Source organism: Paenibacillus sp. HWE-109, assembly GCF_022163125.1.
Classification (GTDB): Bacteria; Bacillota; Bacilli; order Paenibacillales; family NBRC-103111; genus Paenibacillus_E.
Genome location: NZ_CP091881.1, coordinates 8,317,844 through 8,375,514, shown reverse-complemented (window position 1 = coordinate 8,375,514; position 57,671 = coordinate 8,317,844). Strand labels below are relative to the sequence as shown.

Annotated in this window: 59 protein-coding genes (2 of these 59 running past the window's edge); 11 read left to right on the top strand and 48 right to left on the bottom strand. The window is 48.2% G+C overall.

Annotated elements, in window-relative coordinates; all coding sequences use genetic code 11:
- The 26 genes from LOZ80_RS36310 to LOZ80_RS36185 all read right to left on the bottom strand — a co-directional run.
- Positions 1–175: the beginning of a carbohydrate ABC transporter permease gene (locus LOZ80_RS36310; RefSeq protein WP_189011934.1), read on the bottom strand. The gene continues 650 nt to the left of window position 1, outside the view; the window shows 175 of its 825 coding nt (coding positions 1–175); the start codon lies at positions 173–175; its stop codon lies off the left edge, out of view.
- 23 nt (positions 176–198) lie between these two features.
- Entirely contained in the window at positions 199–1,074 is an 876-nt protein-coding gene (locus LOZ80_RS36305; RefSeq protein WP_238169025.1) for a carbohydrate ABC transporter permease, read from the bottom strand.
- A gap of 72 nt (positions 1,075–1,146) precedes the next feature.
- Entirely contained in the window at positions 1,147–2,475 is a 1,329-nt protein-coding gene (locus tag LOZ80_RS36300; protein ID WP_238169024.1) for an ABC transporter substrate-binding protein, read from the bottom strand.
- Positions 2,476–2,586: 111 nt separating this feature from the next.
- The gene (locus LOZ80_RS36295) at positions 2,587–4,044 is read right to left on the bottom strand and encodes a response regulator (protein ID WP_238169023.1); all 1,458 of its coding nucleotides are present in this window, start codon (positions 4,042–4,044) and stop codon (positions 2,587–2,589) included.
- On the bottom strand, positions 4,016–5,797 hold the full coding sequence (locus tag LOZ80_RS36290; protein ID WP_238169022.1) for a cache domain-containing sensor histidine kinase: 1,782 nt from the start codon (positions 5,795–5,797) through the stop codon (positions 4,016–4,018). Before LOZ80_RS36290 ends, LOZ80_RS36295 begins: the two co-directional genes overlap by 29 nt.
- 112 nt (positions 5,798–5,909) lie before the next feature.
- Positions 5,910–7,100 (bottom strand): M24 family metallopeptidase, encoded by a 1,191-nt coding sequence (locus tag LOZ80_RS36285; protein WP_238169021.1) that lies wholly within the window; start codon positions 7,098–7,100, stop codon positions 5,910–5,912.
- Between the two features lie 52 nt (positions 7,101–7,152).
- Positions 7,153–7,635: a hypothetical protein gene (locus tag LOZ80_RS36280; RefSeq protein ID WP_238169020.1), complete on the bottom strand. Its 483-nt coding sequence runs from the start codon at positions 7,633–7,635 to the stop codon at positions 7,153–7,155.
- A 16-nt stretch (positions 7,636–7,651) separates the two neighbouring features.
- Positions 7,652–8,077: a hypothetical protein gene (locus LOZ80_RS36275; RefSeq protein ID WP_238169019.1), complete on the bottom strand. Its 426-nt coding sequence runs from the start codon at positions 8,075–8,077 to the stop codon at positions 7,652–7,654.
- Between the two features lie 159 nt (positions 8,078–8,236).
- Positions 8,237–8,386 (bottom strand): hypothetical protein, encoded by a 150-nt coding sequence (locus LOZ80_RS36270; RefSeq protein ID WP_189011922.1) that lies wholly within the window; start codon positions 8,384–8,386, stop codon positions 8,237–8,239.
- Between the two features lie 15 nt (positions 8,387–8,401).
- Complete coding sequence (locus LOZ80_RS36265) at positions 8,402–9,274, bottom strand: hypothetical protein (protein ID WP_238169018.1); 873 nt, start codon at positions 9,272–9,274, stop codon at positions 8,402–8,404.
- Positions 9,275–9,277: 3 nt separating this feature from the next.
- Positions 9,278–10,210 (bottom strand): hypothetical protein, encoded by a 933-nt coding sequence (locus LOZ80_RS36260; RefSeq protein WP_238169017.1) that lies wholly within the window; start codon positions 10,208–10,210, stop codon positions 9,278–9,280.
- Between the two features lie 4 nt (positions 10,211–10,214).
- Positions 10,215–11,648 carry an ATPase, T2SS/T4P/T4SS family gene (locus LOZ80_RS36255; RefSeq protein WP_238169016.1) on the bottom strand — a complete coding sequence of 478 codons (1,434 nt, stop codon included), beginning with the start codon at positions 11,646–11,648 and terminating at the stop codon, positions 10,215–10,217.
- Positions 11,649–11,673: 25 nt separating this feature from the next.
- Complete coding sequence (locus tag LOZ80_RS36250; RefSeq protein WP_238169015.1) at positions 11,674–12,909, bottom strand: CpaE/TadZ family protein; 1,236 nt, start codon at positions 12,907–12,909, stop codon at positions 11,674–11,676.
- A gap of 15 nt (positions 12,910–12,924) precedes the next feature.
- Positions 12,925–13,635, bottom strand: coding sequence for a CpaB family protein (locus tag LOZ80_RS36245; protein ID WP_238169014.1), 711 nt, complete (start codon positions 13,633–13,635; stop codon positions 12,925–12,927).
- Positions 13,636–14,027: 392 nt separating this feature from the next.
- Complete coding sequence (locus LOZ80_RS36240) at positions 14,028–14,987, bottom strand: PfkB family carbohydrate kinase (RefSeq protein WP_238169013.1); 960 nt, start codon at positions 14,985–14,987, stop codon at positions 14,028–14,030.
- The gene (locus LOZ80_RS36235) at positions 14,980–15,591 is read right to left on the bottom strand and encodes a TetR/AcrR family transcriptional regulator (RefSeq protein ID WP_238169012.1); all 612 of its coding nucleotides are present in this window, start codon (positions 15,589–15,591) and stop codon (positions 14,980–14,982) included. Before LOZ80_RS36235 ends, LOZ80_RS36240 begins: the two co-directional genes overlap by 8 nt.
- A gap of 24 nt (positions 15,592–15,615) precedes the next feature.
- Positions 15,616–16,779: a YhgE/Pip domain-containing protein gene (locus LOZ80_RS36230; RefSeq protein WP_238169011.1), complete on the bottom strand. Its 1,164-nt coding sequence runs from the start codon at positions 16,777–16,779 to the stop codon at positions 15,616–15,618.
- Between the two features lie 390 nt (positions 16,780–17,169).
- Positions 17,170–18,171, bottom strand: coding sequence for a FecCD family ABC transporter permease (locus LOZ80_RS36225; RefSeq protein WP_238169010.1), 1,002 nt, complete (start codon positions 18,169–18,171; stop codon positions 17,170–17,172).
- The gene (locus LOZ80_RS36220) at positions 18,164–19,183 is read right to left on the bottom strand and encodes a FecCD family ABC transporter permease (RefSeq protein ID WP_238169009.1); all 1,020 of its coding nucleotides are present in this window, start codon (positions 19,181–19,183) and stop codon (positions 18,164–18,166) included. The genes LOZ80_RS36225 and LOZ80_RS36220 overlap by 8 nt, the downstream gene beginning before the upstream one ends.
- On the bottom strand, positions 19,173–21,146 hold the full coding sequence (locus LOZ80_RS36215) for an AraC family transcriptional regulator (RefSeq protein ID WP_238169008.1): 1,974 nt from the start codon (positions 21,144–21,146) through the stop codon (positions 19,173–19,175). Before LOZ80_RS36215 ends, LOZ80_RS36220 begins: the two co-directional genes overlap by 11 nt.
- Before the next feature lie 102 nt (positions 21,147–21,248).
- Entirely contained in the window at positions 21,249–21,956 is a 708-nt protein-coding gene (locus LOZ80_RS36210) for a DUF421 domain-containing protein (RefSeq protein ID WP_238169007.1), read from the bottom strand.
- Positions 21,957–22,127: 171 nt separating this feature from the next.
- Positions 22,128–22,436: a hypothetical protein gene (locus tag LOZ80_RS36205; protein ID WP_238169006.1), complete on the bottom strand. Its 309-nt coding sequence runs from the start codon at positions 22,434–22,436 to the stop codon at positions 22,128–22,130.
- Positions 22,437–23,350: 914 nt separating this feature from the next.
- Complete coding sequence (locus LOZ80_RS36200) at positions 23,351–23,974, bottom strand: MBL fold metallo-hydrolase (RefSeq protein ID WP_238169005.1); 624 nt, start codon at positions 23,972–23,974, stop codon at positions 23,351–23,353.
- A 9-nt stretch (positions 23,975–23,983) separates the two neighbouring features.
- Entirely contained in the window at positions 23,984–24,550 is a 567-nt protein-coding gene (locus LOZ80_RS36195) for a thioredoxin family protein (protein ID WP_189011877.1), read from the bottom strand.
- An 81-nt stretch (positions 24,551–24,631) separates the two neighbouring features.
- Entirely contained in the window at positions 24,632–25,234 is a 603-nt protein-coding gene (locus tag LOZ80_RS36190) for an undecaprenyl phosphate transporter UptA (protein WP_238169004.1), read from the bottom strand.
- A gap of 71 nt (positions 25,235–25,305) precedes the next feature.
- On the bottom strand, positions 25,306–26,217 hold the full coding sequence (locus LOZ80_RS36185) for a LysR family transcriptional regulator (RefSeq protein ID WP_238169003.1): 912 nt from the start codon (positions 26,215–26,217) through the stop codon (positions 25,306–25,308).
- Positions 26,218–26,343: 126 nt separating this feature from the next.
- Here LOZ80_RS36185 and LOZ80_RS36180 point away from each other — a divergent pair, with 126 nt between their 5' ends.
- From LOZ80_RS36180 to LOZ80_RS36155, 6 genes are all read left to right on the top strand, one after another.
- Positions 26,344–26,832: an HPP family protein gene (locus LOZ80_RS36180; RefSeq protein WP_238169002.1), complete on the top strand. Its 489-nt coding sequence runs from the start codon at positions 26,344–26,346 to the stop codon at positions 26,830–26,832.
- An 81-nt stretch (positions 26,833–26,913) separates the two neighbouring features.
- Positions 26,914–27,360 (top strand): cupredoxin domain-containing protein, encoded by a 447-nt coding sequence (locus tag LOZ80_RS36175; protein ID WP_238169001.1) that lies wholly within the window; start codon positions 26,914–26,916, stop codon positions 27,358–27,360.
- Positions 27,361–27,520: 160 nt separating this feature from the next.
- Positions 27,521–28,201, top strand: coding sequence for a response regulator transcription factor (locus tag LOZ80_RS36170; protein WP_189011869.1), 681 nt, complete (start codon positions 27,521–27,523; stop codon positions 28,199–28,201).
- Complete coding sequence (locus LOZ80_RS36165; RefSeq protein WP_238169000.1) at positions 28,198–29,577, top strand: sensor histidine kinase; 1,380 nt, start codon at positions 28,198–28,200, stop codon at positions 29,575–29,577. The genes LOZ80_RS36170 and LOZ80_RS36165 overlap by 4 nt, the downstream gene beginning before the upstream one ends.
- 72 nt (positions 29,578–29,649) lie before the next feature.
- On the top strand, positions 29,650–31,869 hold the full coding sequence (locus LOZ80_RS36160; protein WP_238168999.1) for an MMPL family transporter: 2,220 nt from the start codon (positions 29,650–29,652) through the stop codon (positions 31,867–31,869).
- 93 nt (positions 31,870–31,962) lie between these two features.
- The gene (locus LOZ80_RS36155; protein ID WP_238168998.1) at positions 31,963–32,280 is read left to right on the top strand and encodes a dehydrogenase; all 318 of its coding nucleotides are present in this window, start codon (positions 31,963–31,965) and stop codon (positions 32,278–32,280) included.
- Positions 32,281–32,512: 232 nt separating this feature from the next.
- On the opposite strand, the gene LOZ80_RS36150 is transcribed toward LOZ80_RS36155, so the two are convergent.
- The 4 genes from LOZ80_RS36150 to LOZ80_RS36135 all read right to left on the bottom strand — a co-directional run bounded on the left by LOZ80_RS36150 (position 32,513) and on the right by LOZ80_RS36135 (position 35,430).
- Positions 32,513–32,722 carry a hypothetical protein gene (locus LOZ80_RS36150; RefSeq protein WP_238168997.1) on the bottom strand — a complete coding sequence of 70 codons (210 nt, stop codon included), beginning with the start codon at positions 32,720–32,722 and terminating at the stop codon, positions 32,513–32,515.
- Between the two features lie 321 nt (positions 32,723–33,043).
- A complete protein-coding gene (locus tag LOZ80_RS36145; protein WP_238168996.1) occupies positions 33,044–33,256 on the bottom strand; it encodes a hypothetical protein in 213 nt (70 codons plus the stop codon).
- 575 nt (positions 33,257–33,831) lie between these two features.
- Positions 33,832–34,062, bottom strand: coding sequence for a hypothetical protein (locus tag LOZ80_RS36140; RefSeq protein ID WP_238168995.1), 231 nt, complete (start codon positions 34,060–34,062; stop codon positions 33,832–33,834).
- A gap of 69 nt (positions 34,063–34,131) precedes the next feature.
- Entirely contained in the window at positions 34,132–35,430 is a 1,299-nt protein-coding gene (locus tag LOZ80_RS36135; protein ID WP_238168994.1) for an alpha-glucosidase/alpha-galactosidase, read from the bottom strand.
- 145 nt (positions 35,431–35,575) lie between these two features.
- Here LOZ80_RS36135 and LOZ80_RS36130 point away from each other — a divergent pair, with 145 nt between their 5' ends.
- Entirely contained in the window at positions 35,576–36,430 is an 855-nt protein-coding gene (locus LOZ80_RS36130; RefSeq protein WP_238168993.1) for an AraC family transcriptional regulator, read from the top strand.
- 64 nt (positions 36,431–36,494) lie between these two features.
- Here the strand turns inward: LOZ80_RS36130 and LOZ80_RS36125 are convergent, their stop codons facing one another.
- From LOZ80_RS36125 to LOZ80_RS36105, 5 genes are all read right to left on the bottom strand, one after another.
- Positions 36,495–36,911 carry an exosporium protein C gene (locus LOZ80_RS36125; RefSeq protein WP_238168992.1) on the bottom strand — a complete coding sequence of 139 codons (417 nt, stop codon included), beginning with the start codon at positions 36,909–36,911 and terminating at the stop codon, positions 36,495–36,497.
- A 158-nt stretch (positions 36,912–37,069) separates the two neighbouring features.
- Positions 37,070–37,363, bottom strand: coding sequence for a Dabb family protein (locus LOZ80_RS36120; RefSeq protein WP_238168991.1), 294 nt, complete (start codon positions 37,361–37,363; stop codon positions 37,070–37,072).
- A 130-nt stretch (positions 37,364–37,493) separates the two neighbouring features.
- Complete coding sequence (locus LOZ80_RS36115) at positions 37,494–38,348, bottom strand: DUF2167 domain-containing protein (RefSeq protein WP_238168990.1); 855 nt, start codon at positions 38,346–38,348, stop codon at positions 37,494–37,496.
- Positions 38,349–38,450: 102 nt separating this feature from the next.
- A complete protein-coding gene (locus LOZ80_RS36110; RefSeq protein WP_238168989.1) occupies positions 38,451–39,140 on the bottom strand; it encodes an NAD(P)H-binding protein in 690 nt (229 codons plus the stop codon).
- Between the two features lie 19 nt (positions 39,141–39,159).
- The gene (locus LOZ80_RS36105; RefSeq protein ID WP_238168988.1) at positions 39,160–39,957 is read right to left on the bottom strand and encodes an RDD family protein; all 798 of its coding nucleotides are present in this window, start codon (positions 39,955–39,957) and stop codon (positions 39,160–39,162) included.
- Positions 39,958–40,041: 84 nt separating this feature from the next.
- Between LOZ80_RS36105 and LOZ80_RS36100 the strand changes: the two genes are divergently transcribed.
- Positions 40,042–41,013: a stage II sporulation protein M gene (locus LOZ80_RS36100; protein WP_238168987.1), complete on the top strand. Its 972-nt coding sequence runs from the start codon at positions 40,042–40,044 to the stop codon at positions 41,011–41,013.
- Here LOZ80_RS36100 and LOZ80_RS36095 read toward each other — a convergent pair.
- The 7 genes from LOZ80_RS36095 to LOZ80_RS36065 all read right to left on the bottom strand — a co-directional run bounded on the left by LOZ80_RS36095 (position 41,008) and on the right by LOZ80_RS36065 (position 48,973).
- Entirely contained in the window at positions 41,008–42,387 is a 1,380-nt protein-coding gene (locus LOZ80_RS36095; protein ID WP_238168986.1) for a DUF58 domain-containing protein, read from the bottom strand. The two genes, LOZ80_RS36100 and LOZ80_RS36095, sit on opposite strands and share 6 nt — an antisense overlap.
- Complete coding sequence (locus tag LOZ80_RS36090; RefSeq protein ID WP_238168985.1) at positions 42,338–43,258, bottom strand: AAA family ATPase; 921 nt, start codon at positions 43,256–43,258, stop codon at positions 42,338–42,340. The genes LOZ80_RS36095 and LOZ80_RS36090 overlap by 50 nt, the downstream gene beginning before the upstream one ends.
- A 5-nt stretch (positions 43,259–43,263) precedes the next feature.
- On the bottom strand, positions 43,264–44,400 hold the full coding sequence (locus LOZ80_RS36085; protein WP_238168984.1) for a DUF4350 domain-containing protein: 1,137 nt from the start codon (positions 44,398–44,400) through the stop codon (positions 43,264–43,266).
- The gene (locus tag LOZ80_RS36080; protein ID WP_238168983.1) at positions 44,384–45,037 is read right to left on the bottom strand and encodes a DUF4129 domain-containing protein; all 654 of its coding nucleotides are present in this window, start codon (positions 45,035–45,037) and stop codon (positions 44,384–44,386) included. Before LOZ80_RS36080 ends, LOZ80_RS36085 begins: the two co-directional genes overlap by 17 nt.
- Positions 45,030–46,094, bottom strand: a complete 1,065-nt coding sequence (locus LOZ80_RS36075) for a DUF7847 domain-containing protein (protein ID WP_238168982.1) — start codon at positions 46,092–46,094, stop codon at positions 45,030–45,032. Before LOZ80_RS36075 ends, LOZ80_RS36080 begins: the two co-directional genes overlap by 8 nt.
- Positions 46,095–46,201: 107 nt before the next feature.
- Positions 46,202–47,809 (bottom strand): sensor domain-containing diguanylate cyclase, encoded by a 1,608-nt coding sequence (locus LOZ80_RS36070; protein ID WP_238168981.1) that lies wholly within the window; start codon positions 47,807–47,809, stop codon positions 46,202–46,204.
- Between the two features lie 120 nt (positions 47,810–47,929).
- On the bottom strand, positions 47,930–48,973 hold the full coding sequence (locus tag LOZ80_RS36065) for a LacI family DNA-binding transcriptional regulator (RefSeq protein ID WP_238173213.1): 1,044 nt from the start codon (positions 48,971–48,973) through the stop codon (positions 47,930–47,932).
- Positions 48,974–49,168: 195 nt separating this feature from the next.
- Between LOZ80_RS36065 and LOZ80_RS36060 the strand changes: the two genes are divergently transcribed.
- Entirely contained in the window at positions 49,169–51,319 is a 2,151-nt protein-coding gene (locus LOZ80_RS36060; RefSeq protein ID WP_238168980.1) for a DNA topoisomerase III, read from the top strand.
- Between the two features lie 375 nt (positions 51,320–51,694).
- On the opposite strand, the gene LOZ80_RS36055 is transcribed toward LOZ80_RS36060, so the two are convergent.
- From LOZ80_RS36055 to LOZ80_RS36040, 4 genes are all read right to left on the bottom strand, one after another.
- The gene (locus LOZ80_RS36055) at positions 51,695–52,039 is read right to left on the bottom strand and encodes a hypothetical protein (RefSeq protein ID WP_238168979.1); all 345 of its coding nucleotides are present in this window, start codon (positions 52,037–52,039) and stop codon (positions 51,695–51,697) included.
- Positions 52,040–52,143: 104 nt separating this feature from the next.
- The gene (gene lspA, locus LOZ80_RS36050; protein ID WP_238168978.1) at positions 52,144–52,614 is read right to left on the bottom strand and encodes a signal peptidase II; all 471 of its coding nucleotides are present in this window, start codon (positions 52,612–52,614) and stop codon (positions 52,144–52,146) included.
- A gap of 115 nt (positions 52,615–52,729) precedes the next feature.
- Positions 52,730–53,365, bottom strand: coding sequence for an HAD-IA family hydrolase (locus LOZ80_RS36045; RefSeq protein ID WP_189011823.1), 636 nt, complete (start codon positions 53,363–53,365; stop codon positions 52,730–52,732).
- Positions 53,359–53,655: a hypothetical protein gene (locus tag LOZ80_RS36040; protein ID WP_238168977.1), complete on the bottom strand. Its 297-nt coding sequence runs from the start codon at positions 53,653–53,655 to the stop codon at positions 53,359–53,361. Before LOZ80_RS36040 ends, LOZ80_RS36045 begins: the two co-directional genes overlap by 7 nt.
- 161 nt (positions 53,656–53,816) lie before the next feature.
- Here LOZ80_RS36040 and LOZ80_RS36035 point away from each other — a divergent pair, with 161 nt between their 5' ends.
- Positions 53,817–54,401 carry a CcdC protein domain-containing protein gene (locus tag LOZ80_RS36035; RefSeq protein WP_238168976.1) on the top strand — a complete coding sequence of 195 codons (585 nt, stop codon included), beginning with the start codon at positions 53,817–53,819 and terminating at the stop codon, positions 54,399–54,401.
- Between the two features lie 439 nt (positions 54,402–54,840).
- Positions 54,841–55,011, top strand: coding sequence for a hypothetical protein (locus LOZ80_RS36030; protein WP_238168975.1), 171 nt, complete (start codon positions 54,841–54,843; stop codon positions 55,009–55,011).
- Between the two features lie 412 nt (positions 55,012–55,423).
- Here LOZ80_RS36030 and LOZ80_RS36025 read toward each other — a convergent pair whose 3' ends face one another.
- Positions 55,424–57,160, bottom strand: a complete 1,737-nt coding sequence (locus LOZ80_RS36025; protein WP_238168974.1) for an ABC transporter ATP-binding protein — start codon at positions 57,158–57,160, stop codon at positions 55,424–55,426.
- Positions 57,161–57,258: 98 nt separating this feature from the next.
- On the bottom strand, positions 57,259–57,671 hold the 3' portion of the coding sequence (gene yyaC / locus LOZ80_RS36020; RefSeq protein WP_238168973.1) for a spore protease YyaC. 124 nt of this gene lie beyond the right edge of the window; only the last 413 of its 537 coding nucleotides appear in the window; the start codon falls outside the window, past its right edge; it ends in the stop codon at positions 57,259–57,261.

Genomic DNA, 57,671 nt, shown 5'->3' with positions numbered 1-57,671 from the left:
CTTTGAGATGATGCTCCCATGTCACTTTCGACGGTATCCATTGAATCGGATACTGAAACACTTCACTCGGAGATTTAAACGAGGTGCTAATCATCCAGAGGAACGGCATAATCATGAAAAGCCCAAGGATGAGCATCACAACGGTGCTTCCTATTTTTGTCGGTTTTATTTCCATCTTGTATCACTCCGGTTTTTTACTTAATAATGAACCCAGCGCTTCTGACCAACCCATTGGATCATCGTAATCAAGAAAATGATTGCAAATAAAACCCATGAGATTGCTGATGCATACCCCATTTCGTAGTAACGAAACGCATTGTGGTAAATGAAGAGGGACAAAATCGTAGTGCTGCCGCCAGGTCCACCCTGCGTAACGGCTTCAATCATACCGAACGTTTTCATCGACGTAATCAAGCCCGTAATCATTAATAAGAAGGTAGATGGACTCACTAACGGGAAAATAATTTTCCATACCGTCGTCCATGTGCTCGCGCCATCAATCTTGGCTGCTTCGAGCTGCTCCTGCGGTATTTCTTGAATCGCCGCCAAATAAATAATCATATTATAACCAAGCAAAAACCAGATCCAAATGATGTCGATTGCATACATCGAGGACGTTGTCGTCGACATCCAGCCTGGGGGGTGTTCGATGCCAATAGAACGAAGAAAGCCATTAATAGGTCCCTGGGACGGTTGAAACAGCAGCATCCATACGAAGGAAACCGCAACACCGCTTGTGATATAAGGCATGAAAAACATCGCGCGCAGCAAGCTTTTGACATACACGCTCCGATTCAAAACAAGCGCGACAAGAAAGGCCAGGCCGATAGACACCGGCACGGAAGCCAAGAACAGAGCCGTTTTCTTCAAAGAAACATAGAAGACTGGGTCATGAAAGAGTCGATCAAAATTCTCAAGCCCGATCCATGCGATATCCGGCGACGTATATTTATAGTTGGTAAACATGATCCCCAGTGAAAATAAAGCAGGGATGACGAAGAATAAAATGACGCCCACCATATTAGGTAAAATGAACAAGTATCCTAATCTTTGTTGTTTTTTAGCCCAGTTCATGCAAAATATCCACTCCTTTTTGAACAAAAAAGGGAGGTGCCTCTATCCTGATGCATCCCCCATTTTTCTTGCTTATTTCTTATTTTTAGCCAAGTAGTCGTTGTGGCGTTTGACCGTATTCTTCATGGTATCATCCAAGGATTGCGCCTTGAGATAGTACTTCTCATATTCTTCTCTGCGCGCATCGACAATCTGTTGGGGAATCGTTGCTGTAAACGTAGGGAATTTACCGAATACAACCTTCTTGAGTGAATCCACATCATAGGTCTTTTCATTATCGCCGAGAAGCAATTTGATCGCTTCTTCCACATTCGCATCCTTGGAAGAAGGAATACGTCCACCGGAAGCCAGCGGCATCATTCCGCCATCTGCGTACCATTTCAAGAATTTCCAAGCTTGCTCTTTATTCTTCGAATTCGGATTAATGGAGATTACATCCCCAAGGCCGCCTGGATATTTAAAATTAGTCTGATCCTTCGTTACTTTAGGGACTGTGGCAAACGCAATTTTGAAATCACGAGGGAAATCCTTCATATTATTGGAATTGCGGAAAATAAATTCGCCCGCTCCCAACATCGCGGTTTCACCTTTTAAGAACATCGTATCCGTCGGCATCTTGCTCGTAATTTGCTCACCCAATAATGGCATCGATTTGTCGGTATACATCATATTAAACACCGATTCATAGGCTTTGCGAACCGTCGGTTCATCGAGATTGGACGTGCCGTCAGCTTTCGTGAAGCCTGCTCCCGCATTGGCGCCATCGAAGAAACTCGGGTATGCTGAGATATGCTGGGTGAAGCCCCACCGTGTGCCTTTTTTGAGCTTGACGGCATATTGCTGCAGATCATCCATCGTCCAATCCAGAGCAGGTACCGCTAATCCCGCTTCATCGAGTGCATTCTTGTTCAACCAAACGAACGATACATTCTTTTTGGTCGGAAGGCCATAGTACTTATCCTTGACTTTCCAGTCTTTGGCGTCTGTGCCCATTTTATCGTCAATGTTATAATCCTTGAACTCGCTAAGATCGAGCGCAGTCCCCGCTTCAACACGTTTGGACAAACCGGATAACGTGTAGTTCACATATAAATCGATGCCTTGATTTGTCGTCAGAGCGGTATCAAGCTTCAAGTTCCCTGCGTCATCATTGACAAAACGCTCATATTTCACCTGAATATCAGGATTCTTTGCGTTCCAGTTATCAACAACCGCTTGCGGACCAGATTCTCCAGGCACGCCTCCCCACATGGTAAGCGTCACTGCTTTCTTCGCTTCTGTCGTAGCGTTGGGACTTTTCGTCACAGCCGTTTTATCACCGGATGAACCACAACCTGCGGTAATGCTCAACACGACAGCCGCTGATAGAAGACTTAACGTTGTTTTCTTCATATTCATCATTTGACCCTCCCGTATTCCTTATCCTTGCTGGTTACAAACCAACTATATCACCAGCTCTCAGTTGTTCGAAGGAACAAAATCTTGTTCTTCTAGCACAAAAGTTTGATTTCATCACTTGATATGTTGTTGCCTGAAAACACTTGGCGGCATGCCGACCTCTCTCCGGAACATACGGGCAAAATAGTTCTCGTTGGGAAAGCCAACCTTAGCCCCAATCAACGCTACAGGCTGATCCGTCTGCAACAGCAGGTCACAGGCCTTCTTAATACGAATGTCCATCAAATATTCCGTCACGGTCTTCCCGGTTTTTTTCTTAAACAAAACACTTAAATATTTATCATCCATCGTGGCAATTCCGGCAAGCAGGGACAACGACAGCTCATCTTCGAAATGACCATTCATATAGGCAATCACCTTATTGATTTCAATATGATCCGTAACCTCATACTTCGCGGCTTTCCAATGAGCCATATACATATCTATTCTTTGTTTAAAATGACGACCTGCCTCGAGGTGGGAAACAGCCTCTGTGTAGATGGCAGGTGATTCGGCCTGTACACAGGCAAGCTCGGCAAACAAGCGGTCCAAACGCAACGCAATCTCTTTTACACGAAGCAATGACAACTGCACCTCACTGGTCCAAGCCCAGATTTCTTGCCAAGATAGCTCCAGTAATCCTAGATTCATTTGCTCAAAAGCTTGAATTAAGTTCTTTTCCAATTGCCATGGCAAACCACTGAAGGCCTGATCTTGAAGTACCTTTGGCTGATAAAAGAAAATACCCGATCTATTGGCATACCAAAGCTCTGTGACGCGGGATAACATACTTTCCCAAAGGGCTGCCACATCCTCGTTCTCCGCCAATTCAGAGATAACCACAATATAATTGCTGCGCAGCTCATTGTTATGAATATGAATCTTCGTTTCCTCTGGCATCATGCAAAAAACGGTCGAGAAACCCAGCTTCGTAAAGATATGCACCTTGGGATTGATTTCCCATTCAAATAGAGAAAGCTGCCGCAGATCCTGCTTAGCAAAAGCATGCTGGCCATGAGCAATCAGAATAAGCCAATTTGGCTGAAACATTTCCTGTATAAATGCAGGGTTAGCCAGCAGCTCTTCCCCCTTGTTTGTTCCGCTATATAGCTCCTCACAATAATCGTTGATTTCTTTGGAAATCAAACGTGAGTTGCGTTCCAGCTCACCTTTGACTTTCGTCAGCGCTTCCGTCATTTTCTCCGGACTCAAATAAAGTTTGAGCACATAACCTGATGCCCCAAGCTCCATCGCTTGCTGAATGAACGCAAAATCATTCATAACCGTCAGCATGATGAAACAGGTATCCAACTGCTCCTGACGTACCTGCGCAAGCAGTTCAACTCCATTCATCACCGGCATCATAATATCGCAAATGACCAGATCCGGCTTCACTTTCCGTATAATGGATAGCGCTTCTTCGCCATTCCCGCATTCCTCAATGACCTGAAAACCATTTTCCTCCCATGGCATGCCTTTCCGAATACTCCGTCGTACAAAGGCTTCATCCTCGACCAAGAGAACCGTCCACATGTAAGCCATCTCCCTTCACATAAGGTGTAGATAACAGGAACAACGTGCGAATCCGTACCAAAGTCCCGCTTTGCACAGACTCAACACTAATTTTCCCTTGCTTCCGGAATAGCAGTGTTAGACGTTCCTCCAGATTTTTCAAAGCAATCCCATGACCTGCCGCTGTAGAGGTATTAGCCTGTTCCAAGCCTACGCCGTTATCCTCAACCTCAATCACCAGTTCATTTTCCTCTTTATGGACTCGAATCTCGATTCGACCTGATCGATCCATTTTGCTAAATCCGTGATAAATGCTATTTTCAATCAGCGGCTGCAAGCTCAGCTTGGGAACAAGCGCAAAGCGCAATTCAGGATCAAACGTAATATCCACGTGAAACTCACGGTCATAGCGAAGCTGTTGAATGCTAATATATCGCTGCGCAAGCTCAATTTCGTGTTCCAAATGAATTAAATCCACGTCCAGACGCATACCGGCTTCCAGCAATTTCCCCAAGGACTCGCAAACTTCTGGTATTTGCTTATTTCCAATTTCAATGGCAAGCCATTTCACCGTATTTAATGTGTTTAAAAGAAAGTGAGGATTCATCTGCGAAAGCAGCATTTGGAAACGCATAGCTTCCTTGTTTCGCTCTTCCTCTTTCAAACGATTCAATAAACTCTCTACATCACGCACCATGTTATTAAAAGCTTGAACAAACGTCAAAATTTCACCTTTATAGCTTTCTTCGGGAAGTTGGATTTTGAGGTTCCGCTTCACCACATCCGACATCTTCCGCTGCAAAAGCTGCAGTGGTCTAGTAATCGTCGTTGAGATTAAAAAGGTCATCACGATAAACAAAACTGCTATAAGGAGCGTTGTTAAAAAATAAGATTGCTGCAGCTGATTCACTTTATGGAACAAGTATTTCGTAGGAATGCTCTTAATCAAATACCAATTCAAACCTGGAATTTTGGAGTAACTAACGATATGATCATTCTCAACCTGTGAACCTATCGGCTCCCAGTCAACCGTATTCAATGGATTCGGCAGCACTGTCGTCGTTGACGTACTGCTGCGAGCGTAGATTTCTCCCTCCGAAGAAGCTAATACATATAGCTCCTCATTGACCGGACTTGGGATGGCGCTTCTGAGCCAACTCTGATAGTCCACACCCATCCGTACAACCGCATAAATACGATTATTCTCATCCCGTAGAGCTTTGTACATCGTCAAAAGGGAAGGTTGAATGCCGAAATCGGAATTCAGTCCGCCTTCCTCCAACTGCCACTTCGATTGCGGCTTGCCTTGAAAAGCTTCTTGCATCCTCGGTATTGCCGCTATGCCGGAATAACTCAAAATCCGACTCGGTCCATAGGACGTATACACATGCTCTTCCAAATCAAGAACGGTATAATACACATAGGAATTGGCGATAAACACGCTATTATTAATTGCGTTAAACTTCTCTTCAATCTTCACTTTTTGTTGGATAGAGGGGTACGTGATACCGACTTCCGGATGCTTCAAAATTGCCGTCACGAAAGAGTCCTGCTCAATGAGCGTGAACGTTTTCTCGGCAACGCCAAGCAAATTTCCTAATGACGAAGTAATCGTTGTCATCTGTTCAAGGTTTTGACTGCTGACTTGTTCTTTCATCAAGGTTTCGAACTTTTGAACATGCGTCATGTTTAAGATGAGAATCGGCAGCAAAATAACAAGCAAAAATGTTAGAAATAGCTTGTACTTTAACGTTTGCGGTATAAAATGTATCAACACCCATGTCCCCTTATCCGTATTATATGGGTTTAGTATACTTGCTTGTTGTTTAAAAACAAAGAGACTGCCCTAAACGGCTGAAAACCTTAGGACAGCCTCTTTATTGTTCCTACTCGGGTGTTTGGATAATACCATCCCTGGTCAGCGTAAGCTTCTCAAAGCCGTTTTCGGTGATCAAATAAGTATCTTCAATCCCGACTACGCCGCGTCCAGGGAAGGTGAACTTGGGCTCGATCGCGATAACCATGCCTGGCGCCAGCGGGTATTTGAAGCCCTTGGCGAGAACGGGCAGCTCGTCGATTTCGAGCCCGATGCCGTGACCAAGGAATTTCACTTGGTCGGCGCCGTACCCCATGAAGTGGGCGCTTAGCCCCGCTTCATTCACTTGATCGAGCGCGAGCAGATACAGATGCTCGGCAATCGTACCCGGCTGCAGCCTCGCCTCCGTGGCGCGGAGCACCTGCTCCGCCACATCGTAGGCTCGCTGCAGCTCAGGGTCCAGATCGCCGATCACGAGCGTCCGCGTCTGATCAATGAGATAGCCGTCGATCGAGCAACCGAGATCGACGAGTATCGGTTCGCCGCGCCGAATCGGCGCGCGGCCCGAGCTTTGCGGGCTGGACGGGTGGAGCCCCGTGCCCCCGGCCGGCCCGTCAAAATAAGTCGGCACCGCTGCCGACGCGCCTGCCGCGACCATTCCGGTGATCAACTCGGAATTGTACGCGCGCATGCGCATCAGCCCTTGGTGCCCGCGCAGCCGGAGCTGATGCTCAATGAGCGCCATCAGCTCGAACTCCGCCATCCCCTCACGAATGTGAGGGATGACCGCCTCCAGCGCCGCGTCGACGACGCGCGCGGCCGTCCGAATCGCCGTGACTTCGTCCGGCGATTTGATCATTCGCTGCTCACGCACGAGCAGCGAGCCGTCCTCCCAGACCGCGCCGGGCAGCGCGGTCTGGAGCCTTACATGCAGCTGGACGGGCAACACGTCCAGCTCCGTTGCAATCCGCAGCGCCGCCCCAACTGCGTCCGCACCCGCGCAGCGCGCGCGAAGACGCTCGCCCAGCGTCTTCCAAGACCCCAGCGCTTCCACGTCCGCTGACGCTTCCTCCTCTGCGCGGACCAGACTGCGGCGCACGAGGTAGAGCACCTCGCCCTCCGCCGGAATAAACAAATACCCCGTCTGCATCGAACCGCAGTAGTAATAAATATCAACATTCTGGGTAACTAAGAAGCCGGACCAGCCCCGCTTCACCATCTCCCCCTGCAACCAACGCTGTCTTTGCTCAAAAATATTCATCGTCTCGCTCCTTGCATCGTCTTAAATGTATAGTTATCTGTCTATTATACATTTAATAAACCATCTCCGCAGAGGACTTAATCGTCCATGTGATAGGCTGTAAAACCGTATAGGTTCGGGGAAACTCCAGACGAATAAACATAATCACACCTGGACGGTCGAGCGTAACCGAGTAGCCATTTACAGCGTCAACAAACGTGTATGGGAATGCTTCATTGTCGTTTACAACCTTAAATAACTCCACCACCACCTTGCTTTGTAAAAAGGCAGTTGGCAGCGGATCATTCGTCTCATCTAGTCTAAGATTAGCCTGCAAATATTGCAGCGCCACCGCTCTGGCTTTGATTTCATCAATTGAATGAATGCCGCTGGCCAGCTTCATTTGGTTGCTTTGCTGCGCAGCTGCGTGCACCGCATCATTTAAAGCATGTTTGCCTTGAAAAAGAGTGTGCATCGCCAGTTCCTCGTCCGTTTGCAGCGCAAATAAAGACATATAAACAACACTCATCAAAACAATTAAAAGCAGCTTATACAAAACATTCCCCCAACCATCAAGGCACGTATTCGCTCATTTTCATTCCCATAGCCCCCATCCGAGCAGATGCAGCAGGAATCGTAATGCCAACAAGCTGATCAATGACAAAAAGGCGATGATAAGGATACGTCATATACAGCCTCAAGCCAATCCCTCTCCTTACAGGCTGACTTACGTCTATGCCGTTAACCCCTGTAGTCGTTTCTACCGAGTAGGCAATATCTTCCGGTATGAAGCCTCTTTCTGCCAGGCGATCTCTGGACTCCTGAATCATCGAGTTGCTAATATAACCGTGCCTGCCGCTTGCTCCGATCTCCAATAAATAATCAACCTCTTTTTGCAAAACAGCTTGTCTAACAATAATGATATGCTTATAAACGGGTGCAAACATAAACCAACACAGTAAAGTCGCGAACAAAATAAACACTAAAATTTGCTTCATGGATCTATCTGTTCAATCGTCCTATTTATCCTTGCACCACCGTTATGAACCTGCTGCCGTGTCCCCATACTGCCTCCCACCACATTGTTATATAGGATGATTATCACCATAATAAGCATTGCCGTTACTAGAATCGATCTCACCTCAAAAGATCCATACTTATGGCCTTAATGCTGTAATTTCTGTATTTGCCTGCGTACCATGCGTTGAAATATTACGTCTCATCCCTGTCGAACCGTCATTGATTATGGTTGTAAAGAGAAAGGCAACAACAATGAGCATCATGACCGTTATCAGAATATTCCGCATAAATGATCTCCCTTTTTAATTAATCGTATTAAACAGCCGCTGCCCCTCAGCAATCCAAGGGTACATAAAAACCCGAAACGTATTGAGAATAGGCAGCCCGGCCAAGACGAACAACAAATAAGATACAGTCTCCTTTTTGCTGTCACGAATCAGTTCGATTTTATCCTTATAATCCTGAATTCTTTGCTTGAGCAATTCATAATAGCTGTCATGCTCATTCAACCTCAATGCATTCAAGGTCTCCCCGAAGCTCACAGCCTCATCCGTCCCTAATCTTGCTTTGAAATTTATAATGGCTGTTTCTGAACCTTGATACCATTCATTCAGCAGCAATTGAAAAGGTGTCCGGATCGAACGGGTTTGCGCTGCACACAAGGAAAGCTTAGCATGCAAGTGTAAATTCGAGCCTTTGTAATAAAGGAGATGATGACTTATGACATAAATCTCACGAATAATCCGTTGGGCACGCTTCTGCTTCAAGGATGCCAACACTTTTTTATCAGCAAATAAAAAGATACCTGCGCAAATAGCGCCTATAAGCAAGTAAACAGGCTGAAGGTGGAAAATAAAAATAGGATACTGAAGCGCCGCATACCCCAAGGCTGCAAGAATAAGCGCTCCCCCCATCAAGATTCTTCTTCCTCCTTCATAAAGGCTGGCATTCATCCCAATTCCGCACCCGAGCAATAATTGACGCTTTTCCTCAATCTTGTTCAGCCGCAGCCCCAAGCAAACAAATAACCATGATGGCAATTTTGTCTCTTGCAGCACTTTTTTCACAGCAACAGATCGCCATCTTTTCGTGCGAACGGGCATTAACTTCAAACCATGATAGACCATCGCCATGCACAGCAGGAAAAGCAAACCATTCGAAAGGATACGGATCATCGCTCACATTCTCCGCATCGATAAATAGATGCCCATTAAGAACGAAACAAAAATCAGCAGCAGCGCATCCAAAATCATATTTCTCCCCACAGGGTCAATTACATAGTATAGGTAGGCATTGTCTGGATTGATTTTGAAATTAATACATAGAAATAAGACAAGAAACAAAATGGGTGTAAAATTGGCTATCCGGATTTCTAACAGCCGGTTTCTTTCCATTTGATCAAATCTCTGTGCCTTCCGCATATCCATCACCAGTTCTTTCAAGCTGTCGCCCACAAAACTTCCTTCGATCAGAGCAACCCGCATGATGCCTGAAAAATAATCAGCCCATGCATGGCCTAATGTAAGTGAAAATAGACGCAAGCTTTCCTCCGTTCCCCGCTGTGTCATTAAATTGCGATACAACTGCTCAAATATAGGTTTAATCGGATACATAATTCGATTTTCTTCCAAGCAATATTTAAGTGAGCTCTTAATGTTCTTGTTGTGATCCACCAAATAATATTGGTAGAACACTTCTATGGCCGGAAGAAATTCCAATCGCGTCTGTAGTCTGATACTAACCAGTTTAAGCCTAAGCATCATATACGGAAACGATATGCAAATTGAAGTCAGGATCATAACACCCTTCACCGTTTGGAAATATAAGATTCCCACCAACAACCCAGCTAAAAATAATATCAGCGTAACCGTCAACATCGTTTTTAGGCTCCATTTTGTTTCGACGGATTCCATCATTTCCTTTATATGTTTAACTAAAACATTCTTATTCCCCAAATATTCGCTGATCCTTGTGCCGAACGTTGAGGTTTTGACATAATGCAGCCGATATCTGGCTTTACGTTGTCGGATAATTATGGGCAATATGGATTGAATACAGATAAAAACGAGGATAAACAGCAAAACTAAAAAGACATATTTGGCGAAAACCATCTAATTACTCGCCTTCTTTCTCGATAAAACCGAGCTTTGATAACAAAACATACCCATCTGGGTCAGACTTAGCGATTTTCTGCGATGCATGAAGCGACAATTTCCCGGGAAATGTCCAATCCTCTGTCGACTTGTCATAAGCTGCTAGATCCGTGACGCAAACCTCGTCATGTTGATACCGATATTCGACGATTCGTACGATTTTTCGTTTTCCCTGCACAACCGCCATCTCCAACCCGATTTGAGTCACATATTCCGTAATTCTTTTTGTTAAACGGCTTGGATTCATTCCTCTGCCATCCAGCATACACATATCTGTAATTGCATCAGGAACATCTTCCAACTGACTCACATGTACGGATGTGATGCTTCCCTCATGCCCGCGAGTACATGCCCTTACGTATAAATTAGCATCCTCATCACGAATTTCGGCATGAACAATGCGTTTGGGCGATTGCCTTAGAGCCAATTTAAATGCTTGCAGACCGGAATGCCTCGGATCATCCTCATCAATTTCGTATTCGACGATATTTTTCCGGGGAAAATCCCGCTTTAAATTAAGTTCGAATCTGGATTCAATCGTAATAATTCGTTCGTTATTATCCATTTCAGCTATGATTGCTTTAATTAAATTGGTCTTTCCAGCGTTTGTCGAACCTATTACAACTATATTAAAATACGCACGGATAAAACTTAGAATTAGTTTCTCCATCCTGCTGTTCATCGTCGCTAATTCAGCAGTCGAAAGTGTGGCCAAATCAAAGCGTTTGACTGTATAGAAGCGGATCGTTAAGGTGGGTTCGGCTGTAAATCCAAAGCCTGTCATGGTAACCCTCGATCCATCGCGCAGCATAACTTCTGCCCATCGTTTTCTAGGGCTCAACGTATCATTATTAAAAAGCACCAAATTTTGCTGAATTCGTTCTAATTCGCGCACAGATGGCAGCATATAAGCAGACGGTGCGGACATTCCTCCGCGCACTTCAAAAATCTGCCTTCCTACGACCTGAATCTCTTCAAGTCCCTCCTTCTGTTTAAGTATTAATTCAAGTACATTTAACCCAATGATCTCAGCAAATATAGCTTCAGGCAGCGTTGAATAACCAATTGTTCTAGGTGCTGCTCCTGAGATTCTTCTTTTGGAAACCAAGTCATGGATGATAGCTAGCAGCTTTCCTCGGTCCTCTTCATAACCCAGAACCGCTCGATTCAAAGTCTCATTGTACAGCTGCTTTTCAGCCTCTGTCCTTCCTCTCATCGTTACGAGCTCACTGCGTATGTCTTCAACCCATTGATTGAAAACCGTATCATCCTGATTAGCATGTGGCCGATTAATTGGCACTTCTGAGTCATAAGCGGTTTTCATTAGACCATTCTGGCTATGTTCCATTTTGCGGTCATGCATATAAGTTATAATCGAAAACCGCTCTTCGCTCACTCCTCTCACCTCTTCCATGCATAATTTAGGTTGCTGCTCGTCTTCCTGTTATCATCTTCTGCAACCAGGTTGCTTGCCGTAAACTCACCTTCCTTGGCCATTTGTAGTAATCTATGAATTTGCGCGAGACTGCCCCTACCTCCTCTAGCATGGGATGACCTGCTGCAAGCAGATCAAGCAACTTTCCTTGATTGCAGCGCGAGAGCGCATCTGCGTGCTTAGAAACTTGGCCGATTAAATGCAGTTGGGTTTCCTTGCGAATATCTTTGATCGTGAACTCACTATGCTTGGCATGCCAATCTGTCTGAACAGCCAGCAGCTCGAAGCTATCCGCCTGCAGCCCGAAAACGGAGCCGACCTGCTTGATCCATCTTGAGAAATCTTCTTGAAAATGAGCGATATCCGCGGTCGTTACGACGATTCTGCTATCGGCTTCCAAAAGCCCGCAAACCGTTGCCGCATTATCCCAGTATGCATTCACTTCAATAATGCAGATGTCAAAAGATCTCCTTGCTACTCGCAGCAGATGCACAATTTCGGATGGAGAAAAAAACTCCGCCTGCTCACGAAGCATATTCCCATAGAGGACGTGCAGCCCATGACCTCCTTTGGGCTTATCACATACTTGCAACAGTCTGTCGGGAGTAAGACTTTGTGCTTTCAGCTCTGCCCTCAGACCATCCAGTGTAAAAACATGCTCTTCTCGACCCAGATAGCGATGAAGTTTAGAACTTTTTAGATTTAAACAAAGGAATCCTACCTTCTTAGAAGTTTCTAGAGCCAAAGAGTAAGCTACACCAAATGAAGCCAAAGTCGTACCGATGTTAGGAGTGGAACCTACAAAGGCGAGCAGTTTTCCTCTTGGCTGCGTATTCGCTTGATCCCCTCCAGCCCCATCGACCCATGCCCGAATGTCATCGGCGATCACCGCTGTACTCCGCCCTGGTTGAATGTAATCCAATCGCATCAACTTGCACATTTTCACGTACTTGTCATTAATTAAAGCGTCATGGTAGTTCGAAAGCATAACCATAATCCGCAACTCCGTATTCTGTTGTTGCAAGTCTTCCAGATACACTTCCAAATGACTGTAGTCTAACTCCCGATCCGAAATAATCACATGAGACAATGCGATTCCCTTTGCTTTATTAGCAAAATCTTCTGCCTCAGATGCGACAATCCAATCTAATGGTTTCATATAAACCACATTAATAATTTCATCGATTAATCGTTGGTCATTGGAAATCAGCCCCATATTCAATGCAAACGCCTCCTTTCAATCTTCTGCCAGAATCGAAGTCGAGCTAAAGGCAATGACCAGCTTCGCTTTCTTCGAGCTGCACAATTGATCGATCTCAAGCCACTCGCTCTCGGCTAGATTCAGATTAATCTGGTCAATTGCTCCGTTGGCTTCCAAGCGGGAGGCGTACATCTTCTCCTTGTCCCCCTCTACTTTGGAAAGCAGGTTTGAATTCTTCGGATTATCCACCTCGACATTAGCAGAGGACTTCACTGAGGCAACTGTAATCTCTTGCTCTTCAAAAAGTCTCCGCGAACTGCCATCCGCAGATGACAAATAGACCCGAACTCTGTCCCCAGCACGAATGCCATTGGAAACCGATAACAAGTACTCTTTAGGCACTTGAAAAGTAGCCTGCCGCTCATTCGGAAGCAAGTGATAGCGATTCACTTTCCACCTCAGAATAGGTTCTTGCTTCCCTAGTGGAATCAGTGTCTCCTGCCCAACCACCTCATCCATCTTCGTCAGCATGCTTAAGGTATAACTACCTTTCTGAACCATTCTAAACTCCAACATATCCTCTCGAACGAGGACACCTGCACGAATAAAATCCTTAGGCACCACCACCCGAATCGTCATCTGCAGTTCCACTTGATTCACTTGCAGCACATATACCCCATACACCAAAGCCGCCGCTAACACCGCTGAAACCACACTAATAAGCAGGCTTCTCCTGCGATTCAACATCTCACCCCCTCCCCATAGCTGGAGTAAATCATGCGTGCCTCTGGGCACACCTGGAAACAAAAAGAACGCAAACCTCGGACATCCATCCGAAATTTGCGTTCTTCGCAAAAAGCTATAACCTAAAAATAACACATAAATTTCCATGATTCAATATATATCTTACGAACTCAGCAACCGCTATTTCAGCAAAAAACAGCATTTTGAAATTTTTACGAATCCGAGACACGCTATTTCTGCAAAAAGCCACTTTTCCGCCTGTACACTACCCCATAACACCGACTGAGTTCATTAGAAAAATAAAGAAGCAAATTATTCGACTATAAACACGATACAGTTCGTTAGAACAACACACATTACTCGTTCCGGAAAAATAAGAACTATGTCACACGCTTTTACTGCACTTCAGCAAGCGTTGGCAGTGCAGGAATCGCTCCCCGGCGGGTGGTCGTGATCGCGCCGACACGGTTGGCGAAGGCGAAAACACGCTCCGCCGCGCCAGGCTCCGCCAGCGCGTCAACGATCGTTCTCTGCGTCACGCCCAGCGACGCCAACTGGTAGAGCATGCCGCCGACGAAGCTGTCGCCGGCGCCGGTTGTATCCACGGCTGCCACAGGCGTGCCGGGGATTACCACATCCTGCCGTGCGGTCACGACACGGCAGCCCTTAGCACCTAAAGTGATGATCACCACTTTAGGCCCCTGCTGCAGCAGCTGCTGCGCACCTGTGGTCGCGTCCACGCCGAGGAGGAATTCAATCTCCTCCTCGCTGACCTTGACCACATCCGCAAGCGGAAGCTGCGCAAGGATCTCGGCCCGCGCTGCGTCAGCGCTCGGCCACAGCGCAAGGCGCACATTGGGGTCATACGACACCAATGCGCCAAGATCTTTGGCCCGGCGAGCCGCGTCGAGCGTAGCCGTACGACAAGGCTCGGCGATCAGCGATACCGAGCCGAAGTGATAGACCGCTGCGTCTTCCAGCCACTGCGACTGGACTTCGTCTGCGCGCAGCAGCATGTCCGCCGCCGGGTCGCGGAAAAACAAGAAATCGCGCTCACCGTCCGCGCGCAGCGATACAAACGCCAGACCGGTCTTCGCCTCGTCGGTCTGCACAACAGCCGTGTGCACGCCGACTTCGTCAAGCGTGCGCACGAGGAAATCGCCGAACGGGTCGCGGCCGATTTTGCCAATAAACCTGGCGTCGCCGCCGAGCTTGGCGACCGCCGCAGCCACATTGGCCGGCGCTCCGCCCGCCGCCCGCTGGAAGCTGGTCACATCCGCCAAGGCTTGCCCATTCACTTCCGGTACAAAATCAATCAATAATTCCCCTAAACAGACGATATAACGTTTATCCATTCTCACTTCCAGCTCCTTTACTTTGATAACCCAAGCCATTCAGCACATAGGCTGAGGTCTGTCGAATAAGCGTGTCCATATCAGGCCGCTCCTCCGTAAACATCAGTTCAAAAAACTCCCGCTGCTTGTAGAAAAAGATCGATCCCAACACAAACATCAGCGTGCTATCGAGAGAATCGAACTTGAAAATCCCGTCATTCCGACCTTTATCGAGAAAATCTCTGAGTTTTTTCCAAATGGGATACACAATTTCCCTCATATGATCCACCCGCGTGGTAATCGTAATAATCTCCATCTGCATCATTGCAATTAATTGAGGGTCCTGATTTCTGATCACGATAACTTCTGATATGATCGAATTAATGCCAATCAAAGGATCTTCAATATCAAATAAAGCATTCAATTTGTCATTGGGGAAAAATTGTTTGAAAATCTCATGGAAAACGCTCTCTTTTCCCCCAAAATAATAGGAAACCAGAGCCACATTGGCCCCGGCCTCCTCACATATTTGACGGACACTGGTTGCGTCATAACCATTCTTGGCGAACAGCTTTTTCGCTGCCAGAAGAATTTTCATTTTCATATCTAACTCTTGATCAACCACTGCGGTAGCGCCCTCCTTATTAGGTTACGCAGTTTTTTGAAGCTGTTGCCCGACAGGCGCGGCTTTCGTCTTTTTCACAAAGACAACGGCAATATCCACGACAAGTGCAATTCCTGCGATGAGGAAAAGGAACCCAACTTCTTTGGTTGCACCGGGACCGCCAAACAAAATGTTCATAGCGCCATTAACGGCATAAGTTGCAGGGAATGCGTTGCTGATTGAATGATAGAAATTTGATAAAAGCTCACGCGGGACAATCGCCCCTGATGAGACCAATTGCAAGGATAACATCGCGATGTTAAATAGCATACCTGCGTTCCCAAACAAAGTCAAAAACATTTGTGCAACGAATGCAAAGGTTAATAGAAACAGAGATTCGAACCCCCATAACGCCATAAAGCCTTTCTCCACATGCCCGCCTAAGGAAACAACCATAATCGCACTAATGAGACCCACAACAATTGCCGCAGCGGCAGTCACCATGATACGAGCGCCTAGCAGACCGCCTTTAGAAACAGAGGCACCGAGCATTTTAGTTGACACGCTAAAGTTCATTCCCATGATCATCGTCCCAACGATGGAAGCCAGCACGAGCATCATCGGCAGCATTTGATTCGGCATATCCTTGACTTTATTCGTACTTTGAATATCGGAGGTTACTTTGGTCGCCAATCCTTGACCGATTTGTCCCGCTTGCTCAGCCGGCAGTTTCGGATTCATCTGGGTAAGCACGGCCGTTGCACCTGCTGCCACAGCTTCTTTATTGACGGTTGATGTGATATTACCTGCTACGGCTTGCATGACGGACTTCGTCATCGACGGGTTTGATTCATTAATCGTATACGTAATGGGCACCGTTTGCCCTGCCGTTTGCAATTGTTTCGTAAAATCACCCGCGATTTTCATCACCATTTGGACTTCTCGATCGTCGAGCATCTGTTGCGCTTGTTCATTGGAAGCGATAACTTCCGTTTTGAAAGGCAGATTGGCTTGAAGATTCTGAACGATTTTACTGCCCATCGCCTGATCCTCATTCACGATCGCAATCTTTAAATTGCCTGTATTATCCGATACGCCTGCGTACCCTGTCATCCAAATAATGCTGAATAACAGTTGAAATGTAATGGCTGTGATGATACCAACCTTCGTCGTTCCTTGTTTGAAAAATCCGCTTATTGCTTGTTTCATGAAAACCACTCCTTTTATTAAACGACCGTTTTAAACGATTGTTTAAATTATAGGATAGCATCTTAATTCTGTCAATACTTTCACCACTTCCACCAGTGACAAATCCTAGTAATGGAACTACAAGTCGCTATTTAGGCAAATAGCAGGACCGCGAGGGTCATAGCGGAACTACAGGGCTTTATTTCCACGAAAAACGCTGAATTTCCCATCAAACAGCAAAATAGCATCCTGTAGTTCCTTCAACCTCGCGATAATGCCACTTTTTGCTAGAATAGCGTACTGTAGTTCCCTTACCTTCGCACAAGGCCGCTGTAGTAACTCCGCGTTCACCCCAAATTCCAAAAAAGGTCACCAGGCAGCTTACGCCCAGTGACCATTGTTTGCCTATTATCAACGAATTGGCTTGCGTTTGAATAATAAATACAGGAAGAACGGAGCTCCGATCCCTGCTGTGAATACCCCTGCCGGTATATCAAGCGGCATAAACAGCATACGCCCGGCCAAATCAGCCAACAGCAGCAGAATCGCGCCGGTTAAAGCCGCAACGGGAATAATGAGCGTATACGAATTGCCTACGAGCTTGCGAGCGATATGGGGGGCCATAAGGCCGAGGAACGAGATCATCCCTGCCACCCCGACGGCTGCACCGGCAAGTGCTACGCTGTAGAGCAGCACAATGACTCGGGTACCCTGAATCCGGCTGCCGAGCCCCATAGCCGTCGCTTCGCCTAGTGTCTGAATCGTCAGCTCCTTCGCATATAGGAAGGAGAGCGGGATAAAGACGGCAATCCAGGGGAAGATGATCTGCACGTACTTCCAACTCGTCCCGTAGATGCTGCCCGTCATCCAGTTCAACACCTGAGCAGCCAAGTAAGCCGGACCGCTGATAAGCAGAAACATGGTGAGCGCCCCCATCGCAGTCGAGAGTCCAATGCCGATGAGCACCAGTCTGTAAGTCGATACCCCCCGCTTCCAGGCGAGGGTATAATTGATGAGGACCGCGAGAAGCGCTCCCACCATTGCAACAACTGGAACCCAATGAATGCTGAAGCCTGTGAACAGCGTCATGAAAGCAACAGCCGCTGCGGATGCGCCTCCGGTGACACCCAGAATATCCGGTGAAGCGAGCGGGTTCCGAATTACGCCCTGCAGCAAGGCGCCCGATACGGCCAGCGCCGCACCGATTAAGATCGCGGCAAGGATTCGCGGAAGCCGGAATTTCATGAGAATCAGCTCTGAGCTGCCCAAGTTCTGACCGGTCAACGAGCGGACAACATCCTTTAGCGGGATGTTTACACTGCCGACAGAGAGGCTAACCATGGAAAGCACGATCGTCACGAGCAGTAAACTGATGATGATCACAGCCGATCTTCTCGAGCGTGAATTAGTCATGCTGCTTCCTCCTTGCTGCATGGATCAGAAAGGGTACGCCCAGCATCGCCGTTGCGATACCGACGGGTACCTCCTTAGGCATCAGGACGAAACGCGCCGCCAGATCCGCCGCTACGAGCAGCACGGCTCCGCTTAATGCGCAGCACGGCAGCAGCCACCGGTGATCATGACCAATCAGCGACCGGCACAGATGCGGAACGATCAGTCCGACGAATGCGATCGGACCGGCAGCCGAGACCGAACTTCCGGCGAGCAGTACGACGACAAGCGACGACAGCAGCCGGATGAGCGTCACACGCTGCCCCAGACTCCGGGCACTCTCCTCGCCCAGCACCATAATGTTGAGGGAGCCCGATAAAAACATCGCTAGGCCTAAGCCAATCGCCATATAGGGGGCTACCGACAGCAAATGGTCCAAACTCCTCCCGGAGACGGACCCGATCATCCAGAACAAGGCTGTATCCAGCGACTGTTTGTTAATCAGAATCAAGCCCGACGTGATCGACGAAGCAAAAGCTCCCATCGCCGCGCCAGCCAGCGTTAGCTTGATCGGCTCGAACCAGCTGCCCCGCATCGCGATTGCGTAGACGCAGACCGAGACGAACAGCGCACCGGCGAAAGCGATCCAAATCATCGTATTCATCGTAAGGGCCGATCCATATAGGACCAGCCCGATGACGATGAATAACGAAGCACCTGAATTAATGCCAAATATAGAAGGGGAGGCCAGCGGGTTTCTCGTCAACACCTGCATGACGGTGCCCGCTACTGCGAGACTGGCGCCTACGGCAGCTGCGACCAGAACCCGCGGCACCCGGGTCGTTCTTAGAATCAAATGCTCATTGGAGCCATCGAAATGCTTGTAGCTCATCCACAAATCGCCAAGTCCGTATGTATGCGCCCCTAGTAAAACGCTTGCCGCGGCGAGCACGATCAGAAACACAGCTCCCGCTGTCAATCCGATCATCTTGCTTTTGCGTGTGTGCAGCAAAGCTGCCGTATTATTTGACATCGAAATACTTGATCAATTCATCCAGGAGCAAGTTAGCCGCTTTGTATCCGCCTGCGGAGTTCCAAATCCCTTCATCTACCTGAATTACTTTATTGGCTTTCACTACGTTTAAGTTTTTGAATAACGGGTCATTCATCCATTCTTTCACCACATTCGCAGCATCCTTCTTCCCTTTGGCTTCCGAGACGAAGTAGAACAGGACATCTCCGTCCATTTTAGCGATATTTTCTTTTTTCATAACCTCAATGAAAGAGTCCTTGTCCTGCGACTCGGGACGTGCGATGCCCAGTTGGCCCAGCAGTACGCCAGCAAATGTTTGTTTCTGGTAAATGCGCACCTGTGTCGCCGAGAAACGCGCCAGTGAAACTTTCGTTGCTGCTTTGCTGCCGAGCTTCGCTTTCACTTCCGCAACACGTTTGTCGAAAGCAGCCATTGCTTTCTCGCCTTCATCCTTCTTATTTACCACCTCTGAGTACAGCTTGAAATTGACTTTCCAATCCCCGACCAAATCAGCCGCGAACACCGTAGGTGCAATTTGTTTCAATTGATCGTAAATTTTCTCCTGTCTCACTTTGTTCCCAATAATCAAGTCCGGTTTCAAACTGGCAATCAATTCAAGATTCGGCTGCAATTCATCCCCGACGACAGTTACATTCTGCATTTCGTTCTTGATATGGTCGTACCATGGCTCTCCGATCCAGGACATAACGGCTCCCACTGGCTTAATGCCGACCGCGAGCAGCGCTTCCGTCCCCTCATTGGTCAGGATCACGACTCGAGATGGCGTACCCTTGATCGTCGTTTCGCCCATCGCGTGTTTAATGACCCGCGGAGCATCAGCTTCCTTATTCGCGGCGGCGGATGGAGCGCTGCTAGCGGCCGGGAGCGGTGTCACTCCATTGGTTGCAGTAGGCGTTGCCGTTGACCCCCCGGTCGAGCAAGCACTTAACAGTAATGTGAAACAGATGACGACCATCGTAGTCATCCATGCTCTTGTCTTCTTATACATTTGTGAATCTCCTTCTCTCTTATAGTGATAATGATTCTCATAATCATTACTACTATAGCGTCTAAGCCCCCCCGCCACAATGGAATATTTCGACACCGGGAATGGATTATTTCGACGCCATTCCCGATCATACGACTCTTTGAAACTTTTGGGAGAAACACCTTCCTGCTTTTTGAATATCCGGCTAAAATAATAACTGTCCGCGTAGCCGACACTCTCCGAGATCTCTTTCAGCGTTCTGTCTGTATAGATGAGAAGCTCCTTAGCCTTGTTGACCCGCAACTGGATCAGATACTCAATTGGACTAGTATCCATTTGATTCTTAAACAATCGAAGCAGTTGTCTGGACGTACATTCCAGCATATCCGCCAAGGCTTCCAGCGTCACTGGTTCCTGATAATGTTCCTCCATATAATAGACGGCTTGGCTGACGAGATCGGGACGAATGACGTCGACCCCTTGTTCGTGCAGCTGTTCTAGCAATTCGTAAAGCAATTGATAGAATAACGTCTTCACTTTAAATTTATCGAGCGGACTGGGTGCCTGCCATATTTGATACATATGCTCCAGCTTCTCCAACCAAGATATCGGAAACTTAGGCGACAAGCTATAGCGCAACTGGAACGGATTCTCGCGCTCCATCAAACTGACGAGTTCAAATCGGCTCGGAAGCGGCAAAGTTGCCTTGTACAGCACCATGAAATATTCCAACTGTTCCGCAGCCACAATGTCGAGACTGAGCCCCTTACCTACATGCAGAACATGGAATCGCTCCATACGGCTTTCGATCCCGTCCATGTACATCTGGGCACTGCCGCTCGTGACATACAGGAAAGCGCTTGTCGGTACGCGATATCCGCGCATCACTTCGCCAGGCTCCAGCAACATGCGGCGAACATCCATCACTCTGATGAGAACATGATTCCACAAGACGATATGGTCGCTAATTCTCATAAATTGGCCATTCCTTTCATAACGATCTATTAAAACTATCATATCACAATTGAAATTAATTCTCATTATCAATTGGGCGATAGCTCCGATCATACTGATCGTTTATTCTCTATCAATTGGATTACTGATATAGTCCTTATATTCGTCGAAAAATACATTCCCATTAGAGCTGATAACAGCGTAATTAATATCTTTCATTATTAGCCCCTTCTTTTCTATTTCTTTATTAAGCCAATCCATTGTCAACCCATTTTGTCCCAAATTGGCGTCAATGATAGTACCATCCATCACTAATTCAATTGGAAAATTTTGCTTTGAAGTCATGATCAAATTTAAATCTTTCCTCGTTACTGGCATACTTTCCGGAGTTCGCAGCACAGAGATATTCCCATTCAATTCAAGAACCGCATACTGAACCTCTTGAATATTAAATATATCCTTTTCTCTTAACTCTTGATTTAACGTATCCAAAGTAATCTTAATTTTTTTCATATTGTTCTCTAAAATCTTTCCTTCTTGAATTAATACGGTCGGTTTTCCAGAAACCCAGTTTCTCAGTCTCCGGTTTTTCATAGCTAGTACCATCAACAAAACAGCAATTCCGGCAAAGGTAACCGTTGCTGTCAGTAGATTCCAAATTACTATTTTATCGTTAAAGGCAATATTAGCGGTAATGGCACCTAATGTAATTGAAGCTACAAAATCATGATATGTCATTTGAGCAATTGTTGTTTTTCCCAAGATTCGCGCGATAAGCATCATCAAGGTAAAGGCCAACAAAGATCTTAAAATTGTTTCCCATATTTCCATATATTGATACCTCAGATCTACTTTTGACTATAGTCTCCCCCCTTCTTTTCCCTTCATTCATAACTGATCTCACGATGGACATTGACATAAAAAAATAACCCGCTCCAGACCTCTAACAGCCCGAAACGGATTACTTTTGGTGGATCAGTCGAAAGAAATTTTTTCAGCCAATCAACATTTAATAATGCCGCGAGTAATGATGACAAGTAGAATGAAGAGTACGAGAATACTGCCTACGGAGTTATTATGCGAACAAACTTTAGCTACAGCTACAGGCTGCACATGAACAGGTTTTGGGAAAACATACGAGGTTTGTTGATACGATGCGTGCAGATGAATGTCATTGTGAACTGGTTTATGCATAATTGGAGCAGGCGGTTGAACGACCGGTAAAGGCATTGGCATTGGCATAGGCATTGGTGCTGGAGCCGGCATTGGCATTGGTTGCACCGGATAGTTTGGAGCTTTAACATATTCCATGAAAGTGCACCTCCTTAGAATTTGGAAAGACGTTTAAAGCAGATTCCATTCAACATTTCAGGTCATTTATCGTTTCTGTTGGGTGAATAGCTTACAACATCAGTCTATGGGGGAGCACCTATCACGAACACGGTAAACACCCAGATGTCCTGAAAAATGGTTGGATGTCATGGGCGAACGAGCATACCTCCCGCATCATTGCGGGAAAATGGTCGCTGCCGCAGCAGAGAGAACGTAGTTCCACTGTTGTGGCGAAAATGAAGCAATCGGGAACCTCCGCAGATCCTAGTTCACTTTGGCTTTGCAATGACAGAAAGCGTCGTGCGAAAAGGAACTATGATCCGCTAAATGGCGGGAACTGGCGCAAACATAGCATGCAAGGGAACTGAGATCCGCTATCTAAGCGGAACCTGCTGATTCTGAGCGAGAAATAACGAAATAGCGGACCGTAGTTCCCTCTGGCGTGGAATATGGCGGTTTCTCAGAATTATAGCGCACTGTAGTTCCCTCCCAAGAGGCAACTGGTAACTCCTCGTTCACTTCAATCCAAATTCTAAGAAGACCTAGCCTGCGGCTAGGTCTTCAAGTCCATGCGCCTTCGCAAACTTCCTTACGAACTCAATACCCTTTATTAGGCCAATATCGCTCATTCTGAAAATCTAATGAATGCCAGATGCGCTATTTCAAGTAATAGCTAACCATTCGGGCAATAAAGTACCGGGTAACGCCAATCCAGTTCATTACATCTCCAAAGTAGCCATTTTCTCGTCGATAAGCATCCTACAATTCATTAGATGCCACTCATGACCAAAAACCTCTAAAGCAAAGCGATCTGCGGTGGATGTCAACTAAAAAGGGAGAACCTCTTAAATCCACGCAAAAAAAGACCGCCCCCATAGGGGCAGTCCACTCCGTTACACATATGGATTGTTCTCTCGTTCGAAACCAATCGTCGTTTTGGCGCCATGGCCTGGATACACAACGACGTCATCATCCAGCAAAAACAGCTTATCCTGGATCGAATCAAGCAGCGTGTTATTATCGCCGCCTGGAAGATCCGTCCGGCCAACCGACAGCTTAAACAGCACATCCCCGCCGAATAAATGCTTGTCGTACAAGAAGCTGACACTGCCAGGTGAATGGCCGGGGGTATGGAATACCTTGAGCTTAATGCCGAGGAATTCAAGCGTTTGTCCTTCGTCCAGCGCGAATTCCGCGGGATCCGTTTCGATCAGAACCCCGAGCTCGGGCCAGCGTGCGGAACCGTTTTTCTTCGGATTCATCAGCCAATCGGCTTCCAAATCATGAATATAAACGGGGCACTTCTTCAGCTTGCGAATCTCATCCACACCGCCAATGTGGTCGAAATGCGCATGCGTCAGGAGAATGGCTACGATATCCAAATCAGCAATGCGTTTGATCAGTGATTTGGGATTCATTCCTGGATCAATAATGATGCCTTTTTTCGTTTCTGAATCCGATAGCAGATAAGCATTCGTGCCAACCGGACCTAATACAAATGATTCAATATTAATCATAGCTTCCCCTTAGAACGACTCGATTAAATCACGAAGTTCCTTCACAATAACAGCATGGTATCCGTTACCTTCGCCATATTGACGGCCCATTTCGGCTCTGGCTACTTGAATTTTTTCGTTATAATCTGCAGCTTCGCGATCTGGATTTTCTTTTTTGAATTGGTTCATAACCGCTTGTACTTTGGCTGGACGCGGTCCCCAGTGCCCAAGAACGAAACCGCCTGTATCCACAAACACAACGATTGGAATCGCCCGGCCGCCACCTGTCAGGAACTGGTCAATCACATCATAGTTTTGCTCAATGATCAGAACTTCAACCGGAACACCGCTGTTTTCCAGCGCTTTGAAGACGACAGGCACATTGCGAACAACGTCGCCGCACCATTCTGCAGCAACAATGAGGCAGCGCAAATCATCGCGATTGTTCAAGGAATCGAAATATTCCTTATCATCTTCGCTTTCCCATTCAAATCCATTGTAATAAGCCAAAAATTGCTCTTGATTTTTTTCCATGCCATCAATGAATTGTTGCGGCTTCAAGCCCGTGCGCAATTTACTTGCGAGATTCGTACTCATTCGCTACTCATCCTCCTATGATCGTGATTCTTCCTTTTTTATTGTAACAAATAGAACCGAAAGCGCCAAATCAACTCACACTTAGGCAGACTTCCCTTTGCGCTTCAAATAAAACTGATAACCGACATATAAAACAGTTAACACAATAGCAGCTATAATTAATGGTTTAATATACGGCCCGGCAATCTCGTCGATCGTTTCCCAATTATCTTTGAGTTTCATCCCTAAAAATACGTAGAGGAAAGAATAAGGAATCAGTGCTAAAGCCGTGTACAGCGTAAATTTACCCAAAGGCATCTTCGCCATACCGCCCGGAAGCGATATCGCATGACGTACGATCGGAATAAATCTGGCTGTGAAAATCATGCCGGTTCCATACCGGTTGAACCAATTCTCTGCCACATCAATATGATGCTTGCTGATCAGCAAATATTTGCCGTACTTTTCCAAGAACGGTCGGCCTCCATAGCGACCAATCCAATAGAGCACGACTTGGGCTAAAGTACCCCCGACAACGGCACAGATAATAGCGCCGATGAAGTTAATCTCTCCTTTGGAAACCAGATAACCGGCATAAGCCAGAAGCAGCTCGTTCGGAATGACTTCCAACATAAGGCCAAGGAAAATTCCCCAGTACCCGAGTCCTTCCAAGTACACCAAAACACTATGAATCAATTCACCCATCCCTAACCCTCTTCCCACATTAATGTACCGTTTCTAAATCTACCCAACATTCTATCACAGACAGGCTCCTGTCAACCACTTACACGCAATTCGCGTCCTGAAAAGCAAGAAATGAGATGCTCCTTGCAGGCATTCACAGCCGGACTTAATTCCTTGCCTGCGCGGTAAATAAGCCCGTGCTCCAGAGGAATTGTTTTCTCTTGGGGCATCCTTTTAAGCTTACCCGTTTGCAGTTCCTCCGTAACAGCCGATAAAGGCATCAACGCTAGCCCCATACCCACCATAAGGGTTTGTTTAATCATGGCGGAGCTTTCAAATTCCATCGGTGCGAAGGCCGATTGCCCTTGGTCAGCCAGAAACTGAGCTGCCATCGTTTGATACACGCAGCGGCCTCCAAATCCGATGACTTGGGTATTCGCTACCGCTTCCCAACCTTCAAGCTCTATTCGTTGGACGAGGGCCGGCGCCCCCACCCAAATCAATTCATCCCGAATTAACGGGATGAAGGTTAGCTGGCGGGATTCCGGATCGCGTGGAACAATCCCCAGGTCAATCCGATACGCGGATACATCTTGGGTGATGTCGCGGTGGAAGCCATTCTCCAGCTGCAGCTGAATCAGCGGATACTGTTCAAAAAAAGACGGCAGCAGCCGCGGAATATGCGGCACACAGAACGATTCGAGCGCTCTGAGGCGAACCACGCCCTTGGGCTCCTGCAAGCCGCTTAATTTATCTTGAAGCGATTCTCCAAGCTGTAAATACCGATAAGCATACGGGGCTACTTCTCTGCCTGCGGGTGTTAATTCCACGCCCCTTGGCAAACGTCTGAACAGCGGTTGACCGATTGTCTGCTCCAACTGATGGATATGCATGGTCACGGTCGATTGTACATACCCTAGCTTGAGCGCGGCCTTGCTGAAGCTTTTCTCTTCCATCACGGTAATAAAAGTTTTCATACTTCGTCCGTCCAACTGTTCCAGCAACCTAATCCCCTCCTCGTCTTACCCATCGCAAATACAAATGGCACTCATCGAATTCATTCATTTTTCAAATACATCATCTCATGATACCATCTGAGTTAACATTCGCAAAGAGGAGTGCATAACCCCATGAATCAACCTGCATCATCCGGTTCATCCCTACGTTCAACCCTTGCCGTGCTCATCCCCGGCATCGGCGGCTTCCTCGCCATCCTGCTCTGCAGCCTCGTCGGCAATGTCGCCCACGCCTCGCTGCTCATGGCGCCCTTCGGCGCCTCCTGCGTCATCGCCTTCGCGCTGCCGCAAAGCCCGCTCGCGCAGCCCCGCAGCCTCATCGGCGGCCACGTGCTGAGCACGCTCGTCGGGCTCTGCGCCCTCACCGCCTTCGGCGTCCACGCGTGGAGCCTCGCCCTTGCCGTCGGCGCCGCCATCACGCTCATGCAGCTGACGCGCACGCTGCATCCGCCCGCCGGCGCCGACCCGCTGCTCGTGATGCTCACGGGCGCGGGCTGGGGCTTCCTGCTGACGCCGGTGCTGCTCGGCGCTATGCTGCTCGTGCTTGTGGCCCTCGGGTACCACCGGGCCACCCGAACCCGTTACCCCACCGCTTGGTGGTAACGGGTTCACGAATCCGATTCATGCGCTGACAAGCCTCCGCATAAGATGTACAAGTAGGTATATACAGGAGGCGGAATTCCTATGTCCCGTGTTTGGATTGTTAAACGCAAGCATCTCTATCTGGCGGCAGCCGCGCTGCTCCTGCTTCTGGTCGGCTGGCTGTACGTAAGCCGCGACACCCTTCTACCCACTATGGCCGACACCACTTCCGAACGAACCATTCACATGGTCGTTGGGGAATTCAAATCGACGACCAAAGAGGGCAAGACCATCGAATCCTATCGCTGGGATCCTGGCACAGTCGTCATCCAAAAAGGCGAGAAGATCAAACTCAGCCTTTATGGTGTGAATGGCGAAAGCCATCCTTTTCTCATCGAAGGGCTGAACATCAGCGGCGAAGTGCAGAAAGGCAAAGAGACGGTTGTCCATTTTACGGCCAATCAGGAAGGCACGTATCGTCTCATTTGTATGACACATGCTGATATCGCTCATGGCGGTCCGATGATTGGCTACATTGTGGTGGACTAACCTTGATGGATTAAACCTTATTAATCACCTGATTCCCATTGCCCGGAGATCTTCTCTCTCGGCTCAGTGAAACAGAAGTGGCAATAAGGTTTTTTTTCGTTTACACTGGTGCCAAGTTCACTGCTTGCAATAGATTTTAAAAGAAGAAGGTGCTTGCCTCTTGAAAACTCATATTCTGGTCGTCGATGACGATGCGCATATTCGCGAACTGCTGCGTTTTTTATTTTCGAAGGAAGGCTATACCGTGTTTGAAGCAAGTGACGGGGTACAAGCTTCCGCGATACTGGAAGTCGAACAAGTTCATCTAGCCGTTGTCGATGTGATGATGCCGCTGAAAGATGGTTTGGATCTCTGCTCTGATATTCGTTCGACCTACGATATTCCTGTGATGCTCCTAACCGCCAAAGGCGAACTCGAAGATAAGGAGAAAGGCTTTCAGTCCGGGACAGACGACTATATGGTCAAGCCTTTCGAACCCAAAGAATTGTTGTTCCGGGCGCGCGCCCTTTTGCGGCGTTATCAGCTCGTATCTTCTGAGATCATTTCACTGAATCGAACCATTATTAATCGTAAAAGCTATGAAGTGACCGTGGGCGATGAAACCCTCCTCCTCCCGCTCAAAGAGTTTCAACTGCTTGCACAGTTGGCAAGTCATCCCGGACGCATCTTCACACGGGAACAGTTGATTCAGATGCTTTGGGGCACGGATTATGAAGGTGACAACCGGACGATTGATGTCCATATCAAGCGCTTGCGCGAGCGCTTTTATGATATTTCGCATGATTTCGTCATTACAACGGTGAGAGGACTGGGGTATAAGCTTGAGGTGACCGAAGGGTGAAATCACTTTATATTCGCATCGTTGCTACTTTCATTATCATCGCTATGTTCAGCAGTCTTCTTGCTCTTCTGCTCTCCAACTATTATTACGTGGCCAAATTAAGAGAACAGAACGAAGAACAAATTTGGACGATCACGAACGAGATACGCACGCTCTATGAACAAGTGCCTGATCTTGAACCCGCTGCTTACTTCACGCATATCGCGAATATGGGTTTCCAGTTGTACACGGTGAATGGCGATATGGACGGCGTCTTCTACGGAACTCCGTTTAAGCATACCGCGATGGACCCCGAGCAAATCCGACAGGTGTTGAATGGACAAACGTATCGCGGCATGCTACAGGAGCGCCATTTCCTTATGGTGACCGGCTTTTTTGAAAATAGCATTCGAAACAGTATCGGAGTGCCGATTCAAGTGAAAGGTAAGCCTTATGCACTCTTCGTGCGCCCGAATCTGGAACAGCAAATCGGCGGTGTCCGCATCCTCATGGCCTTCCTGTTAGGTCTGACTTTCCTGTTCAGCATTCTGCTCATTATCATTTTCTCCCAGTACATTGTTAAGCCCGTTAAGAAACTGACCACTGCGACCCAACGAATCGTTGGCGGGCATTATGAGATTAAGATGGACGTCACGCGGCAGGATGAGATCGGAGAACTAGCCCGAAACTTCACATTCATGGCCCAATCTCTCCAACAGCTCGACAATATGCGGCAGGAATTCGTTGGCAATGTTTCGCATGAAATTCAGTCTCCTTTAACGTCCATCCAAGGCTTTACACAATCGATTCTCGACAAGGAAACGTCAGAAGAAGAAAAAGAGCGCTATCTGGCGATCATTCTAGAAGAAAGCAAGCGCATGTCCTCACTCAGCAAACAGTTGTTGACTCTCGCCTCATTGGACAAAGAAAACCATGTCGTCAAACGCAGCGCCTATCGCCTGGATGAACAAATCCGCCAAATTCTCATCCTTACCGAATGGCAATGGACGGAGAAGTCGATCGCAATTGAGCTCACGATGCCCGAAGTGACGATTACCGCGGACACTCAACTGCTGCACCAAGTGTGGCTGAACTTCATCACGAATGCGATTAAATTCTCTCAGCCCGGTGATACGCTGCGCATCGAGATTCAGCAATTGGCAAGCGAGATTGTCGTTGTGATTCATGATTCTGGCATCGGAATTCCGGAGGCAGAAGTCGCTCATATCTTCGACCGCTTCTATAAAGCGGATAAAGCCAGAAATCGCGCGAACGCCGGCAGCGGCTTAGGCTTATCGATCGCGCAGAAAATCATTCAGCTTCACCAAGGAAGCGTCGAAGTGATGAGCGAGCTCGGCCAAGGCACCACGTTCACGATCCATCTGCCGCGTTTGTAACCAAACATTCATCATCCGTTCATATTCCTTTCCTACAATCCTAGTGAGGTTAAGGAAAGGGGTTTGAACCTAATGAATCGTTTCTTACAGCACTGGGCTCGCCTTGTCAGCAGTTCCAAGGGCGTCAAAATTGTTTTGATTAGCTGGCTCGCCATCATTATCCTATTAAGCGCTTTGGCGCCATCATCCAAAGAAGTCGCCCTCAGCGGAGGGGAAGGCAGCATCCATGAAGATACGTTATCCGCGTTAGCCAAGCAAATTATGCAGGAGCAGTATCCTACCCAAGATGGTTTAACGGCTCTGCTCGTTTTCCATGGGCAGCAAGCGATAACAGACGCCGAGCGCGCGTCGATCGGGAAACTGAGCGAATGGCTGAATTCGGATCAGAAGCCCGCCTTCCTTACAGGCGCAGTGCCTTTTCATCGGTTGCCCCAAGCGCAGCAGGATTCTTTATTCTCCGCGGATCATACAACGCTTCTACTGAGCGCTTCCCTGCAAAAAAATCTAGAATCCGCACAAATCTACGACACGCTTGATCAAATCCGCACCACCGCAAGTACGATGGGACTAGGTTCCCTTATACTAGACATCACAGGGCCTGCGGGCATCTCATCGGACACCATCATGCTTTTCAAAAAAGCTGACTTCGTCTTAATGCTCGCAACTGTCGTTCTGATTCTCATCATTCTAATCATTATTTACCGTTCGCCATTATTAGCTTTATTGCCCTTAGTGATCGCTGGCATGGTCTATCAGGTTGTGGATCGGTTGCTGGGATTAGCGGGCAAAATGGGCTGGTTCTTCGTTGAGAAACAGTCCCTCTCCATCATGATGATTCTGCTTTTCGCCGTACTCACCGATTATTGCTTATTTCTCGTAGCCCGCTTCCGGTCCGAATTGAAGCAAACTGACGCCAAACATACGGCTATGTCCAACGCTTTATCCAAAGTAGCGGAGCCTATCCTCTTCAGCGGCGGTACCGTGCTTATCGCGATGCTCACTTTATTCACAGCCGTCTTCAAGCCCTATCACCATTTCGCACCCGTATTTTCCGTTGCCATGGTCGTCATTTTGTTAGGCGGGTTAACCTTAATTCCGGCCGTATTTGCACTCGTGGGGCGCAAAGCCTTCTGGCCGTTGATTCCCAAAAAGCAACTGACGACGCAAACGGATGAACACCCCAAAGGTTTCTGGGGCGCAATCAGTGCTTATGTCACGAAAAAACCTGCCTTTACAGCGCTTGTCTTGGTCATCATCTTACTGGTATCATCGCTTTCCGGTCTATCCATGCGCTATTCGTTCAACTTGATGAAGTCCTTCCCCAGCGATATTTCATCGCGGCAAGGCTTCGAAATTTTGCAGGAGCGCTTCCCTCCTGGCGAGCTGGCCCCGGTCACGATCCTTTTGAAATCGGACAGAGTGATCACTCTGGATGCTCCTTTCATCGATAAAGCGAACTCTCTGGTTCGTGCTTTGCAGGAACATAGCGGGGGCAGCAAGATCACGCCGAATATGGATTCGGCACTGCTGACAGCGAATAATCCTACTGCCGTAGCCATGCTCGCTGCGGATAAACATACGATCAAACTCCAAATGACGCTTACCGTGAACCCGTATGATCAAGAGGCGTTGAATCTAGTGCGTGATTTACGTGAGAACAGCGGAAACCTGCTGCACGACAGCGGATTCGATTCTTCGCAGTTTACGCTGCATTTCGCAGGACAAACAGCCGATCAATTGGATGTTCGCACCATGAATAAACGAGATACGGTTGTGCTTTTTGCGCTGATCACCCTATTTATTACGCTTATGCTGGTCTGGCAGGCTCGTTCCATCCGATTGGCTCTGACCATGATGGCTACCATGCTGCTCTCCTATGCGGCAACGATGGGGCTCCTCTGGAGTGTCTTCCACTTTGGGTTTGGTTATGAAGCTATCAGCTATCGATTGCCCGTTTATACCTTTGTCTTCCTCATAGCCCTTGGCGTCGATTACAACATTATACTGGTGTCGCGGATCAAAGAAGAAGCTCAGAATTTTCCGTGGCGAGAAGCGGTGCGGCGCGGTGTTGCCTTGACAGGCGGGGTCATTTCATCCGCAGGCATCGTACTTGCCGCTACATTCTGCGTGCTGATAACTCAACCTCTGCAAGAATTGATCTTATTCGGCTTCGCCATGGCAGCCGGGGTCTTGATCGATACCTTCCTGGTTCGAGGCATGCTGCTCCCTGCTCTTATGACATATCTAGGGCCGCGAACCTCTCTGGAGCAAACGAAATCCGTCCATCGCTAGTTTTCCTCCAACTTGGGCGCTATAGGTTCTTATCTCGAGTGGCTCTCTGCTCTCTCCATGCATACAAATAGCATAGAGGGAGTGGATACAGTCATGATTAACAACAAGCCGAGTGAGAAACACAAACAACAATTCCCTAGTGCACGCGGCATCCGCAGAGCTTGCAGCAAGGAATTGTATCGCACAATCAAGCGTTTGAAGGTCTGGCTATCTCCGGAACAAATCAAAGAGGCCGAAGAGCTCTATGTGAAGAAGGTCATGCTGAACCTTCCTTTCATCATCGACAACGGCAGCAACCGCAAGGCGCTCGCGGACTGGTTCGATACGCAAGTCGGACCCGAAATTGCCCCCATCTGGCAAGTGGAACTCGCAACCCTCAACCATGCGTTTCGCGACGCATTTGGCGGGTAATGAAAATGAAGGCCATGCGTATGTTACACACATACGTCATGACCTTTTTTTGTTGCCTAAGTCGGCTACTTTACGAACTCAATGACCTCAATTTGAAAAGCTAACGCGTTCCAGAAGCGTTAAGCTCATGTAAATGACCACCATTCCACCTATTCGCGCCTTCATAACACCTGTTGAGTTCGTTAGTTCTTCAAAGTAGCCAGTTTCTTGCCTATAAGCATCATGCAGTTCGTTAGCGTAGCAGTTTGATTATGAGGCGGCTTGGCTGTGCTCGACCGACTCGGATCGGCTCGATTCGGCTCGACTCGGATCGGCTCGATTCAGCCCGATTTACCTCGGCGTGACCTGTAACGCTGTTTTTCAGCGTTACGAGCCACACTTTGGCTCCAGACTCCGCTTTAACGCTGAATTTCAACCTTAACTCAACTGAATTGCCGCTCACCCTGCCATTTCTCTGCCCTTAACGCTGTTTTTCAGCGTTAACGGCCACACTTTAACCCCAGGCTCCGCTTTAACGCTGAATTTCAACCTTAACTCAACTGAAATTTTGATGGCCAGTGATATTCTGATGTCCGGTGCTCAGCTTCACTAATAGCTGCCCCAAAGGGCTTCTGCACCTGAAAGTCGGTTACTTTAAGAACCCAATAACCCTTATTTGGCCAAATTAGGGCAATTTAAAAACCTAACGCGTTCCAGAAGCGTTATCTCATGTAAATGACTACCATTCCACCTATTCGCACCTTCATAACGCCTGTTGAGTTCGTTAGTTCTTCAAAGTAGCCAGTTTCTTGCCTTTAAGCATCATGCAGTTCGTTAGCGTAGCAGTTTGATTGTTAGGAGGTTGGGCTGTGCTCGGCCGACTCGACTCGGATCGGCTCGATTCAGCCCGATTTACCTCGGCGTGACCTATAACGCTGTTTTTCAGCGTTACAAGCCACACTTTGGCTCCAGACTCCGCTTTAAGGCTGAATTTCAACCTTAACTCTACTGAAATTTTGATGGCCAGTGATATTCTGATGTCCGGTGCTCAGTTCCACCAATGACTGCCACAAGGGGCCATTGCAACTAGAACACGGCTATTTTACGAACCCAATAACCCTTATTTGGCCAAATTAAGGCAATTTAAAAACCTAACGCGTTCCAGAAGCGTTATCTCATGTAAATGACTACCATTCCACCTATTCGCGCCTTCATAACACCTGTTGAGTTCGTTAGTTCTTCAAAGTAGCCAGTTTCTTGCCTATAAGCATCATGCAGTTCGTTAGCGCAGCAGTTTGATTGTTAGGAGGCTTGGCTGTGCTCAGCTTCACCAAAGGCTGCCACAAGGGGCTATTGCAACTAGAACACAGCTAGTTTACGAACTTAATAACCCTTATTTGGCCAAAATAGGGCAATTTAAAAACCTAACGCGTTCCAGAAGCGTTATCTCATGTAAATGACCACCATTCCGCCTATTCGCGCCTTCATACCGCCTGTTGAGTTCGTTAGTTCTTCAAAGTAGCCAGTTTCTTGATTATAAGCATCATGCAGTTCGTTAGCGTGGTAGTTTGATTATGAGTCGGCCCGGCTTGCTCTGCTCTGCTCTGCTCGGCTCTGCTCGGCTCTGCTCTGCTCGGCCCGGCCCTGCACAGCCCTGCCCTGCCCTCTCAGCTCAGCTCGGCTCTTCCCTGCTTCTGCTCGACCCTGCCCCGCTCTGCCCCGCTCTGCCCCGCTCTGCCCTGCCCCGCTCAGCCCAGCTCCCACTCTCGCCTCCAGCACTACAGCATCACCACCGCCAGCCAAGCCAAAGAGGCCGCCCCAGGTTTTTCAACCTTCAGAGCCAGCCTCTTAGCTTTAGTGCTTCCTCAAAACCTAGTGATACTCCGGCAGCCATTTGCCATGTGCTTCGATTAATTCATCACACATCGCGACGATGTCGTCCATGGACAGTTCTGCCGCTGTATGAGGATCCAGCATAGCCGCGTGGTAGATATGCTCGCGTTTGCGCGTAATGGCAGCTTCAATCGTCAATAGCTGCGTATTGATGTTCGTACGGTTAAGCGCTGCAAGCTGCGGCGGCAGATCCCCTACATAGGTAGGCGTAACACCGTTGCGATCTACCAAGCAAGGCACTTCGACGCAAGCTTCGCGCGGCAAGTTGGTGATTAAGCCGGTATTCATGACGTTACCGCCAATTTTGTACGGAACGTCCGTCTCAATCGCTTCGAAAATATAAGAAGCATATTCATGGGAGCGCTCATGCGTCAAGTTGGCATCGTTAACGAGATCCTCGCGCATCTGCTTCCATCTGCTAATTTGGTCGATACAGCGGCGCGGATACTCATCCAGCGGAATGTTGAAGCGATCAACCAGCTCTGGATAACTGCGTTTGATGAAATACGGATGGTACTCCGCATTATGCTCGGAAGATTCCGTAATGTAGTGTCCGAACTTCAGCATCATTTCGAAGCGAACCATATCCTTGTGTTTCTCTTGCTGCTTCTCGGCAGCCCGCTTCTTGATTTCCGGGTACAAATCAATGCCATCCTTCGTTACTTCAAGCAACCATGCCATATGGTTGATGCCGGCAATTTTGGCTTTCACGCCTTCTTTCTCCAAACCTAAGCTTTTGAACAGCTCTGGAATACAGGTTTGCACACTGTGACACAAACCAACCGTACGCACACCACCGTAAGTATTCATTACATTCGTCAAAACAGCCATCGGGTTCGTATAGTTGAGGAACAGCGCATCCGGACAAACTTCACGGACATCAGCTGCGAAATCCAGCATCACAGGTATCGTACGTAAGTTGCGGAAAATACCACCGATCCCTACCGTATCTGCAATGGTTTGACGCAAACCGTATTTTTTCGGGATTTCGAAATCCGTAATTGTACATGGATCATAGCCACCTACTTGGATTGCATTAACCACATATTTAGCTCCGCTAAGAGCTTCTTTGCGGTCCGTATAAACTTTAATTGTAGAAGTGCTTCCACTTGTTTTCTTAATATTATTCAGCATGTTGGCTGAGTCTTGCAAACGTACATGATCAATATCAAAGAGAGCGATTTCAAAGCCTTGCAGAGCGGGTGTAAGCAAGCAATCTCCCAACACATTTTTCGCAAAAACCGTACTTCCTGCACCCAGAAAAGTAATCTTGGACATGTCTCATTCTCCTCTATTATGTGGTCGCTATTCCTATCTTCACTATAGCGCAGGATCCCGTGCAAACATATGGAACGAATGAACTCCTATATGGACATTTGTAGTTTATTAGGTTACTCTGAAATTAAAAACAGAAGAGGCTTCCATGAATGCGGACCATACTTATTTCAACTTAACGATTAATCCTCATCACAGCAGCAATGAATTATCCGTGCTTTTCAGCGGCGATGGCAAACCCGTGCCCCTTCACAAAATGGGGCCGGCGGTTCACGATTATTATCTCATTCATACGGTGCAAGCCGGCGAGGGTACTTTTGAGATGAACAACCGTTCCTATCCCTGCAAAACCGGAGATACCTTCTTCATCTTCCCAGGGGAACTGTTTAATTACATTGCCGATGCCCATCAACCATGGCACTATACGTGGGTAGCCTTTACTGGACGAGCAGCGGGAATGATGCTTTCCCAAATCGGCGTAACACCAGAGAATGCTGTTATTTCGGGGTGCAGCCCGCGTGTTCTCAGGCATCATTACCGCCATATTCGTTCCAGCTTTCAGCAATCTGCCTTTCCGGTTATGGAAGATATGGAAGCCGCAGGATGGCTTAGGCTCCTGATCCGCGAGCTAGGGCGGTCAAATACGCACCAAATGACAGCCAAGCCTGTTACCGAAACGGACATTGAACGTCAAATTGGTCAAGCCATCCGTTACTTGGAGCTGCAATACACCCAAACGGTATCCATTGAAGAGCTGGCTCACAAATTGGGGTACCATCGAACCTATTTATGTAAAATGTTCAAACAATACACCGGCTTCGCGCCTATGCAGTATTTATTCAAAATCCGTATGGAACGCGCCAAGCAGCTGCTAGAAACGTCCATGACCATTGATCAGGTGGCCTCCTCGGTCGGCTTCAATGATGCTCTGTATTTCTCGAAGCAATTCCGCAAATGGACCGGCACAGCGCCTTCTGTCTATCGCAAAGAACAGAAAAGTTAGCAATCTTAAAGCACAAACAAGCCCCCAACCCCACCTACAAACGTGGAATCGGAGGCTTATTGTATTAGATTGCGTTAATTACCAAAGCGCTCATTGTAATCGGTCCAATAACCGTTACAGATAAACCAGGTGTTAAAGCCTCAATGGACAATGTGTAACCGTGCGATCCTTGCGGCGGGTTGACGTCGATTGCTTGCAGCGTAGGAACATAATATTTCTCGAAACTAGCTTCGATCCCCAAACGAGCATAGTAGATTTCATGCCCGTCCCGGAAAATACGGAACAATACACTTCCAGTTCCCGCATCTCCTCTTATCCCCACAGTCGCTTTTACTTCAACAACGTTGGGAAAAGTGCCTGGAACGGAAACCCGAACCTCCGCAATGCCGACACCAGCCGGCGTCAAGGGGACCGGAATTTGCACCCCGTCCGTCACTGGTGTAACCGTAATGCCTTGGTAACTTTCAATTTGATTAGCCATTATATAATCCTCTCCTCTCTTGTTAAGATAAGATATGATATGTATCTGCTAGTTTAATAGATTGGACGAACTCCCCCATTCGTATAAAATCCGCAAAATGCCCTCTGGTTCCCAAAAAAAAGACGGGCAAGGACCATGTCCCTACCCGTCGCTCATCTTTAAATTTCGATATCCACAATTAAACTGTCTTCTCGACCTACTTCTCTGATATAGGCGGCAACCGCTTGATGCTCCGGGTTAGGACCATAAGCTTCAAGCGCTGCTCGATCTTCAAAACGCACGGATAAAACAACTTGATACCCTTTGTTCTTCTCAGAAAAGTTAATGCCGGCTTGAATATCGACGATACCTGTCAAATGAGCTCTCAGAGCTTTGAAACGGTCTACAACCTCTTGCATCTGCGCGTTTGTCGTCGTCTCTCCGAATTTAACGAGTACAATGTGATCAATCATGATAGAAACCCACTTTCTTCCAAACGTTATACAACGTTGATAATTAACGTGTTTAATCATAGCAGGAAGAAGCACTTTCGTCGATATGCTAGTGCAATCGCTGCTCTTGTGCCGCTCCACTGTCCTCTTATTAACCGTTCATATCTCGCCGCTGAAATCTTTTTTTGATAAACGTCCAAACAGCTCCAAGAGCAATTACGATGAGAACTGCGAACTTCTTTAGAAAGACAAGAATGAGAGCAATGAAACCGACCTTCTTAGCCACAGCTAGTCCTGCTCCTCCAAGTATCAGCGCGCTAAGTCCGTATTCAGACATCTTATCTTTGGCAGGATTGAAATCCTCGTACTTCTCACCTGGCTTCATCGTTAACTTAGGCAATAACTTCTCAGCAAGCACCTTCTTATCCGCTTCACGATGCGCAGGATCTGAGACTAGGATAACAGAAATATTCCCTTCCCTCGTTAAGATTCGCGTATTGTAGTTAAGAAACGTTGCTTTATTGTCATCCTCTGCCAGCAAAGACCACGTAAGTCCATGTGTTTTTTCATCATAAAAAGGTTCAATATCCCAACCCTTCACATGAATTCGCTGCCCCTCTTGGCGTTCTTTATTGGCAGCTTCAGTCCCTTTTTTATAACTATTCAACAGATCTTTGGCATCGATCTTCGTCTTTTCATCATCTTTGATATGACCTGATTTCTCATATTCCAGAATGACCGTCCATGTCTGATCGGCGTTTTTAGGAAAAATACTGCCCATCTCATTGCCTGTGACAGATTCATGATTTTCTTTACTCATTTTCTTCGTATTCTCGGCATCCAGAAACACAAATTCCGGTCCAAGATCAATCGCAGCTATCGGACCCAAATCTACTATTTTACCGCCTTCAATCCAAGTGTACTTACTTGTACTTTCTTCTGCACTTGCACTGCTGCCTGCCACCATACATAAAATAAGTGCCATCCAGCCTATTCGTTTAAGCATTCCGTTGTCCCCCATACCCTCTACAATGTTGTTTATATATTACAAACTTGAAACATTGTATGAGTATATCACGAATTGCTGTATTTATTAACCATTTTTTCATTAATTCAGGATATCCCCAAGTTCGGCAATCTGTGATGACAGCACAACGTGCGCCCCCGCACGACCTGATTTGGCCGATGCGATTAATCCTGCGGCAATAACCTTCGCCTGGATAGGCCGATACGTCCGAAGTCCGCCGATCATGAGCGGCGCTACCGCCCGCGATACCAAGCTGCCAATCTTCTCTCCCGCGCGAACTTCCTTGCGATCACCCAGTATCAGAGAAGGACGAAGCATGTATAACGCTGGGAGATTTAGCTCTCTTAGTTTCTCCTCGACCTCACCCTTCACCCGATTGTAAAAGATCGTGGACTTGCTGTTCGCGCCCATAGCTGTCACGATCGCAAACACATCCGCATTGTGAACACTTGCCAACTCTGCAAGATTCAACGGATAGGTCAGATCCACTTTGCGAAACTGCTCTTGCGAGCCCGCTTTCTTGATCGTCGTGCCCAGTGTACAGAACACATGCGCGTGCTCAATATCAGAAGCAGGAACATCCGCGTCCAAGTGATTGAAATCTGTTACAATCTGAACCAGTTTCTCACTGCCCTGCAGGTACTGCGTCTGTATGTTTGTGCGGACCAATGCAATCACTCTTTCATAGGCGCGATCTTGCAGCAATAACTGAATCAATTCACTGCCAACAAGTCCCGTGCCTCCGGCAACAATAGCTGTGTATCCCATCATGCTCCTCCTCTCGTCTTCCTCATACTTCCCAATCAGCCCTAAGAGCTTCATAGATATTAATTAAAAATAGAACAGGATCCTGCGTACTCCAGTGATTCAGCGCTAGTTTCTTGGCAAAATGCTGCGCAATCGGGCTCGCTAACTCAGCTAAACGATCGTTTGCCATCGTAGGTATTCGCTCTACCCAGGCCTGCAAGAGCTGCCAATCCTGATCTGTAATCTCTGCCCTTTGGGCTTCTTCCATATCCAGTGCAAGGAGCGGATAATTCTTTTTGGAGATTGCTTTCTCCAACTGTTTGCGGCGTTTCATCCGTTCGAATCGCGCTTCGACAACCACGATTGTCCCAGCGACCATATCCCCGATGCGCTTATCTTTGGCGCTAAACAGAATGCTGACGGCGCCTAGAAAATAAAACGTCGGCATCATATCGAGCAGTCGAAATAGATTGCGAATAAGGATGGATAACAACGTAGCGGATTGGCCGTTGTTTTGAAGCACGCGCAGCCCAAGCCATCTTTTGCCCCATGTTTGTCCGCCCATATAAGCTTCTGTACAAACAAAATACCCTAAATTGAGCAAGATTAACAAAATAATCGAAAATGCCAACAAGTAATCGGCTACAGCAGGCAGCCAGCTGCCTGAATATAATCGGCTTACGAGCAGCGCAAATACAAATAAAAGACTGTTGACGACTAGCAAAATCAGCGCATCAAGGATGTGCGCCAGCGATCGGCTGCCGATGCCTGCTGTATGGAATTGCAGCTGCACCTGCTCCGGGGTGATGATCGTTACTTTTTTATCCAGAGACTCGTTCATAGCATCTCCTTGCGATTTCAAAATTATGGGAACGACGAGAATGAATATGCTAAAATGAAACAAACGATCAGGAGGGGCCGCCCCATGGATATCACACGCTTTATTCGCGAACATAAATCGCAGTGGACAGAGCTTGAAGAGCTTTTGAAACAACTAACCAAACGAAAGAACAGACTGCAAGCCAGTCATATCAATCGCTTCACGGAGCTGTACAAGGCTGTCTCTGCTCATCTGGCAACCCTGCAAACACATCTGCCAGGGGATGAAACGACCGTGTACCTCAATCATCTCATTTCGCAGGCGCATAATACGATGTACCAAGAAAGCAATAAAAGCACGACGCAATTAAGGACATTTTTCCTTCATTACTTCCCATCGCTGATCCAAGCACGAGGCCTGTTCGTTGGCTTCGCCCTGCTGCTATTCTTGCTCGGAGGACTTCTCGGTTTCCTCTCCGTGTGGAAGGATCCGCTCAATCTCTCCCTGATCATGCCTGGCGGAATGGCCGAAAACATTGATCCTTCCAAAACAGCAGATCCACGCGGTGACATCCATTCCCCGCTAGTCTCCACAGCCATCATGACGAACAATATTCGAGTCGCTATTCTCGCATTCATTAGCGGGGTGACGCTGGGCATCGGCACGATCTACCTAATGGTCAGCAATGGCCTGCTGATTGGCGCATTGGCTGCCGTGTTCATGCAATCAGGCAAGAGCTATGTCTTCTGGGCTTATATCTTGCCCCATGGGATCATTGAACTGACGGCGATCTTCATTGCAGGCGGAGCCGGGCTTTACATGGGTTATCGGTTTTTCGTGCCTGGACCTTATCCACGAAAGCTGCTGTTTCTGGAGTCTGCCAAGGAATCCGCCCAGCTTCTGATTGGCACCATTCCGCTATTCGTCATCGCCGGCATCATTGAAGGCTATATTACGCCGTCCACTTTATCACTCGAAATGAAGTATGTGATTGCCTGTGCGACACTGCTCATCCTGGTCTTGTACTACCTATATGGAAATAGTAAACGATCTAAACAAAAACAATTAACCCTATAAACGATCTCGAGATTTCAAATCCAAATAAGCATTAACGACGCTAAGCGTCAATTGGTCGGCAGGAACATCCATAACCGGGATGCCTCTGCTGGCCATTTTGGTTACATAGGCATACCGATCTGACCAAAATTTATGAGCAATACTTTGCCGGTAGGCCTCCTGGCTGTTCTCGGCGCGAATTCGCACCCATGAATGAAGGAGTGGATCTTGCAGCGACAATAGCAGTACATGATGATTTCTACGCAAACGCTGCATATAAGGCAGCATGTCTTGGTCATATAAGTAGCTCTCCATATCGGAGAACAGAACGATCAGCGAGCGTTTCTTTAACAAACGCAGGACGTGCGCAAAAGCAACCTGTGTGCTGGATTCAACAAAGTCGGTCCGCAAATCATACACAGCCTGCGTTAAGACGTGCAGATGAGGAAGCCCTCGGCCTGGCGGCACAAATACCTTGATTTGATTCGAGTAGGCGATGAGCGCCACTTGATCCCCCTGCTTAAGCGCAACAGCTGCCAATGTTAGTGCCGCTTCCAGCGTGCGATCCAGCTTCACTTGACCGTCAAGTTCAATCGCCATTTGTCGCCCGCAATCAAGCACCAGCGTGACGATCTTGCCTTTCTCCGGCTGGTAGAGGTTCGTCATCAGCTTCGTTGCCCGGGCCGAGGATTTCCAGTTGATATGCCGGATATCGTCGCCCTGCACATAGTCGCGGATATAATGAAATTCCGATCCGCTGCGCTGTTTTTTGAACAATCGATGGCCTTCCAGAATCAACGCGTCCTGAACAGCGCCAAGCACACCGCGCACTTGCGATAAATCAGGATAAACCTCCACAACAGCCTCATGCTTAATGCGCACCTGCTTCTTCCACAGTCCTATTCCGCCCCAGTAGCGCAGATACACATAGTCAAACACATATCTGCCTCTTTCCAGCGCTTTCATTGTGTAGGAGAAAGAAGCTGCGTTACCGTGGAATACCCCGCTTAATTGACTGCTTTCCAGAGCAAAAGTCGGCGGCACATGGTCCGCTATTTCCACCTGAACCAGCGGACGATCCTTCGAAGCAAGCTCTATGGTCACCTTCGCGCTGCTTCGGACATCCATTTGCTCCGGCAGCTTGCGAAGAACAACCCAACTGCTGCGTTTGGGCAGCAGGTACAGATCCACCAAGCTTAACACAAGGAGCAGAGCATTGAAGCTCCAGAACAAAGCCTGCACGGCCTCTTTATCAATCCCCATTAATAAAATAGGAATAATAGCACCAACAGCTGCAAGTCCGATGAATCGATAGGTAGGAAGTACAAAATCTTGGAATAATAGCTTATCTAGGAACCGGAATAGCGCCGAGCGTTTCTTGGATGATGTGGTCACTGGTTCCGCCCTCCAATTCCGCTTGCGGTGTTAGCAGCAGCCGATGCCGCAGCGCAGGACGCGCTACAAGTTTAATATCGTCAGGCGTGACATAGGTTCTGCCATCCAGCAGCGCCCATGCCTTGCTCGCCATCAATACGGCGACGCCGGCCCGCGGGCTGGCTCCCAACTGCACGCGTTTGGATTCACGGGTTTGGCGAATGATGGTTGCGATGTAAGCATATAATGAATCTTCCACAACGACATCCGCCAGCTTCCGCTGCCATTCCGTTATTTTCTCCGGCGTCAACAGGGCGGTCAGCGGCTCCGCTTGCTCCTGATGGAACGGGACGTGTCCGCGCAGAATGGCGATTTCGGCTTCTTCCCCTGGGTAGTCGAGCACCAGCTTGAACAAGAAGCGGTCAAGCTGCGCTTCCGGCAGGGGATAAGTGCCTTCATATTCAACTGGATTTTGGGTCGCTACGACAAAGAACGGACTTGCAAGGGGATAGGTAGTGCCTTGAATCGTCACCTGCCGCTCTTCCATTGCCTCCAGGAGCGCGGCCTGTGTTTTGGGCCCAGAGCGATTAATTTCATCCGCAAGCAGTACATTAGTGAAAATAGGACCCTGAATCGTCGTAAACGATTGATCCTGCATATGATAAATAACACTGCCCGTTATATCGCTGGGCATTAAATCTGGCGTGAATTGAATGCGGCGGTAGTCGCCTCCAACCAGCCCCGCCAGCGTGCGCGCCATCTTGGTTTTGCCAAGGCCTGGCACACCTTCCAGCAGGACGTGCCCGCCGGCCAATAGCGCCGTAACCAGCAGCCGAATATTCAGCTTCTGGCCGAATAAGCGCTGTTCCATCGCTTGTATGATTTCGTTCATTCCGCTCACTCCTTCTCCAAGTAGGCGATGATCTCGCCCATCTCTCGCGTTCGCTGCACGAACGCTTTGGTGCTTACGCCCCGCTGCTGCGCAGCGGCGGGCTCCTCCAGCAGGCGCGCGAGCTGCGCCGCCTGCGCCTCAGGCATGCGGCCGCGCGCAGCTTCCGCGGCCTGCGAAACACTTGCGCTGGGGCTGAGCCCCCAGCGTCGATGCAGCAGCTGCCGCAGATGCAGCTGCTGGTGAGCCAGCGCCTCGTGCTGGTAGCCGAGGCGCTCGTACCAAGCGGCGACGGCGTGAACGCCTTCGTCGCCGCGGCGAACCGTCCATGCCCGCGGCATATGGACAGGCCCAAAGCGCTTGCCGCGCAGCCATAGCCATAGCAGCAGCGCAAGGCCAAGCTGTACGCTGGCGAGCACCAGCCACGCGGGATAGACGGCCAGCAGTCCGGGCTTCGTCCCTAAGCCGTGATGGGTCTCATCGACCCACACAGCTTGCCAGGACTTCGCGAACAGCGGCCAGATTAATTCGAAATGGGACGCTTCATCAATCTTCCCATTCTGCATCCATGCCGGGGTCAGCACCCATGTGATGCTGCCCGCCCCTTCCTCTACGCGGCTGGCGAGCACGCCGCGCTCATCCTCGAACAACGTACGGCTATCCGAGCTAGGCAGAATCCGGTACTTTGTCGCCACCGAACCTTGCCATTCGCCCTCCGCTTGCAGGTAATCAGGCGAAGTCTTGATCGCCGTCAGTTGCCCCGTGTCAACCGCTCCCTCTACCTGCTGGGTATCCACAAGATCCCAGACTTCCGGGTTCTGGTCAAACAAGACAGCATCATTCCCTTGTCGAACCCATTTCAACAGCTGCTCGCGATCCGCCTTCGATACATTCAGCGGCTGCACCGCAACAAGCAGCATCGCTTGCGCTTCAGGGAGATGCTTCCAATCCAATCGCCATTCCTTTACAGCCGCTTGCTTGGTCGTCAGCAGCTCTTTCCAAGCTTTGGTTCCGTCCAGATCCGCCGAAAATGAAAGATAGGGAGGTTGATCCGGAAGCTTTGGCTTCACCAACCAATAACCCAGCGCAAGGAAAGCCAAGATACTGAGTGCCAGACCCACATGCAGCTTATTCAGCCCTTTCATGGAGCGAGCCCTCCTTCCTGCCAATCGCTCTTGCTACTTGCTCGTAGATGCCATTGAACTGCTCTTCTGTAACAGCTTCCTGTCCGTACCATATCCGATCAAAAAGCAGGGAACTATCTTCGAATAAAGGAATCAGCAAGGATTGGGACGCCTTCAACTCCTCCGCATATTCCCAATTGGTCTTCCATTTCTCCACGCGAATCATGTGTTTCGTTTCCATGAAAAACAATAAGGACAGAAAAACCGATCGGACGCCCTCACGCCAATGGCCGCTCCCTCGCAGTTCCTCAGCTTGCTTCCAATAATACGAGTAGGATCGGCTTATTTCTCCCTCTGGCAAATAAGTCACGGCTTTGACCCGTTTCTGCCAGATTAACTGCTTCAGGAACCAATAAATAGCAAAAGCTGCAATACCCAGCAGCACAATCATAACAGCGATGGTCAACCCATTCGTAACCGAATCAGATACCTTAAAATCAGGCAACAGACTTCGTAATTTCCGAAATAGCGGCTTCAGCCAGGACCAGAACGAAGCATGTTCCTTGATTTCATATGCGGTGTATTCCTTCTGCTCCAAAATTTGTTTTAATTGTTCTTTGTCCTCTTGCAGCGATGCCGCTAAAGATGAATTACTCATTCTTTTTATCCAAATCAATCGGTTTTGGATCGTCAAAAGGGTCAAACGGCTCCAATTCCTCCGAATTATCCAAAGCTGGATTAACCATGGTTTGTTCCATTAAACCTTCAAGTCCCAATCCTTCATTCCGTACTTTTAAATCAAAGAAACTTACAGCATAGGGCAAATACCATAATGACATGACCACGATTGACACTAAGCTCTGCAAGAGCTGCGACCATAATCCCATCCCGAAGACAGCTGCAATAATAAGCTGAATAACGGCCAGAAACAAATACAAGATAAGTGAAAGGACCAAGTACATGCCGAACAAGCGCCAGAAGCTCTTTCTCGTCAATTTCCAGCTGCGGCCTATGCCGATCGACTCTTCACCGAGTGCAACGAAAGGAAGATAATAAGACCAACGGAGGAAAAAATAACAGAATCCAAACAGCACGCCAAGCGTGAGCAAAATGAAGAAGACTACGGTCAAAGCGACCGCCCCGCCCCCAAAATCACCAAATGCGTTCGAGAACTTTCCACCAACAACGAATATGAGCGCGAAAATAACAATAATAATACCGAGACCTATGTATAAACCAACCATAATGAGCCCATCGAGAAACGTGCTGCCGGCTAACGGCCAGAAACGGCGGAACGACTTACGTAAAAGTTGGCCCACGGAAGGTATCTCTTCACCGAAAAGGCTTGCTTTGACCAGATGTACGACTGATGCAACAGAAGTTGGAAAAAGACCCAGGATCATAATAGGCATTAAAACTAGCACCAGAATAAGCATTTTCCCTATGTAATTTTCATCTTGCACGGATGGATTATTTTGAAAATAGCTGCCTGTCTCAAACATGTCCTGCAAAGATTTTCCACTGCGAATTTGATCCAGAATAGAAGTTGATGTACTTGCTGTTTCTTGATACGTAAGTAATTGCTCCAAGAGATAAAAAGGCCCGTATAAGATCAGCATGATGAGTGTTAATGTCACGAAATGCTTACGGTACAATTGAAAACTGCGATCTAGAATCCGACCAATTCCCATCGGTCTTAATGACGTGTTTTGCATGAATATCCCCCCAAATGTTGGTAAATCAATGACTCCTTGACTATTATACACTAAACTTCCGAATTTCTGACCAGCAAATTGGTTGCCAAAAAACTAGATCACTGTACTCAGCGATCTAGTTCCACGCGATTTCGGCCTCCGGACTTGGCGCGGTACAGCGCATGATCTGCTCTGGAAACCATATCCTCCAGAATCATAGTTCCGTATTCCAACGTTGGCGAATATTCGGCTACCCCGATGCTTGCTGTGAGCTGCACCGTCAACTGTCCGCTGACATAAGGTTCATTCTGAATACACTCCCTGATATCTTCAGCCAAAGCCACGCTGTCCTGTGCATTTCTGCGAAGTGCCAACAGAATGAACTCCTCCCCGCCATAACGGGCAACAAGCGTATCTCCGCGAGCGTATTTCTTGAGCAGCGCAGCCACATGATGCAGGACACGATCACCGATCAAATGACCATAGGTATCATTAATTTTCTTGAAATGGTCAATATCGAGCATCATGGTGGAACAGGTATGGCCCGCTGCAATATGCGCAAGCAATTGATCATTGCCTTCCAGCATCATATATCTGCGATTATGAATCTCCGTCAGTTGGTCCACCAGAGCAGAGTGTTCAAGAAGCGTAATATTCGTCTTGAGTCTCTCTGACATCAGGTTAAATGTGCTGCACAGCTCCCGCAATTCGATCGGTGCCGTTTTAATTTTATCCGGATTAATCTGATAGTCGTAGTTGCCATTCTGGATAATTTTGGTTGCCCGGAGCAAATAACGAATCGGCTTTTCAATCCGCGATGCGATGGTAATAGCGGCCAGCACACTAAGAATAAGCGCAACCAGAGAAATGATAATGATCGTTATACTCAATTGATTCAGCCGTTGAAACACTTCTTTCTGCGAAATTTCGCCAACAACAATCCAAGTTTTGTCTACCGACCATTTATACTGACCATAGACGCGGTCACCGTGAAATCCGGTATACACATGATTTGCCGTACTTCCGGCCTTCGCTCGCTGAATAATCTCAGAAGTCATCTGGCTTTGCACATTGTTGGCGGATTTGCTGGAATCTGTTGAGGCTGTCACCACATGCCCGTCCGAGTCCAACACATACACTTCTCCGGTTTCACCGAAGCTGAGCTGTTTCATCAAGGAATTCAGCATCTCCAATCGGATAATGCCGACAACAGCCCCTCGGAAATCGTTTTGGTCCCCTAGAACGGGAACAGAGAACGTGATGATCGGCTTGCCGGAATCTTTGGAGAAGATAATGCCGGAGATAAAATTCTTTTTGTCTTCTGCATATTTAAAATAATCCCGATCCCCCACATACATCTGATTTGTCGGATTCGTATCGGAGCGTATATAGCCATCTTTCTCTACATAACTAATCATGGCAAATTCCGAATTAACGCGTTCATAATTTTGAATTTCCCGTTTCAAATCGCCTATCCGATGAAACTTCGCATTGTCCGAGAGTGCGAACCGTTTAATCACATCTATTTTTTCCTGATTCCACCGTTCAATATATAAGCTTTGCAGCGAAATGACTTGCTTTAATTGGTTCTCCGCTTCATCAAGCCGGTCTTTTTTCTCTATGAAGTAATAGGGGACAATAATCGAAAAGGCGAAGGCGATAATCACAATGCCAATCCATAATTGAAACCTCATTTTAAGCGTTTGATTTGCAAAAAAGGCATTCCTTTGTCCCATTAAGAATTTGACTCCCTCTTGTCCTATATATCGATATTATACCTATATATGGGAACAAAAACAGACAAAATTCAATTTTTTTTGACAAATCACACAAATAATTTGATAAAAAGTGACAAATTAGCGTTTTTTACAAGACTCTCTAACGACTAATTCTGATTGAATCATTACTTTGCTAAATTCCTCGGAACCATTTTCGATATGAGAGATCAGGAGCTGCGTCAAGTTTCTCATCATCGCATGGAAATCCATTTTGAACGTGGTCAAACTTGGTTGGAATCTGGCACTGAACATATGATCATCGAACCCGATGACTGAGATATCCCCGGGAACCTGGATGCCTGCCTCTTGCAGAGCGCGAATGGCTCCGAACGCCACACTGTCATTAGCTGCAATAATTGCTGTCGGCCACTCCGATTGGGAAGGACCCAAGTCAGCAGCGAGTCTAAGACCTGCTTGATAACCGCTTTCCTCGTTAAAATCCCCTTTAAGAACCCACTTGTCTTCAACTCGTAATCCGTGATGCTCCATCGCATGCACAAAAGCCAGATATCTGGCAGGGCCTGCATATCGGTTCATGTCCCCGTTGATTATGGCAATTCGCTGATGATGCAAACCAACTAAATAATTCACGGCTGCGGTAACACTGTGTTCGTAATCCAAATTAACGATGATCCGGTTAGGCTCTTCATGTCCTTCCAACGCTTGATCAAATACAGCAACCATATACCCTTCCGCGATTAATTCTTCGATAAAGGGTTCATGATTGGCCGCTCCGATGAAAATTCCGCCATCAATTCGTCTTTGATAGAAAGGTTCCTTCATGCTAAGTTCTTGCTTGGGGTCTTGCGGGTTCCGAATGATACTGGTCAGCACATAGTAGCCGAACGAAGAAGCATACTCGATGATGCTTGTAATCATCATATTGCTGAGACTGTCACCCGCAACATGACCCGAATCGATAAAAAACAACCCGATCGTTCGCGTCTTCTTTCCTGCCAGCACCTGCGCCGACAAATTGGGATAGTAGTTGTAATCCTGAATCACTTTCATCACTTTCTCCCGCGTTTTCTCAGGCACATTCGTATAATTATTTATTACACGACTGACTGTGCTCCTTGAAACACCGGCCAATTTGGCAATAGCTTCACTGCTAATCTCCATTTTCTTCAAATCAGGCGGCCCCCCGTTCATAAACGCGCGTTAAACTGCGATAATTATACGACTGGCTAACTTGGGTGTCAACGCAATCGGGCCGTAAACGAACTGCTGGGCTGCTTCATGATAACGTTTTATATTTGAAAATGGGGCCTATTTCCTTTATGCTACTTGGTAAGTAGAAATGAGGTCGTGATCCTAATGAAAATACTCGTACTCACTGAAAAACCAAGCGTGGCCAAAGAAATTGCCCGCGTTCTTGGCTGCAATCAGAAGCAAAAGCATCATTACGAAGGGGCCAAGTATGTCGTTACTTGGGCACTCGGCCATCTGGTCACACTGGCTGAACCGGAAGATTACGATACCAAGTACAAAACTTGGAATCTCGAGGATCTCCCTATCCTGCCTGAGCGCATGAAGCTCAAAGTAATGAAGGAAACGTCGCAGCAGTACCGGGCTATCGAACACTTAAGCAAGCGCGGCGATCTGGCGGAGCTGGTCATCGCCACGGACGCGGGGCGCGAAGGCGAGCTCGTCGCGCGCTGGATTATGGAACTGATCCGCTGGAAGAAGCCGTTCAAACGGCTTTGGATCTCGTCGCAGACGGATCAGGCCATTCGCGAAGGCTTCGCGCAGCTGAAGCCTGGCACGGACTACAACCGGCTGTATCAAGCAGCCGTCTGTCGTTCCGAGGCCGATTGGCTGATCGGCCTCAATGTGACGCGCGCGCTGACGAGCAAATTCGGCGCGTCCTTGTCCGCTGGGCGTGTGCAGACGCCTACGCTGGCCATGATGATTAACCGCGAGGCGGAAATCCGGGATTTCCGGTCCGTCGACTACTGGTTAATCGAGGCAGAACTCGGGGCCTTCCGCGCGATATGGCGGGACCCCAAGACCGGCGATACGCGCATCTTCGATCGCGAGCGCGCCGATGCCCTGAAAGCCAAGCTGCAGGGCCAAAGCGGCAAAATCCTGCAAGTTAGCCAAACCGAGAAGCAAATCCCCCATCCGCTGGCTTATGATCTCACCGAGCTGCAGCGTGATGCGAACCGCAAGTTCGGCTTCTCAGCCAAACAAACGTCCAATGTGCTTCAGCGGCTGTACGAGCAATACAAGCTAGTGACTTACCCGCGTACGGATTCCCGTCACTTGACGTCTGACATGGTGCCTACCCTGCTCGGTCGACTCAAAGGTGCAGCGATTGGCCCTTACGCGGCACTCGCAGCGCCTTTCATACGCAAGCCGTTAACCATCACCAAGCGCATCGTGGATGATAGCAAAGTCAGCGATCACCATGCGATTATTCCGACTGGCGAAGCTATTTCCCTCGCCACCCTAAGCGCGGATGAGCGCCGGCTTTATGATTTAATCTTACGTCGATTCCTGGCCTTGTTTAGTGGTCCTTGTCGATACGACGAGACCAAATTAACGATTGAAGTAGCAGGCGAGAAACTATATGCCTCCGGTAAAGTTGTGAAGCAAGCAGGCTGGAAAGATGTGTATGGAGCCACTGATTTCACCGATCCGGATCGGGAAGAAACAGCGGATGCCGATGAAGATCCATCGCAATTGCTGCCGCAAGCCAAAGAGAGAGATGCCGTCACGGTGAAAAATGCGCGTCAACTGAGCCGCCAGACGAAGCCGCCTGCCCGCTACAACGAAGCCTCCCTGCTTTCGCAAATGGAGAAATACGGCTTGGGCACTCCGGCCACTCGTGCCGACATCATTGAGAAGCTGGTGTCATCTGACACCATCGAGCGCCAAGGTTCCCACCTCGTTCCTACGGGAAAAGGCACACAGCTCATCGAGCTAGCCTCGGAAGAGCTGCGTTCGCCTGAGCTGACTGCACGCTGGGAGTCAGAACTCGAACGCATCTCCAAGGGCAAAGGCAGCATGGAACAGTTTCTTAGTGGCATCCGCAAGAAAACCGTGGAGTTGGTCGAAGAGGTTAAGAAAAGCTCTGCCGCCTACAAGCCGCATAACTTGACGGGCAGCAAATGCCCGGATTGCGGGGAGTTCCTGCAAGAAGTCAAAGGGAAGCGCGGCAAGTACTTCGTCTGCTCCAGTCGCGAGTGCTCCTATAAGCGCGAAGCTGACGGTCAACTAACGAACCATCGTTGTCCGCAGTGTCACAAAAAGATGGAGATTCACACGGGGAAAGCCGGCAAATATTTTCAATGCCGTCCCTGCAATTTCGTAGAGAAAGTGGACAGCGAGTCCACTGGCGGCGGTCGGCGCGCTTCGGCCAAAGCCAACCGCCAGTTGATCGAGCAATTTTCCGATCAATCACAGCTTGGCAATTCGCTCGCGGACAAACTCATGGCCGCATTGCAGCAGCAGAAGGACGAGTGAGAAAAACGGCTTCGCCGCCCTGAGAGATCAGCCTCTTAGTAACGACAAAACCTGTTAAAGGAACTAGAGGACGCTATATAGGCAAATAGCAGGGATGCTGGGGTATTAGCGGAACTACAGGGTCTTATTTTCACGAAAAACGCTGAATTTGCCTTGAAACAGCAAAATAGGGGACTGTAGTTCCCTCACCCCTGCGATATGGATACTTTTGGCTAGAATAGCGGACTGTAGTTCCCTCCCTCTGTTCGCACAGGGCGGCTGGAGTAACTCCGCGCTCACTCCAAAACATATAAACCCTTATATTTTGAGAAAAACCCTCCAATTCCATTTCACATGGCTTTGGAGGGTTTCTATTTTATATGGCGCTAACGCCCGCTATCCTTCTTGCGCGACAGCAATAATTCTTCCTTTTACCGCTAGCTGCAGCTCTTCCAAACTCGTAATTCCCAGACTGATCAGTGCTTCTCCGGCTTCCATATGACAGCTCGCTAGTATATGCATACTTGTATTAGGCACAAGTGATTTGCGGAATTCATGAAACACAACAGCATTATAGGTTTTGAGGACTGTCATGAATTCTACCGTTGGAGGGATAAAAGCACGAATTTCAGATGAACGCCAGAAAAACTCCCTCACATACATAATATCAGAACCCGTCCGATTTAATTTGCGCACCATTGCAAAAAATTCATCAATCAATGCTTGTCTATCCGGCCTCATCTCATTATCCCCCAGTTCAACGTCAACTCGGTCAAAAACCGTCTACTAAAAGGATATCACAAATAGTACTTTTGATCTAGAGTCATAGTGTATTAGACTCATGATTATTCAATAACTTTATGATTCCGCACAAGATTATGCCGATAACTCACAAACATATCCAGGACAAACAGCACGACACCCAGATTAATCGCCAAATCTGCTAAATTCATAACGCCATTTCCTGAACGAAAGACGATGAAATCCGTCACTTTCCCGAATAGCAATCGTTCAATCCCATTGCCAATCGCGCCGCCAACCAACAAAGCAGCACCTGCTTGTTTAAGCACGCCTTGAATGCGCCCCTTTTTCCAATAGTAGAAAATAACCGCCACGATAATAATGGCAAGTATGCCCAAATATCGAGCCCATCCTTGCAAGGTACTGCCTGCTGCCCCCGTATTTTGATAATACGTAAAGGAAATGAAGTCTTTGTAAAATGGCATCGATTCGCCAACGCTCAGAATAGAGCGGATTTTATACTTCGAAATCTGATCTATCGCCGTCACTGCAACGATAATAAGATAAAATAACATGGAACGCCTCCTCTTCCTTACTAGTACTTCCTTGTTCTATTTTACTAAAAGGTAACGCAAAAAACCACCTCAGACCTTGTCTGCGGCAGTCGGTTGCGACCTTCTGATCTCGGGATCAGACTAACGTCAGCAGCGTTTTCAACAATTCACCCGGTGAATTTACGACATAATCAGGTTTGCCGCTTAGCAGTAGGCGCGGAGAATCGTATCCCCATGTCACAGCGACAATAGGTACGCCTAGTTTTTGGCAAGCTTCGATATCCCTGAGCTCATCACCGACATAAATCATCCGTGAAGGGGAAGTCCCCCACTGTTTCATAACTTTGCGGATGGAATGGTGTTTCCCGAACAGATGCTTCGCCGAAATGATTTCTTTGAACGAGCTTTCCATTCGATTGCTTTTGAGCAGAGTACGAATATTGCTTTCCGAATTGGAGGAGAGAATGGAACTGCGGATGCCTTGGGCGGACAGTTTCGCCACCACGTCTTTCATGCCTGGCACCACATGAAGAGTGCGAATATGATCCTGATAGAGCTGCTTGCCGGCGATAACTAATTTGGGAATTTGGAGAACTGGAACACCAAGTCGAGTTACCCGCTCAGAGATCGAAAGCGATCGCAGAAGCGCCAGATCCTGATCACGAATCATTCGAAATTGATGTTGTGCAGCCATCTCATTATATAGTTTAACGAGAAGCGCCCGTGAATCCACCAATGTCCCGTCAAAATCAAACAGGATGTGTTTTACCATTCCGTTGTATATAGAAATAAGGCCGGACCCTCGGGCGGCACTTCACGAATCTGATTATGCATGAATTCCTCGACGGGGTCTACCGCCACATGGGGATTACTGACCACGCGCAAATCTTCCCAGACACAGGTTACGCTGCGTTCATAACCCGCTGCCTCCCCGGCATACATTTTACAACCACGACAAAATTGCTCCTTCTGCTGAGCATCAAGCTTCACAATTTTATTTCGAAGACAGCAGTAAATTTCATTGTCGGCATTACATACATTAACGTGAGTGATGAGAGCCATTAGTCAGTCAACTCCTTGCGGCACATTTTGTGTGTAATAGTAAGTTTATCGCTCTACTATTAAGTGTATGACAGTTTTTTGTAAACGGAATAACATTTTTCATGACAAGCTGCCTAATTTTGATACAATAAGGAAAGAAAATTCCGATTGGAGGTCGTCCAATGCAACAAGATTGGTTGCACTATGCTATACCCTTCGTCATCATTGCCTTCTTTATTTACCGCCGAACGAAACGGAGCATTGGTTTTCAGAAGCTTTCCCCTGGCAGACTCAAATTTCGCGTAATCCTCTTCGGTATTCTGGGACTTCTCATTTTCCTGCTTGGCTTCGTGCATCCAATCCACTTCATTGCGTATATCATTGGGCTAGCCGCAGGCACAGCGCTTGGTCTCACGGCCATTCGCCACACCCGCTTCGAGCATCGGGCAGACGGCTGGTACTACCGTACCCATCTATGGGTTGAAATTGCTGTCTTGGTGCTATTCCTCAGCCGCGTGGTGTACCGAATCGCTTTTATCAGCCTGTCGGCAAACCCGGCCAGCATGAATCCGGCTGATCCCACGCAATTTACCAAAGATCCGCTGACAGCGGGTGTTTTCTTCATCATTGTCTCGTATTACATCCTATTTTTCGGCTACCTGCTCCGCGAAAAAGCCAACCTGGATCCCGCAGCGTTAGCTGGTGGGATCAGTAACGGTAACGAAGCAACTGTCTCTCCTGCTGCAAATGTGGATATTGCGAAGTAAGTGCAGAGGAGCTAGAGGCTGCCCCACAAGGTTGAAACCTGTAGGGCAGCTTTTTTGTGTTGTTCATGTTTAGCTGGAGTGATGCTGTGTGATTTCATTGGATTGTATCCAATGAATTACACTCCAGCTTGGTCTTAAACATACTTTCATTGGAAATATCCAATGAATTCCGCTATATCTCGCTCTAAAATACACTTTCATTGGAAATATCCAATGAATTCCGCTATATCTCGCTCTAAAATACACTTTCATTGGATATTTCCAATGAAAATCTCAAAATCAGCCCTTTCAGGGCGATTCTGAGCTAAACCATTGGATTAATCCAATCTAAGGTTGATTTCGGCCTCTTTATTGCCGATTTCATTGGAGATATCCAATAACTGTAGTAAACACTAGCTAGTTTGTTGGTGCTTGGTGCTACAGAGTGGAAGGTTGCGAGTTGAGCCGTAGTGGGGGGCTGGGATATGTGCTGGAGAAGCAGCCACGGGGAGCCGTGGCTTTCTCGATAGCTGGGACGGACGGCACCCGTGATAGCGGAAAAGACGGCGTTCCCTTACAGGGGGATGCCGTCTTCGTTCTGATGCGTGATTTCATTGGATATCTCCAATGAAATCCGCTAAATCTTGCTCTAAAACATACTTTCATTGGATATTTCCAATGAAAATCTCAAAATCAGCCCTTTCAGGGCGATTCTATGCTAAACCATTGGATTAATCCAATCTAAGGTTGGTTTCGGCCTCTTTATTGCCGATTTCATTGGAGATATCCAATGACTGTAGTAAACACTAGCTAGTTTTTTGGTGCTTGGTGCTACAGAGTAAGTGGTTGCGTTGAGCTGCAGCAATGGGTCGCGAAGTGAGCTGGAGGGTTCCATGTTCAGCTAGACAGGTTAGGCTGGAGACTGCCTTCAAATCCTTCAAATCCTTCAAATCCTTCAGATCCATCAGAACCTTCATGGCTAACTGCCAGCAGCGTCTCAGGCTCGGTCTCATCTCGGTCTTAGTCTTAGCCTAAGCCTGAATCTAAGCCTCAGCCCCATCGACTTTCGCGAACTGCGTGCTGTACAGCCGAGCGTACAGCCCCTCCAGAGCGAGCAGCTCGCGATGCGTGCCTCGCTCCACGACGCTGCCCGCTTCGATCACCAGAATGTGATCGGCGGCCAGCACCGTGGAGAGCCGGTGCGCGATCACGAGCGTCGTGCGCCCTTGCATCAGCTCCTCGAGCGCCGCCTGCACATAGGACTCGGATTCCGAGTCCAAGTGCGACGTCGCCTCATCGAGGATGAGGATGCGCGGGCGCTTGAGGATCGCGCGGGCTATTGCGATCCGCTGACGCTCGCCGCCGGAGAGCCGGTGGCCGCGCTCGCCCACCATCGTGTCGTACCCTTCGGGGAGCGACACGATGAAGTCGTGGATGTAGGCTTGGCGGCACGCGGCCTCCATCTCCTCACGCGTAGCGTCTTCCCGCGCGAAGCGCAGGTTGTCGCCGATCGTCGCGTGGAAGAGGAAGGACTCCTGCGTCACGTAGGCGATCTGCGAACGCAGCGAAGCTAACTTCACATCGCGGACGTCGACGCCGTCCACCTCGACGATGCCCTCCGTCGGGTCATACAGCCGCGCGATCATGCCGATCAGCGTCGATTTCCCCGCGCCGCTCGGTCCGACAAGCGCAACCATCTCCCCGGCCTGGGCATCGAAGGTGATGTCCTTGAGCGCATATTGTCCGGGCTGATAAGCAAAAGAAACCTGCTTATAGGTCACACGTCCCTCAGCCTGCACAAGCTGCCCGGCATTCTCACGATCCTGGACTTCAGGCACCATATCCTGGTATTCAAAAATCCGCTGAAACACGCCCAGTGCAGTCGCCACTTCCACCTGCAGGTTCAGCAGCGTCCCTACGGGCATATACAACCGGCCCAAGTAAGCCGCGAATGCGACAATGGCGCCCAATGTCATATGACCGGATATGACGGAATAACCGCCATATAGATAAATAATGGCCGTGCCTAACGGCCCCAAGGTGCTCGTAGCCATCCCGAACCAGCGGCCCACGAGATTGAGCCGCAGTTCCAAATCCATCACTTTCTGGTTCATGGTAGTGAATTCTTGCTCCTGCTGCTGCTCTCTGCCAAAAATCCGCGTCAACAAAGCCCCCGAGATACCGAAGCTCTCGCTCAACTGCGCAGTGATATCGGAGCGCACCTTCTGCGTTTCGATCCGCAGCGTTTTGCGCAGCTTGGATACTTTCTTCACAGGCAGCATGAACAGCGGAAGAATCAGCACCGAGATAATTGCTAATTTCCAGTCCAATGCAAACAAAATACCAATCGTCGTAGCGACAATTACGATCTGTGTAATGGAAGATACGACAAGTGAAGTCACCACATTTTGCACGGCCTGCACGTCCCCCGTAATTCGCTGAACAATTTCACCCGAGCGGGCATCTGTGAAGAACGCCATCGATTGCCGCTGCAAATTATGGAACAACGTTTGCCCCAAATCCCGAATAACCCCTTGTGTGACTTTGGTATTCAAATGATTTTGCCACACGCCAAGAACGCCGCTCACAACGGGCAATAGCACCATCAATAGCGCCATTTCGGTCAAAATCCTCATATTCCCTTGCGGAATGGCTTGATCGATAATCTCTTTCATAACCAAGGGTGGAATTAAGCCTACGATTGCGGCCAGCAGCGCCAAACCGATAATAACAGCCAATTGCGCCCGGTACCCGCGGAACAATCCCAAAACCCTTTTCATCGATACATCCTTCAACTTCGCCTTAGGTCGATTCCTATCGGATAGTCGCCCCATACCTCCTGGTCCCATCCTTCATCTCTCCGTTCTGTCTTAGCTGCTTATCTTAGCGGAAACGCATGTTGAATTGCTTTCGTTACTTCATCTGCCATTTGTAATACATGATACAAAGAAGTTGTTTGTAGAACGCTATACTGTCTGGGGCCGTCTGCGTTAACGATAGCAGCAATCGTATAATCGCCCACTTGCGGCAGTACTTTCCCTACAGACTTTCCGGGTGCCAGTGGCCGATTGGACACCTGATACATCCCGACTGACAGTTTAAGCCCCAAACAAGCATCAATGGCTATAACGGCACAGTCCTGCGGAATTTCCTGCAGACGAGCCACGATATTGCTGGCATCACAAGGTGCTTGCAGCGTCCCAATCACATGCGGATAGCCAAGCTCTACCAATTTGCTGCCTACCAAAGGCCCGAGAGCGTCTCCCGTAGATCGATCTGTTCCTATACATA

Excerpts from the sequence above, each read along its gene's own strand:
- LOZ80_RS36305 (WP_238169025.1), bottom strand. The coding sequence starts at position 1,074 with ATGAACTGGGCTAAAAAACAACAAAGATTAGGATACTTGTTCATTTTA.
- LOZ80_RS36300 (WP_238169024.1), bottom strand. The coding sequence starts at position 2,475 with ATGATGAATATGAAGAAAACAACGTTAAGTCTTCTATCAGCGGCTGTC.
- LOZ80_RS36295 (WP_238169023.1), bottom strand. The coding sequence starts at position 4,044 with ATGTGGACGGTTCTCTTGGTCGAGGATGAAGCCTTTGTACGACGGAGT.
- LOZ80_RS36285 (WP_238169021.1), bottom strand. The coding sequence starts at position 7,100 with ATGAATATTTTTGAGCAAAGACAGCGTTGGTTGCAGGGGGAGATGGTG.
- LOZ80_RS36275 (WP_238169019.1), bottom strand. The coding sequence starts at position 8,077 with ATGAAGCAAATTTTAGTGTTTATTTTGTTCGCGACTTTACTGTGTTGG.
- LOZ80_RS36270 (WP_189011922.1), bottom strand. The coding sequence starts at position 8,386 with ATGCGGAATATTCTGATAACGGTCATGATGCTCATTGTTGTTGCCTTT.
- LOZ80_RS36265 (WP_238169018.1), bottom strand. The coding sequence starts at position 9,274 with ATGATCCGTATCCTTTCGAATGGTTTGCTTTTCCTGCTGTGCATGGCG.
- LOZ80_RS36260 (WP_238169017.1), bottom strand. The coding sequence starts at position 10,210 with ATGGTTTTCGCCAAATATGTCTTTTTAGTTTTGCTGTTTATCCTCGTT.
- LOZ80_RS36245 (WP_238169014.1), bottom strand. The coding sequence starts at position 13,635 with ATGTTGAATCGCAGGAGAAGCCTGCTTATTAGTGTGGTTTCAGCGGTG.
- LOZ80_RS36240 (WP_238169013.1), bottom strand. The coding sequence starts at position 14,987 with ATGGATAAACGTTATATCGTCTGTTTAGGGGAATTATTGATTGATTTT.
- LOZ80_RS36230 (WP_238169011.1), bottom strand. The coding sequence starts at position 16,779 with ATGAAACAAGCAATAAGCGGATTTTTCAAACAAGGAACGACGAAGGTT.
- LOZ80_RS36225 (WP_238169010.1), bottom strand. The coding sequence starts at position 18,171 with ATGACTAATTCACGCTCGAGAAGATCGGCTGTGATCATCATCAGTTTA.
- LOZ80_RS36220 (WP_238169009.1), bottom strand. The coding sequence starts at position 19,183 with ATGTCAAATAATACGGCAGCTTTGCTGCACACACGCAAAAGCAAGATG.
- LOZ80_RS36215 (WP_238169008.1), bottom strand. The coding sequence starts at position 21,146 with ATGAGAATTAGCGACCATATCGTCTTGTGGAATCATGTTCTCATCAGA.
- LOZ80_RS36210 (WP_238169007.1), bottom strand. The coding sequence starts at position 21,956 with ATGGAAATATGGGAAACAATTTTAAGATCTTTGTTGGCCTTTACCTTG.
- LOZ80_RS36205 (WP_238169006.1), bottom strand. The coding sequence starts at position 22,436 with ATGGAATATGTTAAAGCTCCAAACTATCCGGTGCAACCAATGCCAATG.
- LOZ80_RS36200 (WP_238169005.1), bottom strand. The coding sequence starts at position 23,974 with ATGATTAATATTGAATCATTTGTATTAGGTCCGGTTGGCACGAATGCT.
- LOZ80_RS36195 (WP_189011877.1), bottom strand. The coding sequence starts at position 24,550 with ATGAGTACGAATCTCGCAAGTAAATTGCGCACGGGCTTGAAGCCGCAA.
- LOZ80_RS36190 (WP_238169004.1), bottom strand. The coding sequence starts at position 25,234 with ATGGGTGAATTGATTCATAGTGTTTTGGTGTACTTGGAAGGACTCGGG.
- LOZ80_RS36180 (WP_238169002.1), top strand. The coding sequence starts at position 26,344 with ATGAATCAACCTGCATCATCCGGTTCATCCCTACGTTCAACCCTTGCC.
- LOZ80_RS36175 (WP_238169001.1), top strand. The coding sequence starts at position 26,914 with ATGTCCCGTGTTTGGATTGTTAAACGCAAGCATCTCTATCTGGCGGCA.
- LOZ80_RS36160 (WP_238168999.1), top strand. The coding sequence starts at position 29,650 with ATGAATCGTTTCTTACAGCACTGGGCTCGCCTTGTCAGCAGTTCCAAG.
- LOZ80_RS36155 (WP_238168998.1), top strand. The coding sequence starts at position 31,963 with ATGATTAACAACAAGCCGAGTGAGAAACACAAACAACAATTCCCTAGT.
- LOZ80_RS36135 (WP_238168994.1), bottom strand. The coding sequence starts at position 35,430 with ATGTCCAAGATTACTTTTCTGGGTGCAGGAAGTACGGTTTTTGCGAAA.
- LOZ80_RS36130 (WP_238168993.1), top strand. The coding sequence starts at position 35,576 with ATGAATGCGGACCATACTTATTTCAACTTAACGATTAATCCTCATCAC.
- LOZ80_RS36125 (WP_238168992.1), bottom strand. The coding sequence starts at position 36,911 with ATGGCTAATCAAATTGAAAGTTACCAAGGCATTACGGTTACACCAGTG.
- LOZ80_RS36120 (WP_238168991.1), bottom strand. The coding sequence starts at position 37,363 with ATGATTGATCACATTGTACTCGTTAAATTCGGAGAGACGACGACAAAC.
- LOZ80_RS36115 (WP_238168990.1), bottom strand. The coding sequence starts at position 38,348 with ATGCTTAAACGAATAGGCTGGATGGCACTTATTTTATGTATGGTGGCA.
- LOZ80_RS36110 (WP_238168989.1), bottom strand. The coding sequence starts at position 39,140 with ATGATGGGATACACAGCTATTGTTGCCGGAGGCACGGGACTTGTTGGC.
- LOZ80_RS36105 (WP_238168988.1), bottom strand. The coding sequence starts at position 39,957 with ATGAACGAGTCTCTGGATAAAAAAGTAACGATCATCACCCCGGAGCAG.
- LOZ80_RS36100 (WP_238168987.1), top strand. The coding sequence starts at position 40,042 with ATGGATATCACACGCTTTATTCGCGAACATAAATCGCAGTGGACAGAG.
- LOZ80_RS36090 (WP_238168985.1), bottom strand. The coding sequence starts at position 43,258 with ATGAACGAAATCATACAAGCGATGGAACAGCGCTTATTCGGCCAGAAG.
- LOZ80_RS36085 (WP_238168984.1), bottom strand. The coding sequence starts at position 44,400 with ATGAAAGGGCTGAATAAGCTGCATGTGGGTCTGGCACTCAGTATCTTG.
- LOZ80_RS36080 (WP_238168983.1), bottom strand. The coding sequence starts at position 45,037 with ATGAGTAATTCATCTTTAGCGGCATCGCTGCAAGAGGACAAAGAACAA.
- LOZ80_RS36075 (WP_238168982.1), bottom strand. The coding sequence starts at position 46,094 with ATGCAAAACACGTCATTAAGACCGATGGGAATTGGTCGGATTCTAGAT.
- LOZ80_RS36070 (WP_238168981.1), bottom strand. The coding sequence starts at position 47,809 with ATGGGACAAAGGAATGCCTTTTTTGCAAATCAAACGCTTAAAATGAGG.
- LOZ80_RS36065 (WP_238173213.1), bottom strand. The coding sequence starts at position 48,973 with ATGGAGATTAGCAGTGAAGCTATTGCCAAATTGGCCGGTGTTTCAAGG.
- LOZ80_RS36060 (WP_238168980.1), top strand. The coding sequence starts at position 49,169 with ATGAAAATACTCGTACTCACTGAAAAACCAAGCGTGGCCAAAGAAATT.
- LOZ80_RS36055 (WP_238168979.1), bottom strand. The coding sequence starts at position 52,039 with ATGAGGCCGGATAGACAAGCATTGATTGATGAATTTTTTGCAATGGTG.
- lspA (WP_238168978.1), bottom strand. The coding sequence starts at position 52,614 with ATGTTATTTTATCTTATTATCGTTGCAGTGACGGCGATAGATCAGATT.
- LOZ80_RS36045 (WP_189011823.1), bottom strand. The coding sequence starts at position 53,365 with ATGGTAAAACACATCCTGTTTGATTTTGACGGGACATTGGTGGATTCA.
- LOZ80_RS36040 (WP_238168977.1), bottom strand. The coding sequence starts at position 53,655 with ATGGCTCTCATCACTCACGTTAATGTATGTAATGCCGACAATGAAATT.
- LOZ80_RS36035 (WP_238168976.1), top strand. The coding sequence starts at position 53,817 with ATGCAACAAGATTGGTTGCACTATGCTATACCCTTCGTCATCATTGCC.
- LOZ80_RS36025 (WP_238168974.1), bottom strand. The coding sequence starts at position 57,160 with ATGAAAAGGGTTTTGGGATTGTTCCGCGGGTACCGGGCGCAATTGGCT.